This window comes from Ramlibacter sp. 2FC, assembly GCF_005503345.1.
Taxonomy (GTDB): Bacteria; Pseudomonadota; Gammaproteobacteria; order Burkholderiales; family Burkholderiaceae_C; genus SCMQ01.
Window position 1 is genome coordinate 1 of the sequence record NZ_SCMM01000041.1, and the last position, 43,465, is coordinate 43,465.

Here is a 43,465-nt window from a genome sequence, read left to right on the forward strand (position 1 = left end):
GTCATGGCAAGTCCTCGCAGGGGGCGGCGGGTGCGCGCCGGCCTCAGTAATAGATCCAGTCCTCGTTGTTGCGCGGCAGCGCGCGCCACGAGGCGGCGAGGGCGGCCAAGCCCTTGCGTACCAGGGCGAGGACCAGGATGAAGAGGATGATCCACATGGCTTTCTCCTTGAATAGCACGGTTGTGCTAAATTTGGGCGAGCAACTGGCCTGCGACCAAGGTCGTGGTTCAGGCCTGGTAGCTCTGGGCGAGGCGCTGCCAGCTGGCCAGCGCGCGCTCGCCGGCGCGCGGCTCGCGCAGAAAGCGCGCGTCGTGCAGCAGGCCGATGGCGATGCCGCTGAGCTCGCTCACCAGCTGGGCGGGGTCGGTGTCGGGCTTGAGGTGGCCGGCCTCCACGGCCTGGGCCACGGTGCGGCGCAGCGCGGCGCGCCAGCGCTGCACCTCCTGCAGCAGCAGTTCGCGCAGCTCGCCGTCGCGGTCGTCGAACTCGAAGGCGCCGGCCGTGTAGATGCAGCCGCTGTGGGCCTCGACGTCGCGCATGCGCTGGATCCAGCGCCGCACGATCTGGTCCAGCCGCGGCAGGCCCTTGGGCGCCTGCATGGCGGGCACGAAGACCTCGGCCAGGAAGCGGTGGCCGAACTCCTCGATCACCGCTTTCTGCAGCGCCTCGCGCGAGCCCACGCGCGAGAACACGCCGCTCTTGGAAAGGCCCACGCGGTCCGCCACGGCCTGCAGCGTGATCGCCTCCAGCCCCTCGGCGGCGGCCAGGTCCAGCGCGGCGCCGACGATGGCGGCGCGCGTCAGCTCGCTTTTCTGGGTCTTCGCGTCCATGCGGCAATATTAGCACGTATGTGCGAAATTGCAAATCGAGCTCAACCCAGCCGGAACAGGCTGAGCTCCACCCGGTCCGGATGGCGCACCCCGGTGCCTACGAACAGGCTTTCGGTCAGCCAGGCCAGGGAGGGATGGGAGACCTCGAAGCTGGGCACGCAGCGGAAGTAGACGGCCGCCGGGTCGACCGGCTCGCCGCGCACCAGGCGCGCGATGTCCCCGGCCGAGCCGCGGCGCAGGGCGCGGTTGCGCACGTAGACGCGCGCGCCGCCCTCGAGCTCGAGCAGGTAGCGCGCGTCGAGCTCGGCCAGGGTGTCGGACACCACGATCTGGAAGTCGGCCCCGCCGGGCAGCACGCGGCCGCGCAGGCGGCCCGTCACGCTGCCGCCCGTGATCGGGATGATGCGCCGCAGGCCGCGGCTGTTGGCGCCCCTGACCTGGCCGGCCTCGACCGGGGCGGCGACGAGCACCGTGAGGTCGGCCACATGTTCGAGCGCGGGGGCGGGCAGGGTCATGGGGCGGGTATGGATATGGGATGGGGGACATGCTAACGCTGCCGGGGCGGGACCCCGCCATGTGCAGCGGTCGGCCAGGAACGACCCCATGGTTTCGAGGCCTTCTTGCCGCGCCGCCCGGCGGCGCTGCTAAGATGGCGCATGGTATCGGGAGAGTCTGCCCGCGCATGAACCCAGGTTCGGCGCAGGGGCAGCGCCGAAGGAGCAACCGCCCCGGAATCTCTCAGGCCCAAGGACCGGTACCTGCATTTTTACTCTGAAGAGCTGCCGAGTCCGTCACTCGCAGCACCGAAGGAGCAAGCGCCAAGCCCGCCGGGCGGCCGCGTGAATCTCTCAGGTCCAGCAACAGAGGGGGCGTCCGCCACGCAGCTTGCGTGCGGGCCCAACCCGACGTTTGCTGAAAGACCTAGCTCATGAAATCGATCGCTGTCATCGGCGGTGGCATCACCGGCGTCACCACGGCCTATGCGCTCGCGCGCCGCGGCTTTGCCGTCACCCTGTTCGAGAAGCACCGCTACGCGGCCATGGAGACCTCGTTCGCCAACGGCGGCCAGCTCTCGGCCTCCAACGCCGAGGTCTGGACCCACTGGTCCACCATCCTCAAGGGCATGAAGTGGATGCTCAAGAGCGACGCCCCGCTGCTGGTCAACCCGCGTCCGAGCTGGCACAAGATCTCCTGGTTCCTGGAGTTCATGGCCGCCATCCCCGACTACCGCAAGAACACCGTGGAGACCGCGCGCCTGGCCATCGCCGCGCGCGAGCACCTGTTCGGCTGGGCCCAGGCCGAGGGCGTGGACTTCGACCTGCGCAAGGAGGGCATCCTGCACATCTACCGCGACAAGGCCGGCTTCGACCACGCGGCCCAGGTCACGCAGCTGCTGGCCGAGGGTGGCCTCGAGCGCCGCGCGGTGACGCCGGCCGAGATGCGCGCCATCGAGCCCACGCTGGCCGGGACCTACTACGGCGGCTTCTACACCGAGAGCGACGCCACCGGCGACATCCACAAGTTCACGCAGGGCATGGCCGCGGCCATAGCCCGCCTGGGCGTGCGCGGCCGCTATGGCGAGGACGTGGTCGCGCTGCGCAGCGACGGCCGCAGCGCCAGTGTCACGGTGCGCGCCGGGCAGGGCGAGGAGACGCTGCGCTTCGACGGCCTGGTGGTCTGCGCCGGCGTGGCCAGCCGCGCCTTCGCGGCGCAGCTGGGCGACCGAGTCAACATCTACCCGGTCAAGGGCTACTCGATCACGGTGAACCTCGACGACGCGCAGAGCCAGGCCGCCGCGCCCACGGTCAGCCTGCTCGACGACGCCACCAAGCTGGTGACCAGCCGCCTGGGCGTGGACCGTTTCCGCGTTGCGGGCACGGCCGAGTTCAACGGCTACAACAAGGACATACGCGCCGACCGCATCCGCCCCCTGGTCGACTGGGTGCAGCAATGCTTCCCTGGCGTGAGCACGCGCAGCGTCGTGCCCTGGGCCGGCCTGCGGCCCATGATGCCCAACATGATGCCGCGCGTGGGCCGCGGCCGCTCGGCCAACGTGTTCTACAACACCGGCCATGGCCACCTGGGCTGGACCCTGTCGGCCGTCACCGCCGACATGGTGGGCGGCGTGGTCGAGCAGGCCCTGGGCAGCACCCCGCGCATTGCCCTGGGAACAGCTTACGCATAAGCGCGGCGAGGGTGAGGCGCGCTGCGCTCAGCCGCCGTGCGCCCAGCCCCAGAGGTCCTTGGGGTCGGCCATGGCCGGCACCAGGGACAGCAGGCGGCCGAGCTCATGCTCGCGCGCCAGGCGCTCGAGCGTGCGCAGGGCCGAGAAGTCCTCCAGCGCGAAGCCGACCGAGTCGAACACCGTGACCTGGTCGGGGTGCGTGCGGCCCGGCGCCTGGCCGGCCAGCACGCGCCAGAGCTCGGTGACCTCGAAGTCGTGCGGCATGTGCTGGATCTCGCCCTCGAGACGGCTCTGCGGCGCGTATTCGACGAACACATGGGCGTGCTGCAGGATGCGCGGGTCCAGCTCGGTCTTGCCGGGGCAGTCGCCGCCCAGGGCGTTGAGGTGCATGCCGGGCGCGATCAGGCCCGCCGCCAGGATGGCGGCATGCGACTTGTCGGCCGTGGCCGTGGTGACGATGTCGCTGCCCTGCACCGCCTCGGCCGTGCTCGCGCAGGGCTCGATGCTGAGGCGCCCCGCGTCCACGTAGGGCTGCAGGTTGCGCAGCAGCTTGGCCGTGGCGCGCCGGTCGGTGTCGTACACGCGCAGCCGGCGCACGCCGACCAGGCTCATGAAGGCCAGGGCCTGGAACTCGGCCTGCGCGCCGTTGCCGATCAAGGCCATGGTGCGCGCGTCGGGCCGCGCCAGCACCTGCGCCGCCAGGGCCGAGGTGGCGGCGGTGCGCAGGGCCGTGGTCAGCGTGAGCTCGGATAGCAGCAGCGGCGCGCCCGTGGCCATGTCGGACAGCACGCCGAAGGCCATCACCGTGGGCAGGCCCAGCGCGGGGTTGCCGGGGTGGCCGTTGACGTACTTGAAGGCATGGCGCTCGCCGTCGGCCACCGGCATCAGCTCGATCACGCCCTGGCGGCAGTGGCTGGCGCAGCGCGGGATCTTGTCGAACTGCTCCCAGCGCAGGAAATCCTCGCGCAGCGCGGCGGCGATCTCGCGCAGCAGGGCTTCCGGGCCAAGGCGGCGCAGCAGCTGGCGCAGGTCGTCGGCGTCGAGATGGCGGGTCAGCATGGCGGCCTCCTTGGCAGGTGGCGCCGCCCCGCCGAGCTTGGCCGGGGGCGCCCCTTGCGGGAACAGAGACAAGCATAGTCAAGGGCGATGACAGGCAAAAGCCGAGAAACTGCTGCGTTCTGCCAGCTTCGGGTGCAAAATGCCAGCCATGGCTGACGAAACGATCCATCTGGACGACACCGACCGGCAACTGATCGCCTTGCTGCGCGACGACGCGCGCATGAGCCTGTCGGCCCTGGCCGAGCGGCTCAAGGTCTCGCGCGGCACGGTGCAGAACCGCCTGGCCCGGCTGGAGAAGGGCGGCATCGTCACCGGCTACACCGTGCGCCTGAAACCCGCCGCCCAGCCGCACCGCATACGTGCCTGGACCACCATCGCGGTCGAGGGCACCAGCGCGCCCAGCGTGATCCAGGCCCTGCGCGGCGAGCCGGCGGTGGACAGCCTGCATTCGACCAACGGCCGCTGGGACGTGGTGGCCGAGATCAGCGCCGACAGCCTGGAAGCCTTCGACCGCGTGCTGACCCGCATCCGCCAGATCAAGGGCATTGTCAACACCGAGACCAACCTGCTGCTGTCGACCTACAAGGTCTGAGCCCGCGACTACCGCTGTCGCGTAGGCGAAAGCCGGGGATGCGCGCACGGCGCGACGCTGCTACGCTGGCGCGCATGAGCCCGACCGCCGCCCCTCCCTACGTTCCGCAGATCCGCCTCTACCAGAACTGGCTGCGCGACAAGCGCGGCCTGAGCTTCGCGAGCTACGGCGAGCTCTGGCGCTGGTCCACCACCGAGCTCGACGCCTTCTGGCAAAGCATCTGGGACTACTTCGACCTGCGCTCGCCCACGCCGCACAGCGCCGTGCTCGTGAAGAACGTGATGCCCGGGGCGGTCTGGTTCCCCGGCGCGCAGCTCAACTACGCGCAGCAGGTGTTCCGCCATGTGGCGCCGGCCCAGGCCGCGGGCTTTCCGGCCATCGTGAGCCGCAACGAGCTGGGTACGGCGCACGAGCTGTCCTGGCCCGAGCTCAGGCGCCAGGTCGCTTCGCTGGCCCTGCACCTCAGGGCCCAGGGCCTGCAGCCGGGCGACCGGGTCGCCGCCTACCTGCCCAACATCCCCGAGGCCATGGTGGCCTTCCTCGCCACCGTGAGCCTGGGCGGCGTGTGGAGCATCTGCGCGCCCGACATGGGGGCCCAGGCCGTGCTCGACCGCTTCCGCCAGATCGAACCCAAGGTGCTGATCGCCTGCGACGGCGTGCGCTACGGCGGGCGCGACCACGACCGCATGGCCGTGGTGGACGAGCTGCGCCAGGCCCTGCCCACGCTTGAGCACCTGATCCTGCACGACAACCTGGGCACGGCCGACCTCACGGCCAACGAGTTCGCCATGGCGCCGCGCCTGTCGCGCCTCACGGCGCGCCACGACGCGCAGACCGAGGCCTTCGAGCCGCTCGCTCTGCCCTTCGACCACCCGCTGTGGATCGTCTACTCGAGCGGCACCACGGGCCTGCCCAAGCCCATCGTGCACGGCCATGGCGGCACTGTGCTGGTGGCCCTGGCGCTCAAGACCCTGCACAACGACGTGGGCTGCAGCTACGCGCCCAACAGCTGGGGCGAGCGCTTCCACTGGTACAGCTCCACCGGCTGGGTGATGTGGAACGCCCAGCTCTCGGGCCTGCTCAACGGCACGACCTGCGTGCTCTACGACGGCAACCCCGGCGGCAGCAAGGACAACCCGGACTGGGGCCTGCTGTGGCGCTTCGCGGCCGAGACCGGCGTGAGCTACTTCGGCGCCGGCGCGGCCTTCTATGCCAACTGCCTCAAGGCCGGTGTCGAGCTTTCGCGCTGCGGCGACCTCTCGCGCATACGCGCGCTCGGCAGCACCGGCTCGCCGCTGTCGCCCGAGGCTCAGGCCTGGGGGAGCGAGCAGTTCGCGCGCATCGCTGGGAGCGAGGCCCAGAAGGACATCTGGTGGTGCAATATTTCCGGGGGTACGGACTTCGCCGGCGCCTTCATCGGCGGCCACCGCGAGCTGCCGCAGCAGCCCGGCGTCATGCAGTGCCGCCTGCTGGGCTGCGCCGTCGAGGCCTGGAACGAGCGCGGCGAGCCGGTGCTGGGCGAGGTCGGCGAGCTGGTCTGCACCCAGCCCATTCCCTCGATGCCGCTTTACTTCTGGGGCGACCAGGACCACGCGCGCTACCTGGCGAGCTATTTCGAGTCCTACCCGCCCGGCCACGGCCGCAAGCCCGGCGGCGGCGACCTCGGCCCCGAGGCCGGCAGCGTCTGGCGCCATGGCGACTGGCTGCGCATAGGCAGCAAGGAGCAAGGCGGCGAGGGCTGCGTGATCTACGGCCGCAGCGACGCCACCATCAACCGCCACGGCCTGCGCATGGGCACCAGCGAGCTCTACAGCGCGGTCGAGGCCCTGCCCGAGGTGCTGGACAGCCTGGTGGTGGACCTCGAATACCTGGGCCGCGAGAGCTACATGCCGCTGTTCGTGGTGCTGCGCGAAGGCCTGGTACTCGACGATGGGCTCATGCGCCGCCTGGCCGACGCGATCAAGACCGCCCTGAGTCCGCGCTTCGTGCCCGACGAGATCCTGCAGGTGGCCGAGGTGCCGCGCACGCTCTCGGGCAAGAAGCAGGAGCTGCCGATCAAGAAGCTGCTGCTCGGCGCACCGCTGGAGAAGGTGGTCAACAAGGACGCGATGGCCAATCCGGGCTGCCTGGACTGGTACGTGGACTTCGCGGCCAGTCGGCTGGCAGGGCGGGGAGGCGCGCCGGCCCTCAGCGGTGGCTGAACTGCGGTCGGCGCTTGGCCAGGAAGGCCTGCATGCCTTCGTGCGCGTCGGCGCTCGCGAAGCGCGCGTAGAGCGCGCGCCGTTCGTAGGCGATGCCCTCGCTGAGCGAGGACTCCCAGGCGCGGTTGACCGACTCCTTGATGGCCATCAGCGCCGGCAGCGAATAGGCGGCGATCTCGGCCGCCAGGGCCAGGGTGGCGTCGAGCAGCGCCTCGTCCGGCACCACGCGCGAGACCAGGCCCCAGCGGTCGGCCTCGGCGGCGTCGAGCTGGCGCGCCGACAGGCACATGTCCATGGCCTTGGCCTTGCCGATGGCGCGCGGCAGGCGCTGGGTGCCGCCGGCGCCGGGCAGCATGGCCAGCTTGACCTCGGGCAGGCCGAAGCGCGCCGACTCGGCCGCGACCACGATGTCGCAGGCCAGGGCCAGCTCGCAGCCGCCGCCCAGGGCCAGGCCGGCCACGGCCGCCAGCACCGGCTTGCGCACGCGGCGTATGGTCTCCCAGTTGCGCGTGATGAACTCGCCCTGGTAGACGTCCATGTAGCTCCAGTCGGCCATGGCCGAGATGTCGGCGCCGGCCGCGAAGGCCTTGGGGCCTCCGGCGATCACGATGGCGCCTATGCCGGGGTCGGCGTCGAAGGCCAGCAGGGCGGCGCCGAGCGCATCCATCAGCGCGTCGCTGAGGGCATTGAGCTGGCGCGGCCGGTTCAGCGTGATCAGGCCGACGCGGCCGCGCGTGTCCACGAGGACGGGTGGTGTTTCCATGATGCTGCGGGCCGAGCGCCGGCTCAGTCTATGTTGATCCGGCTGTCGCGGATCAGGGTGGAAAGCTGCTTGGTTTCGCTGGCCAGCAGGCTGCGGAATTCGGCGTTGTCCAGGCCGACGGGTTCCGCGCCCAGCGACTCGTAGCGGGCCTTGGTCGTGGGCAGGGCCAGGGCCCTGGCAAGCTCCTTCGCCATGCGGGCCGTGACGTCCGCGGGGGTGCCGTTGGGCGCCCACAGGCCGAACCAGATGTCGAGCTCGGCGCCCTTGAAGCCCAGCTCCGCCAGGGTCGGCACATCCGGGAAGAAGGACGAGCGCCTGGCGCCGGCCACGGCCAGCATGCGCACCTTGCCGGCACGCACGTGCGGGAAGGCGATGCCCGGGTCGAACACGTAGTCCGCCTGCCCGGCCATCACGTCCTGCAGCGCCGGCGCCGCGCCGCGGTAGGGGATGTGGGTGGCGAATACGCCCGTGACCTTCTTGAACAGCTCGCCCGCCAGGTGCGGTGGTGTGCCCGGGCCGGCTGAAGCGTAGGACAGCTTGCCCGGGTTGGCCTGGGCGAAGGCGACGAATTCCCGCGCGTCCTTGACGGTGGATTGCGGCTTGACCACCAGGTACATCTGGCTGCGCCCGACGCCGGCCACGGGGCTCAGCTCCTTGGCCGGGCTGATGGTCTGCTTGAACAGGAAGGGGTTGGCCGTCTCGACCGAGGTCGGCGCGATCAGGAAGGTATGGCCGTCCGGGGTGGCGCGTATGACTTCGCTGGCCGCCACGTTGCCGCTGGCGCCGGGCTTGTTGTCCACCACCACGCTCTGGCCCAGCGCCTCGCCGAGGGACTGGGCCATCACGCGGGCCATCACGTCGGTGGTGCCGCCCGGCGCGAAGCCGACCACGATGCGGATCGGCTTGGTGGGCCAGCTGGCTGGCTGAGCGTGCAGGGCGCCGGCGGCGCCCAGCGCGCAGACTGCGGCGGCGGCCTGCATCAGCCGGCGGCGCGGCAAGAGGGTCTTGTTCGGTGTCATGGGGCTTGTCTCCTGTGGGTGGTTCTCGGGGTTGGCGTCAGGCGGCGAGCGCGTCGCGCAGCATCTCGCGCAGCTTGAACTTCTGGATCTTTCCGGACGGCGTGGCCGGCATGGCGTCGCGCACGACCAGGCGCTCGGGCAGGTACTGCATGGCCACCTGCTGCGCCTTCAGGAAATCGACGATGGCCGGCAGGTCTATGCTCTGGCCGGGCTTGGGCACGACGACGGCGCAGGCGCGCTCGCCCAGGCGCTCGTCCGGGTAGGCGACGATGGCGGCCATGGCGATCGCCGGGTGCTTGTAGAGCAGGGCCTCGATCTCGACCACCGGGATGTTCTCGCCGCCGCGGATGATCACGTCCTTGCTGCGCCCGGTGATGCGCACATAGCCTTGCGCGTCCAGGCGCGCCAGGTCGCCGGTGTCGAACCAGCCGTCGGCGTCGGTGCCGTTCCACTGCGGGCGCTTCAGATACCCGCCGAAGTTGGACACCGAGCGCACCAGCAGCCGGCCGGCCTCACCGGCGGGCAGCGCCTCGCCGTCGGCGTCGACCACCTTGAGCTCCACACCGGGCAGCGGGTGGCCGTCGGTGGTGAAGGCGCGCTCGTCGGGGTCGTCGAGCTCGATCAGCGTCACGGCGCCGTTCTCCGTCATGCCCCAGGCCGAGACGATTTTGGTGCCCAGCACCTGGCGCGCCTGCTCGACCAGCGGGCCGGGAATCGGTGCGCCGGCACAGAGGAAGGTCCGCAGCGTGGGCACCGTGAGGCCCGACTCGGCGACGGTCTTCGCGAGATCGTTCAGGAAAGGCGTGGAGGCCATGGTGAAGCTGGCGCCCTCGGCGCGGATCAGCTCGACGGCCTTGCGCGGCTCCCAGATGTCGAGCAGCACGGCGCTGGCGCGCAGCATGACGGGCATCATCAGCCCGTACATGAAGCCGGTCTGGTGCGCCATGGGCGAGGCCATCAGCACCCGGTCGGCTTCGCCGAGGCGCAGGCGCTCGGCATAGGGAATGATGTTGGCCATGGTGGTGTTGGCCGTGTGCATCACGCCCTTGGGCTCGCCGGTGGTGCCCGAGGTGTAGATCAGCTGGGTCACGTCGTCGGGGCCGGGGCGGTGCTGCGTCAGGATCTCGCGCGCATCGGCTTCGTTTTCCCAGGCCGGGCCGCTGAGCAGGGCCTCAAAGCTGTCGGCGCCCGCGCCGCCGACCACGACCACCTGCCTGAGCTGCGGCAGCTCGGGTTGCAGGGCGGTCGCCATGGCCTCGAAGTCGAAGCCGCGGAAGCTCTTGGGCACGATCAGCAGCTTGGCCTCGCCATGCTTGAGCATGAAGCTGAGCTCGCGCTCGCGGAAGATGTGCATCAGCGGGTTCATCACCGCGCCTATGCGCGAGCAGGCCAGGTAGGTGACGGTGAACTGCCACCAGTTGGGCAGCTGGCAGGCGACCACGTCGTTGCGGCCCACGCCGAGGCGCGCCAGGCCCACGGCCACGCGGTCGGCCATTGCGGCGAGCTCGCGGTAACTGAAGCGCGTGGTGGCGCCGCTCTCGGCCTGCAGCGCGGTCAGCGCGAGCTTGTCCGGACAGGCGGCCAGGCAGGCGTCCAGCTCGTCGTTGATGGTGCGGTCTGGCCAGAAGCCCTGGGCCCGGCTGGTGGCGCGGCGCGGGGCGATGAGGACGGGGTCGAAATCCATGGTCTTGTCTCCTTCTCTGGGGCTCCCTCTCCCGCTGGGAGAGGGCTGGGGTGAGGGCTGTTCAGGCCGGCACGTGCTGGCGGCCGGCGCGCACGCGCGCGATGACGGTCTTCATGATCTGGGCCGTGCCGTCGCCGATCTGGAAGCCGAGCACGTCGCGCAGGCGCTGCTCCATGGCCCCGCGGTCGTAGCCGCCGTGGCCGAAGCACAGCAGGCACTGGTGCACCACGTCGTAGGCCAGCTTGGGGCCCCACCACTTGGCCATGCCGGCCTCGGCGGTGTGGGGCAGGCCCTTGTCCTTGAGCCACAGGCCCTGCAGGCACAGCAGGCGCGCGCCCTCGACCTCGGTGTCGTACTGGGCCAGCGGGTGGGTCACGCCCTGGAAGTGGGACAGGGTCTTGCCGAAGGCCTCGCGCTCGGTGATGTAGGCCCAGGTCTCGTCGAGCGCCGCGCGGGCCACGGCCAGGCACTGCAGGCCGATCAGCGAGCGCGAGAAGTCGAAACCGTGCATCACCTGCACGAAGCCCTTGTTCTCGTCGCCCAGGCGATGGCTGACGGGCACGCGCACGTTCTCGAAGAAGATCGATCCGCGGCCGATGGCGCGCTGGCCATGGCAGTCGAAGCGGTTGGTGGTGATGCCGGGGCTGTCCATGGGCACCAGCAGCGCGGTGACGCCATGGGCGCCGGATTCAGGGCTGCCGGTGCGGCCGAACACCACGCTGATGTCGGCCTGGTCGGCGGCCGAGATCGAGGTCTTCTCGCCGTTGATGACGTAGTGGTCGCTACCCCCTTCACTGGTGCGCTCGATGCGCAGACGCAGGTTGGCCGCGTCGGAGCCGCCGCGCGGCTCGGTCAGGGCGATGGCGCAGATGGCCTCGCCCTGGGTGAGCTTCTTCAGCCAGGGGCCGACGACCGCGGGATGGCCGTAGCGCGACAGGATCTGGCCGTTCAGCGAGGCCAGCAGGTTCAGGTAGGAGAAGCTGAGGTCGGCGCGGGCGACCTCCTCGTGGATCACGCCGGCGGCCAGGCAGCCCAGGCCCAGGCCGCCGAACTCCTCCGGCAGCTCGGGGCAGATGAAACCGAGACCACCCATTTCGCGCAGCAGCTCGCGGTCGAACTCGCGGGTCTTGTCGCGCTCCAGGAAGCCGGGCGCCACGCGCTCGGTGGCAAAGCGGCGCGCCGTCTCGGCCAGCGCCTGCAGGTCTTCGTCGATGTAGGGATTCGGATTCACTTCAGGCTCTCCAGCGGCTTACTTGGCGTACCTGCGGAACTCGGGCTTGCGCTTTTCCTGCAGCGCCTTGACGCCCTCGCGCGATTCCTCGGTGTCGTAGTACAGCTTGAGCGCGTACATGCCCATGCCGGCGATGCCGCTCTGGTGCGCGGTGTCCATGTTGAAGCTGCGCTTGGCAATCGCGATCGCCGTCGGGCTGCGCTCGCCGATCTCCTCGGCCCATTTCTGCACCTCGGCGTCCAGCTGCTCGTGCGGCACGCAGACGTTGGCCAGGCCCATGGCCACGGCTTCGGGGCCCGAGTAGCGCTTGTTCAGGTACCAGATCTCGCGCGCCTTCTTCTCGCCCACCACGCGGGCCAGGAAGGCCGTGCCGTAGCCGGGGTCGACCGAGCCCATCTTGGGGCCGACCTGGCCGAAGATGGCCTTCTCGGAGCAGATGGTCAGGTCGCAGATGGTGGCCAGCACGTTGCCGCCGCCGATGGCGTAGCCCTGCACGCGCGCGATCACGGGCTTGGGCACGTCGCGGACCGCGGTGTGCAGCTCCTCCATCGGCAGGCCGATGGTGCCGCGGCCGTCGTAGTTGCCGTTGTGCGCCGACTGGTCGCCGCCGGTGCAGAAGGCGCGGTCGCCGGCGCCGGCCAGCACGATGCAGCCGACCTCGCGGTCGTAGCCGGCCTTGTTCAGGGCCTTGATGATCTCGTCGCAGGTCTGGCCGCGAAACGCGTTCATCTTGTCCGGCCGGTTGATGGTGATCCAGGCCACGCCGTTGCGGACCTCGTACAGGATGTCTTCGAAGTTCATGGTGATTTCCGGTTGAGGGTGAAAGAGGTCAGCCGACCATGCTCAGGCCGCCCGAGACGCTGAGCACCTGGCCGGTCACGTAGGCGGCGTCTTCGCTGGCGAAGAACAGCACGGCGCCGGGCAGGTCTTCCGGCTGGCCGATGCGGCCCAGCGGGATGGCGCGGGTGAAGGCCTCCATCAGCTTCTCGGGGTTGCCCGCGCCTTCCTTGTAGTCGGCGAACAAGGCCGTGTCGGTGGGGCCGGGGCAGACCACGTTCACGGTGATGCCGTGGCGCGCATGCTCGCGCGCCAGGGTCTTGGAGAAGGCCACCAGCCCGCCCTTGCAGGCCGCGTAGACCGCCTCGCCGGAGGAGCCTACGCGCGCCGCGTCGGAGGCGATGTTGACGATGCGGCCCTTCTTGCGCGCCGCCATGCCCGGCAGCACCGCGTGGTGCATGTGCAGCGCGCCCGTCAGGTTGATCGCGATCAGCTTTTCCCACTCGGCGGGGCTGGTCTTGGTGAAGGGCTTGAACACGTCCCAGCCGGCGTTGTTGACCAGCACGTCGACGGGCCCCAGCTGCTCGGTGGCGGCGGCCACGGCCGCGTCGACCGACGTGCGGTCGGTGATGTCGCAGCAGTAGGCGGCCGCCCGGCCGCCGGCGGCGTCGATCTCGGCCGCGACGCGCTGGGCGGCCGCGAGGTCGCGGTCGAACACCGCGACCTTGGCGCCTTCGCGCGCAAAGCGCCGGCAGGTGGCGCCGCCGATGCCGCCGCCGCCGCCGGTCACGATCACGGTCTGGTCTTGGAATTTCTGCATGTGGATCTCCGTTTACAAAGGTGGGTTGCTATGCTTGGTACCCGGGTGGGTGCCGCCAGGCGGTTACGACAATATGTTGTCATATTAGGCGCTGCGCCGATAATGCGCAAGTGCCAGTTTTGTTTGGAAAATCATGGTTAACCCTGAAGAGAAATCCCATGTCGTGCGCATGGAGCTGGCCAACCGGCTGTTTTTCAAGCTCTATCAATGTGCAAACATGTTGCATAAAACCGGGACGCGTGCCGTGGAGGCCGAGGGCCTGACGACCCAGCAATGGGCGGTGCTGGGGGCCCTGTCGCGGGCCGAAGCGCAGGGCGGCATGGGCGTGGGCGAGCTGGCCCGCTACCTGATGGTGAGCCGGCAGAACCTGGCCGGCCTGATAGGCCGCATGGAGCGCGACGGCCATGTCTGCAGCGCGCCCGACGGGCGCGACCGGCGCTCGCGCCTGATCGCCATGACGGCCTCGGGGCGCGAGGTCTGGGAGCTGCAGGCCCAGGCCAAGATCCACGCCTACTACGAGCAGGCGCTAGAGGGTTTCTCGGTCAGCGATATCACGCACACGCTGCACTACCTGCTCCAGCTGCTGGACAACATGCAGCGCGTGGATGAGGCGCAGGGGGCGGGCGAAGAGGAGGAGTGAGTCAGCCGGGCGGCCACGGCGGTGGCCAGGGCTGGCGTCTCAGCAGGCACTCGCTTGCACGGCCGGCGCCAAAAACTCGCGCCCCACCAGGGCCCTTGCGTAGAGGTAGTTGTTGCGCGACTGGGCGCTGAGGGCATCCAGATCGACATGGCCTTCGGCATCGCACGGAAATGCAAAGCCGCGGCCGGGTGCGAACAGCGACTGGAACCGCAGTTCATACTGGCTTCGTTGCAGGCTTTCCGTGTCCATGGCGGACTCCTTGGCATGACGACAGATCGACCACCGCCCTGGGGATCTGGCGCGACTTCTGCCATGCCACTCCCCCAGGCAAGCATTCAACGTCCGCCCCTCGAATGGGTTGACGGATTGCGCATGTAACAGTGGCGTGGCCGGTGGAGAGGGCGGAATTCGGCAAGCGCCCCTGGAACCTGGCCCTGCTCAAGCGCCTGAGGGAAAGGCCAAGGGGGGATTTTTCGGCAACGTGTCTTACATTTCCATCGGCTTTCCTGTTTCCGGGCATCGGGCTAACATGTATGTTCCTTTTCCTGAAGGAGACAGTCATGAAGCGAGTTGCCTACCTTAGCCGCGGATTGATCGTGACGCTTGCGGTGGCCTTGGCCGCTCAGGTGCCCTTGGTTCAAGCGGAGATCGTCGACACGCAGGCCATGTCGGTACAGAGCCAGGCCGAGCAGGACCGGGCCAAGGTTCAGAGCTTCGTCGAACGCGCCAACGTCAAGGAACGCTTGCAGGCCATGGGCGTCAGCGGCCTGGTCGCCAAGGACCGCGTGGCCTCGCTCAGCGAAGAGGAAGTCCATGCCCTGGCCCAGCGCATCGACTCGATGCCGGCCGGGGGCGCCCTCAGCAGCACGGACTGGATCCTCATCCTGCTGGTCGCCATTCTCGTGGCCATCGCGATTTAATCCGGGGTGAAGAGACCCTCGCGGGGGCGGCGCCGCTGGTGCGCGGCCGCGCTATGGCTGTGCCTGGCGGGCTGCGCCACGCTTCCCCGGCCCGACTATGGCGCGGGCCTCACCCCCACGCTGCCCGCGCGCGTGGAATGGGCCGACGTGGCCTTCTTCCCGCAGGACGAATACCAATGCGGCCCCGCGGCCCTGGCTACCGTGCTGGACCGTGCCGGCGTCAAGCGCCAGCCGCAGCAACTGGTGGACGAGGTCTATGTGCCGCAGCGCCAAGGCAGCCTGCAGCCCGAGATGCTGGGCGCCACGCGTCGCGCCGGCTTGCTGCCCTACCGATTGGAAGCGCAGCCCAACGCCCTGTTGCGCGAGGTCGCAGCGGGCCACCCGGTGGTGGTGCTGCAGAACCTGCGCTTCGATGTCTGGCCCCAGTGGCATTACGCGGTGGTGGTGGGCTACGACCTGGACGCGGGCGTCGTCGTGCTGCGTTCCGGCACCGAGAAGCGGCTGCTGATGCCCATCTCGGAGTTCGACCGCAGCTGGGCCAAGGCCGAGCGCTGGGCTTTCGTCGCCCTGCCGCCCGAGCGTCTGCCGGCGACGGCGCGAGAGGCCGACTATGTTGCCGCCGCGGCCAACCTGGAGCGCGTGTCCCCGGCGCCCGCCCGGCGCGCCTACCAGACCGCGCTGGCCGCTTGGCCGCGCAACCTGTTCGCGCGCATGGCGCTGGGCAACGCGGCCTACCGGCAGGGTCAGCTCGGCCAGGCCGAGGCCGCGTACCGGCAGGCCACGCTCGACCACCCGCAAGCCGCCGACGCCTGGAACAACCTGGCTCAGGTGCTCCATGAAACCAAGCGCCTGGCCCAGGCGCGCGAGGCGGCGCAACGCGCGGTAGCACTGGGCGGGCCGCGCCTGGCGATCTACGAAGCCACGCTGCGCAGCATCGAGGCCGCGGCCTTGCGCTGAAGTTTGCGCGGCATGCCGTGATGGGGGGCACCTGCACCAGGCCGCTGCCTGTCGCAGAAGCCCTGGCTTGGACGGTGGACCGGGCGGAGCCAGTTAAGCGTCGCGTCGCGGTTCAGCCCTTGATTGACAAGAGCGTGGGAGCACACAGCTGTGGTGAATGGGCGCGCTCGCTTTGCTTGGGGGCTTTGACGTCCCACCTCGACCCCAAAGCTGTAGTAGTCGAAGCCCCCGCCGAGGCCGTCAACGATGCCTTCACCGGAACCATAACCGGTGATCGCGGTTCGGACGCGCTTGGCGGTAATGCTCTCGGCGTAGTCTTCGGTCTCAATCAGGATGAAGCGCCTGCGGCCCCGGTCTTCAGCGTTGAGCTTGAGTACAGCGTGACCCGTGGTACCCGATCCCGCGAATGAGTCAACAACAATGGAATCCGGGTCAGAAGCGATGCGTAGTATGCGCTCGATCAGGCCCACAGGCTTCGGTGTGTCGAAGCCGTGATCAGTCCCCAGCATGTCGTTGAGGAGCGCTTTGGCCTGTCGGTTTTGGCCTGCATCAGTCAGGATCGATGGGTTCGGGATAGCTGGCTCGTTGGGGGCCCACTCAACCTGATACGGAACCCAGCCATGGTCGCGCATCTTCCAGACCACCTTGTCGGCATTCTTCAGTTTTTCATAGGCCTTCTTGCCGATGGCCCAGCGTCCATCCCAGCCCTCTTCAGGATGCCGTGGCCAGATCTCTGAGCCGTCTGGTGCCTCCATCGGATACCACATGGTTTCGCGATCCTCGCGGCGAGCTTCCTTTCCATTCTTTCGAAGCTGGCGCGTGCGGCAGCGCCGCCCGTCCTCAGCAACTTCGGGGTAGTCTTTCAGAATTTCGGGCTTTGGCAGTTGCTTCAGCCTGCATGCGCTCAGCTTTTTGGCGAAGACCAAAGTGTGATCGTGATAGTTCGAGAAAGCACGCTCCCCAAAATTCGAGCTTGGGCTGTCCATCTTCTGCCAAATCATGTTCACGACGAAGTTCCCTGGGCCGAAAATTTCGTTCAAGACCGCCCGAAGGTTATGCACCTCGTTGTCGTCTATCGAGATGAAGATGGCGCCATCGTCCGATAGCAGCCGATGCAGCAGTTTCAAACGCGGATACATCATGCACAACCACTTGTCGTGCCGCGACAGGTCTTCGCCCTCCTTGCCCACTACCTGGCCGAGCCAGCGCTTCATCTTCGGGTCATTGACTGCATCGTTGTAAACCCAGCCCTCGTTGCCCTTGTTGTAGGGTGGGTCGATGTAGATGCATTTCACCTGGCCCTCGAACTCGGGCGGCAGGCTTTTCAGGGCCTCCAGGTTGTCGCCGTGGATGATTCGGTTGTCGGTCGTATTCGCATGCAAGCCACCGGGCGCGGTGAATGTCGAGACCTTTTTGAGCACCCGAAACGGCACGTCGTGATGGTGGTTCACCACCTTGTCTGTTTCTACCCAGTGCAGTGTTGGTATGTTCGTGCTTCTAACGGCCAGGCTCTGGCGACAGGCCTCGCGCGGCGGCCATCAGGCCCCGGGCCACAGCCTGGCGAAGTCAAATGAAAGTTGGCGGTGATGCCGGATGGACAGCAGGTACACGGTAGCGTCAGCCTCCATGGCTGCATACAAGATCAGGTAGTCGCCGTGCAGGTATTCACGCAGCGCATCGGGCGCGCCGGCCGGTAGCGCGGCCAACTGGGCAAGCGCTTCGGCAGACTGGGGTGGGTTGGCCAGGTAGCGTCGGCCGATGCGCGGAAAGCGCCGCAGGTTGGGGACGACCGTGGCGCGCAGTTCGGCCAGCAAGTTGTCGAACGCAAAACCGGCGTCCGCTTCTACCAAGAAAGCCTCGATGGCGTCCAGGCGCTCCAGGAAGCTTGCGGTCAGTTCTACCCGGTACTGGTACTGCTTGTCAGCCACGTTTCTTGGATGCCTTGGCGGAAGCTACGCGGCGCTGCTGAAGCAGGCCAATGGCGCCATCGGCCTCGAAGGTGTGGCCGGCCGCAATGTCGGCCAAGCCGCGTTTGGCGTCGTCGATCAGCAGCAGGTGGATGCGCTCTCGCTCCAGACGGTGGTAGTAATCCAGTCGGTCAGCGTCGATCAGTGCCACGTAGCTCTCGCCGTTCTTGGTGATGATCTTCTCGGCACCGGCCTTGGCTTGGTCGGCCAACTCAGACAGGCAGGCGCGCGCCTGCGTGAAGGGCACTACGTCCCTGGCAGAAAAGCCCATGGCTGGCTCCTTGAAGGGTTGATTACAGAATTCTGTGCATTTTATGGCGACGAGAAGCCGCTGACCATGCGCTTACGGATTGAGCCTCAGATTTTTCGACGGTCGCTTGGCGCGTCTGCGCCGCGTGCGGGCCGCTGGTGGGCCGCAGGCCAGCGCTCGTCCCGCAGGCAATAGCAACGCAGGTCCATTAAGGCGCGCGTCGTCAAGAGCCGATAGGCGATGCCGGGGAACTGCACGTTACCCATGGATGCCGGCACCAGGGTTACGCCCAGGCCCGTGACGGCCAGCAGCGTGGCCATGCCGACGATCAGCGTCTCGTCGCGCAGCGCCGCGACATCGATCACCTCGCACGCCGCCAGCGCATGGCGCTCGTCCAGCGCCTGCAGCATGGGCTTGCGCGCCAGCAATTCCACCTCGACGTCGGGCTCGTCAGGCAGAGCCCGCGCTCGAACACCACGACCTGAGCGACTCTTCTTGGGCTGATCCCATGGGGCCGCTCATTCCAAGTCCGCCTCGGCCTCCGGCCACAGCTTGGGAAACAGGAAGCGCAGCGCATGCTGCGGCAAACCGAATCGCACCTTCCCTTGCGGCGAATCGGATTTCAGCAGGCCCCGCCGCACCAGGGCGCCCAGCGCATCGGTGGCGCTGCGCTCGCCCATGCCCAGCATGCTCTTGAAGTCGCCGCGCGTCATCTCCTCGCCGCTCAGGTAGAGGTAATGCAGAGCGCGCAGGGCCTCCTGCCGCACGCCGCTCTTGAGTACCGTGGCCTCGAACACCAGGCAGGCTTCGATGCGCGACTTCATGGTTTCCAGGTCGAGCATCTGCCGCATGAACTGGACTTGGTCAGAGCAGACGTCCAGCACGTAGTCGATCCAGGCCGCCAGCGCCTGTTCGCTGAGGTTGCCGCGCCCGTCCAGGTCGCCGCGGCGCGGCGTATCGGCATCGGCCAGCAACGCGTAGTAGCGCTGCGCGTCACGGGCAAAGCCGCGCAGCGGCGACCACAGACCCCCGGTGTAGCCCATCGCGTGCAGCCAGAGATGGGTGTGCAAGCGCATCACACGGCCGTTGCCGTCGATGAAGGGGTGTATCCAGCCCAGGCGCTGATGCGCGGCCGCCACGGCAAGCAGGGCCGCCTCGCCGCGCCGCACGCCGCCGTAGAAATCGCCCCAGCGGGTCAGGAAGCTGCCCAGGCTGGCATGAGCGGGCGCCACATGCTGGCCCACCTGCACGTCGCGCGTGCGCAGCTGTCCGGGCATGATGGGTTCCCCCTGGGCGGTCGCCAAGTCCGCTGCGGGCAGCTGGACAAACAGGCTGCGGTGGATGTCTGTCACGGCGGCCACGGCGTAGAGCGCGGCGGCTCCCGCTGTATCGGGATAGCGCTGTTCCAACTCGGCCTCGGCTTCGATGTGGGCGACGGCAAGGCGCTGCTTGGCGGCCAGGACTGCGTTGCTGGAGAAGTCCCGGCGCAGGGCCTGCTCGATCTCGTGCGGCCGCGTGTGCTGCCCCTCGATGCGATTGGTGTAGTAGGAATTCATGCTGCGCAGCATCTGGCCCAGCTCGCGCGGAACGCGGCGGCTGGCCAAGGCCGTCGCGGCCAGCGCGAGGTCGTGCGCCTTGGCCAGCAGGGGCTCCTGCCGAGATGGGCCGGGCAGCAGGGGTTCAAACTGATGAGGCGACTCGTACACCGATATTTGCCAAGTTATTAGTCGCTCTAATAATATGTTTTTAAATGGAAAAATCAAAATGTCGCAAAAATTCTTGCCAAGGTTTTTGCGATCTTTCGACGGGTGAACGGGGCGAGCTTCAAGCCCCCTCAGGCTTGATCTGCGCCCTCGCGATCACCGGCTTCCAGCGCGCCTGCTCGGCCTTGATGAAGGCGTCGAACTCGGCCGCGCTGCTGCCCACGGCCAGCGCCGTGTCGTTCGCCAGCCTTTCCTTGACGATGCTGCCGCGCGCCGCCTTGACGGCCTCGGCCTCGAGCTTGGCGATGTTGGCCTTGGGCCATTTGCTGGGCGCCAGCAGGCCGTACCACTGGGTCATCTCGAAGCCCTTGTAGCCCTGCTCGGCCACGGTGGGAACATCGGGCAGCTGGGGCAGGCGCTGCGCCGTGCCGGTGGCGATGCAGCGCAGCTTGCCGGCCTTGATGAAGGGCAGCAGGGCCGGCGCGCCGACCGAGGCGGCCTGCAGGCGGCCGGCCATCAGGTCGGTCAGCATGGGGCCGGTGCCGCGGTAGGGCACGTGCAGCATGAAGGTCTCGCTGACCATCTTCACGTATTCGAAGGCCAGGTGACCGGCGCTGCCGTTGCCGGCCGAGCCGTAGTTGAGCTGGCCGGGCTTGGCCTTGGCGTAGGCCACGAACTCCTTGAGGTTCTTCACCGGAAGGTCGGGGTGCACCACGTACAGGCTGGGCACCTTGGACAGCAGCGACACCGGCACGAAGTCGCGCGCCGCGTCGTAGGGCAGCTTGGGGAAGATGTAGGGATTCACCGCCAGCGTGCCGATATGGCCCAGGATCAGCGTGTGCTCGTCGGTCGAGTTGGCCACTTCCTGCATGGCGATGTTGCCGGCCGCGCCGGGCTTGTTGTCGACGAACACGTTCTGGCCTATGGTTTTCGCCATCTCGCCGGCCACGGCGCGCGCCACGATCTCGGAGCTGCCGCCGGGGGCGAAGGGCACGACCAGGCGCAGCGGCTTGGCGGGCCAGGCGCCCTGGGCGCTGACGAACAGCGGCGAGGCGGTCAGCGCCGCCGCACCGGAGGAGACCAGCAGCTGGCGGCGGGACAGGGAGTAGGAGGTCATGGCTGGGTTTCCTGAAGATGAAATAAGCTTATTCGATCGCAATGCCGCGCGCCTTGACCACGCGGGCCCAGAGCGCCATTTGCTGGTGGATGAAGGACCGGGCGGCGTCCGGGCCGCCCTTCTGAATCTCGCCGCCGAGCTGGGCGATGCGGGCCTTGACTTCGGGGGCATCCAGCGCCTTCTGCAGCGCGGCCGACAACTGGCCGATCACCGCCTCCGGCGTCCCGGCCGGGGCGAACAAGGCGTTCCATTCATAGACCTCGGCGCCCGGCACGCCGGCTTCGGCCAGGGTGGGCACCTCAGGCAGGATAGGCGAACGCTTGCCGGCGGTGACGGCCAGCGCGCGCAGCTTGCCCGCCTGGATATGCGGCAGCGTGGACGCGAGGTTGCCGAAAAACACCGGCACCTGGCCGCCGATCACGTCGTTCAGCGCCGGGCCGCCGCCCTTGTAGGGCACGTGGACCATGTCCACCTTGGCGGCGGACTCGAACAGCGCGCCAGCGAGGTGCTGAGCCGAGCCGTTGCCCGACGATGCGAACGAGACGGAGTCCTTCCTGGCCCGCGCGGCGGCGGTCAGCTCGGCCACGTTCTTCGCCGGAACCTGGGCGTTGACCAGCAGGACGTTGGGGAACAGGGCGATCACGCCGATCGGGCGGAAGGCCTTCTCGCTATCGTAGGGCAGGCGCGGGTAGAGCGAGGGGTTTACCGCGAAGGACGAGGCATCGAGCATCAGGGTGTGGCCATCCGGCGTGGCCTTGGCGACCGTCGCCGCGCCGATCTGCCCGCCGGCGCCGGGCCGGTTCTCGATCACGATGGGCTGGCCCAGCGCCTCGCCGAGCCGGGGCGCGATCAGGCGCGCCATGGTGTCCGCGCCGCCGCCGGGTGGGTAGGTGACGACCAGCGTTACCGGCTTGCTCGGCCAGGTTGGGGCGGGCTGGGCCCGGACGCCCGTGGCGGGGGCCAGCGCGGCGGCGGCCACGCTGGCGATCGCCAGCGCGCGGGTCAGCAGGGAGGGAAAGGTCATGGCATGTCTCCGGGGAGGGAACGAGTCGGTGTCAGCGCACGTGCGCCGTGTACTGGAAGGCAAAGGCGTCGCCCAGCGTGGTGCGCAGTTCCACGCAGCGGCCGCTCAGGTCGAAGGCGCGCCGCTGCACCTGCACGCAGGGGTGGCCGGGTTCCAGCCGCAGCAGCCGCGCCTGCTCGGCGCTCAGCAGGCCGAAGCTGAGCTGGTCTTCCGCGCGGTGGATGGTGGTGCCGCACACGCGTTGGAACATCGGGTAGAGCAGGCTGTCCCAGGCGGTGGTGTCGGAGCTCGCCAGCGGCTCGAACAGCGGCAGCGGCAGCGTGATCTGCTCCAGCAGGCAGGGCTGGCCGTCCACGCTGCGCAGGCGCCGAAGGCTCAGCACGCTGGCGCCGGTGGGCAGGCCCAGGGCCTCGGAGGTGGCCGGCCCGGCCAACTCCGTCCGCCGCTCCAGGATGCTCGACTCGGGCGTGGCGGTCAGCTCCCCGCCGTGGCGGAAGCGGAAGAAGCGCAGCATGGAGGCCCCGCCCAGCCCGGCGCGCACGAAAGTGCCGCGCCCGTGCTGGCGCTCCAGTAGGCCCTCCGCCACCAGCACGGCGAGCGCCTGGCGCAGCGTGCCCAGGGCCACGCCATGCTCGCGCGCGAGCGCCGCCTCGGCCGGCAAGGCGGTGCCGGGCACCCACTCGCCTTGCGTGATCCGTGCGCGCAGGCTGGCGGCTAGCCAGCCGTAACGGCTTTGGCCCGGCGCCGGCTGGTCGTCGCCCGGGCGCGGTGACAGGGTGTTCTGGATGGCCATCATTGATTTAGTGCTCTAGATGACTAGAATGTAGGGCATGTCACACGATCTGTCAAAAACCGCGGTCGACTGCCACTTCCACGTGTTTGAGGCGCACCAGGCCCGGCCGGGGGCACGCTACGCCCCCCCCTATGCCGCACCCATGGCGGCCTGGCAGACGATCGCCGGGCCGCTGGGCGTACGGCGCGGCGTGCTGGTGCAGACCAGCTTCATGGGCATCGACAACCGCGGGCTGCTGGCGCACTTGGCGGCGCAGCCGCAGGCGCTGCGCGGGGTGGCGGTGCTGCCGCCCACGGTGGGTCCGAGCCGGCTGTGCGAGCTGAACGAGGCTGGCGTGCGCGGCCTGCGCCTGAACCTGGTAGGCACGGCGCACGACCTGTCGGACTGGCCGGCGCCGGGCACCTCGTTCTGGGATGCGCTGCGGCTGCTCGGCTGGCACCTGGAGCTGCACACCGACCTGGGTCGTCTGCCGCCGGTGCTGGCGCAGCTGCCGCCGCAGGTGCCGCTGGTGATCGACCACATGGGCAAGCCCGAGCGGGTGTCGGCGCAGGATGCCACCGTGCGGGCCGTGCGCGCGCGCGGTGCCCCGGTGCATGTCAAGCTCAGTGGAGCCTATCGGCTGCAGGGGCGCGATCCCGGCGCGCTGGCGCGCCTGTGGCTGGGCGAACTGGGGCCGGACCGCCTGCTCTGGGGCAGCGACTGGCCGTGCACCAACCACGAGGCGCAGGCCGACTACCCGGCGCTGTTCGCCAGCCTGGCCGACTGGCTGCGCGACGACGCCGCGGTGCAGGCCGCCCGGGTCGCCAACCCGGCGCGGCTGTACTGGGGCGCCGAGGCCGTGCCAGCCGGGTGGCCCTGACGGCGCAGGTTCGAGACTTAACCGGGCAAGCTTCGGACGCGCCAATGCGCCGGCGCCACCCGGAAGTTCTCAGCGCGGCAGCTCGGCCAGCGTGGCCTTGACCAGCACCCGCTGAAAGCCCCGGAAGAGGCAACAGGCGAGCAGCAGGGAGCGGCGGGGATGTCGAGGTGCTCCGTGCGGCGCATGATCGGGCGCCAAGGTGGCGCTGCTGCTTCAACAAGGCACCGAAGGCCCGCGCGGGTGGCATGCACCACGCTGCGCTGGCCTGCCCGGGCGCCAGCTCGGCCGTCCTGTCAGAGCACCTCGAGCGCGACGCGGCGCCAGGCGCCCTCTTGCGACTCGGCGCCCGCGGTGGCGCCTTGCACCGTGAGCGGCCGCTTGTCGTTGGCCGGCAGCAGCAGCTGGAGCTGCGTGGCCGAGGGCGGGCGCGGGCCGCGGCGCTGCACCTCAAGGTGCAGACCCTGGGCCGTGCATTGCATGGCCAGCCACCAGAAGCCGTGCTCGCCGCGTTGCCAGGCCTGGCTGTGGCCGTCGTCTTCGAAGCACTCGGCCTCGAAGCTGCCTTCGGTCAGCGGAAAGACCTGGAAGCCCCGCGTGTCGGCCTGGCTCGCGAAGTGCGCCGGCGCCAGGTTGAGCGGGATCGCGCAGCCCGCACGTGCCAGCAGCGGCGGCTCGCTGCTGTGCAGCGGCGCGGCCAGGGTGATCCACTGGCCGCCTGCGTGGCGGCGGCCGCTCCAGAACTCCAGCCAGTCGCAGCCCGCGGGCAGCCAGACGCGCCGTTCGCTGGCGCCGGGTTCGACCACGGAAGCCACCAGCAGGTTGGGGCCGAGCAGCATATCGTCGTTCTCTTCCCAGCCGCGGGGGTCTTCGGGGAAGTCGTGGAACGTGGGCCGGATCATGGGCTCGTAGGCGCTGTGCGAGCGCCACAGCAGGTGGTAGAGGTAGGGCGTGAGGCGCACGCGCAGCGCGATCAGAGCGCGCACGAGCGGCGTGATCTCGGGGTACATCCAGGGCTCGTTGACCGTCTTGTCGTCGTTCCACGAGTGGATGGAAAAGCGCGGCAGGAACACGCCATGCTGCACCCAGCGCAGCAGCAGCTCGGGCTCGGGCGCGGGACCCGAGAAGCCGCCGATGTCGTGGCCGGTGTTCGACACCCCGGACAGCGCCAGGCCCAGGCCCATCTTGATGTTGAAGCGCAAGGTGTCCCACGAGGTGTAGTTGTCGCCCGACCAGGTCTGCACGTGGCGCTGCATGCCCGGTGCGCCCGAGCGCGACACCAGCCAGGGTCGCTCCTGCGGTGCGAAGTCGCGCTGCGCGGTATGCGAGGCCTGCATCATCAGCAGCGTCTGCAGCGGCCGCGCCTCGACGGCGGCACGCGGTTCGCCGAAGCCGTGGATGCGCGCCTCGGTGCTCCAGATCTCGTACTCGTTGTTGTCGTTCCAGGTCGCGGCGATGCCCTGCTCGAGCAGGCTGTCGGTGACGCGCTGCTTCCACCATTCGATGGTTTGCGGGTTGGTGAAGTCGAGATAGGCGCCGGTGTCGTCCCAGAACTGCACGGCCGTGGGCCGGCCATCGGCGTCCTGCACCAGCAGGCCGGCTTCGGCCGCCTCGTTGAAGCGCGGGTGGTCGCGCAGCAGGGCCGGCTTGATGTTGGCGCACAGGCGCACGCCCTGGGCCAGGTAGCTGGCGGCGAACGCGGCGGGGTCGGGGAACTTGTCGCGGTTCCAGTTGAAGACGTAGCGCTTGTTGCCGATGGAGGTGTAGCCCGACGAGAGGTGGAACGACTCGCAGGCGATGTCGTGCTCGCGGCAGCGCGCCAGGAACTCGCCCATGCGCTGCTGGGCGTCGGGCGCGTCGGTGTAGCTCATGGTCGAGCCCGAGTAGCCGATCGCGTACTTGGGCGAGAACACGGGCCGGCCGGTGAGCCAGGTGTAGCGCTGGGTCACGGCGGCAGGGCCGTCGCCGGCGATGAAGTACAGGTCGAGATCCCCATGCTCGGCCATGAAGTAGCGGTAGGGGCCGTGGTAGTTGTCCATCTCGCGACCCATGTCGAAGCTGCACTCCGACAAGGTGTCGTAGAACAGGCCGAACACCACGCCGCTGGCGGGCTTGCGCGTCAGGTAGAACGGGATGTGCTTGTACAGCGGGTCGGTGCTGCGCGCGTCGTAGCCCATGGGGTCGAGGTTGCACATGCGGTAGTGCTGGCCGGCCCGGTTGGCGTTGCCGGCGCGCTCGCCCAGGCCGAAGTACTGCTCGCCGCGCTCGCGCTCCAGGTAGTGGTAGACGCGCTGATCCCACCAGCCGAAGTTGTAGGCCTGGGTCGGCCGGTCCGCCGCGGCCACCTGCCATTCGCCGCGGCAACGCGTCTCCCAGCGGCAGCGCAGGCCATCGAGCGCGATGCTCAGGCGCACGTCGCGGGTCGTGATGCGCAGCGCTTGCCCGTCCTGCTGCAGCTCGAAAGCCGGCAGCGAGAAGCCCGAGAGGTCGAAGCGGTCCCGGCCCTCGGGCGCGAGGTCGTCGAGCCCCGGGGCGATCGCCCAGGTGCGCGGTAAGCGCAAGGCCCCGTCGGGGAGCACGAGCAGGCGAACCACGTCCTGCTCCAGGACGAACACGTGGGCCGTGGCGCCCGAGGCCGCGCGCAGCACGAGGTGGTTGCCGTCGGCTTCGGCGAGCGTGAAGAGGGGAGTTTGATCGAGTCGCATGGTTGAGTCGGCAGGCATCAGGCGGTCTTGCCCAGCAGCACCTGGGGCAGCCACAGCGACAGCGCCGGGACGTAGGTGACGAGCAGCAGCGCCGCGATCATGAACGCGAACATCGGCAGCAGCGGCCGCGTGAGCTGGCCCAGCGGCACGCCGGCCACGCGCGCGGCCACGAACAAGGTGCTGCCGACCGGCGGGGTGGCGATGCCGATGCACAGGTTGAAGGTGATGATGATCCCGAAATGCACCGGCGAGATGCCCAGCTTCATGGCCACCGGCAGGAAGATGGGCGTGAAGATCAGCAGCCCGGGCGTGATGTCGAGGAAGGTGCCCAGCAGCAGCAGCAGCACGTTGAACAGCAGCAGCAGCACGATGGGGTTGCTCGAGAACTCGGTGATGGCGTTGGCGATCAACATGACCGAGCCGGTGCTGGCCATGAGCCAGGACATGGTCATGGACACGCCCACCATCAGCATCACCACTGCCGTGCCCACCCCCGCGCTGAGCATGGCCTCGCCGAGCTTGCGCCAGCTGAGGCTGCGGTAGAGCAGGCTCAGCACCAGGGTGTAGAGCGCGGCCGCGCCGGCGGCCTCGGTGGCGGTGAACACCCCGCCGACGATGCCGCCCATGATGATCAGCACCATGGTGAGCGCCGGCAGGGCGCGCCAGAACACTGCCAGCGCCTCGCGCACGGTGTAGCGCTGTATGTCCTGCGGCAGATCGCCGCGCTTGGCCAAGATGTGCAGCCACAGCATGACCGACAGGGCCATCAGGATGCCGGGGATGTAGCCGGCGACGAACAGCACGTCGACGGGCGTGCCGCCCGAGATCAGCGAATAGACGATCAGCGCCCCCGAGGGCGGGATCAGCAGCCCGCAGGGCGAGGCGGCGACGTTGGCGGCGGCGCACAGGGGCATGTTGTAGCCGGCCTTGCGCTGCAGCGGGGACAGCGTCGCGCCGACGCTGGCGGCGCTGGCCACGGCCGAGCCGGAGATGGCGCCGAACAGCGCGTTGGCCACCACCGAGATCTGCGCCAGCGAGCCTGGCAGCCAGCCCACCAGCACCCGGGCCAAGTCGATCAGCCGCAGCGCGATGCCGCCGGTGTTCATCAGGTTGCCGGCCAGGATGAACAGCGGAATGGCCACCAGCGTGAAGCTGTCCAGGCTGGACGCCACCCGCTGGGCCGAGACGATGAGCGCGGTGTCGATGGTGGGCGTGACGGTGAACAGCGCCAGCACCGTGGCGATGCCGATGCCGAAGCTGACCGGAACGCCGAAGAACAGCAGCAGCGTGAACACCACGCCGAGGATGAGCATGGCGGTCATGCGGGCAACTCCTGTTTGACGTGCTCGAGCGCCTCCTCCACCTCGCTGACCGGCCTGAAAGCTTCAGGCTGCAGCAGGATGGCCAGCTCGTAGAACACGATGCACACGCCCGCGATCGGGATGCAGCTGTACACCCAGCCCATGGGCAGCTCCAGCGTCGCCGAGAGCTGCTCGACCTCGAAGGCGCGCAGCACCAGGCGCATCCCGCCGTAGACGAACACCGCGGCCGCGAACGCCAGCACCAGGGCGGCGATGGCGCGCATGTGGCGCAGCAGCGCCTGGCCCTGGAGCTTCTCGGCGAGCATGTCGTAGGCCATGTGTTCCAGCCGCCCGCAGGCGTAGGCCGTGCCCAGCAGGCTGAGCCAGATCACCGCGAAGCGCGAGGTTTCCTCGGTGAAGGTGGACGGGTTGCCCAGCACGTATCGGCTGACCACCTGCCAGACCACGCACATCCACAGCACCGTGAAACAAGCGATCAGGCCGGCCTGCAGCAGCCGGTCGATCACGCTTCTCAAAATTCGCAGCATGGCCGCTCCCCTTTGCCGCGTCAGCGAACCGCGGTGATCTGGTCGAGCAGCCCGGCCACGCGGGCGTTCTTGCGCTCCTCGTCGAGCATGGGCTTGACCTTGTCGACGAAGGCCTGCTTGTTGGGCGTGCTGATCTTCACGCCCAGCTTCTCGGCGGCAGCGGCCTCGGTCTTCTCGGCATCGGCCCACAGCTTGCGCTGGTAGGTGGCGGATTCACGCGCCGCCTGGCGCAGCGCGTCCTGCAGCGGCTTCTTCAGCGAGTCCCACTTGGCCGAGGAAATCACCAGCACGTCGGGCACCATCTGGTGCTCGGTAACCGAGTAGAACTTGCTGACTTCGCCGTGGCGGCCGGTGGTGAGCGCGGTGATGTTGTTTTCCGCGCCGTCGACCACGCCCGACTGCAGGGCCGAATACACCTCGCCCCAGGCCATCGGCGTGGGGGCGGCGCCCAGCGCCTGGATCATCTTGATGGTGGTCGGGCTCTGCTGGACCCGGATCTTGAGACCCTTGAGGTCGTCGGGCGTGTTGATCGGCTTCTTGGCGTAGAAGCTGCGCGCGCCCGAGTCGTAGAAGGTCAGCCCGATGAAGCCGCGGTTCTTGGAGGCGTTCAGGATCGTGTCGCCGACCTGGCCGTCCAGCACCTTGAAGAAATGGTCCTTGTTGCGGAACACGAAGGGCAGGTTGAACACCTTGTACTCGGGCGCGAAGGTCTCCAGCGGGGAGGCGCTGGCCTTGGTCATCTCGAGCACGCCGTTCTGCACCTGCTCGAGCGTCTCTCTTTCGCCGCCGAGCGTGCCGTTGGCGAAGATCTTGATGTCGATCTCGCCATTGCTCTTTTGCTTCGCCAGTTCGGCGAAGCGCACCATGGCGAGGTGCACGGGGTGGTTTTCGGCCAGGCCGTGGGCCAGGCGCATGGACTGCTGGGCCCAGGCGCTGGCCGTGCCCAGGCCTGCAATCAGCGCGGCGGCTGCGATTTTCTTCAGTTTCATGAGGTCTCCTTTGGTTGGGTGAGCTGTGGTGATTCGGGGTGCATAGAGCAGGCGGTGCGCATGCGCGGGGCGGGCGATCGGGGCATCGCGTGCATCATGCCGCCTTCATGAGCGTGCTTTCGCCCATCCACCGGGCGACGCGCTCGCGCTGGGCGGCGCTGTAATGCAGTCCCAGCTTGCTGCGGCGCCACAGCACGTCGTCGCTGCGGCTCGCCCATTCCTCGCGGCGCAGGTAGTCGAGTTCGGCCTCGTAGAGGCCCGGCGCGACTTCCTCGCCCATCGCCTGGGCCGAGGGCGCGAGCACGCCGGCGATCCGCGTGCCATAGGCCCGCGCCATGCGGCGCAGGCCGGGCTCGTCCAGCCAGGGATAGCGCCGCGCCACTTCGGCCACGAAGCGCTCGAAGTCGGTGTCGGGTCGCTGGCTGGCGCCTATCCATTCCGCCAGGTCGCCGCCCGGCAGGCTCGCGCCCTTGGTCCAGGGCCGGCGCGCATCGCCCAGCATGCGGCCGAGCTGGCTGGCGGCCTCTTCGGAAAGCTTGCGGAAGGTGGTGATCTTGCCGCCCCAGATCGACAGCAGCGGCGCCGCCTCGGTGTTGGACTCCAGCAGGTAGTCGCGCGTGACGGAGGACGGGTCGCCCGAGGCGTCGTCCAGCAGCGGTCGCACGCCCGAATAGCTCCAGACCACCTCCGAAGGCGCGACCGGCTGCTTGAAATAGCGGCTGGCCTGCTCGCACAGGTAGCGCGTCTCCTCGGCGTCGATGCGGGCGCTGCCGGGCTCGCCCTGCTGCTCCACGTCGGTGGTGCCGATCAGGGTGAAGCGGCCCTCGTAGGGGATGGCGAAGATGATGCGCTTGTCCGGGTTCTGGAACAGGTAGGCGTCCTCGTGCTCGAAGCGGCGCGGCACCACGATGTGGCTGCCCTTGATCAGGCGCAGGCTGCGCGTGGCCAGCACTTCGCCGCGGGCCGGGCGGGCCTGATGGCGCAGAAAGCTTTCGGTCCACGGGCCTGCCGCGTTGACCAGCGCGCGCGCCTTCACCCGGCGCGGCGCGCCGTTCTCCGGCTGCAGCGTCGCGGTCCAGCCGTCGGCGCTGCGCTGTGCTCCGGTGCAGCGGGTGCGCGTGAGGATGCGTGCGCCGCGCGCCCGGGCGTCGACGGCGGTCAGCGCCACCAGGCGCGCATCGTCGACCCAGCCATCGGAGTAGACGAAGGCCCGGCCCAGGCGCGGCTGCAGGCATGCGCCCCGGGGATCGCGCCGCAGGTCGATGGCGGTGCTGCCGGGCAGCAGCTCGCGCCGGGCGAGGTGGTCGTAGAGGAACAGGCCGATGCGTATCATCCAGGCCGGTCGCATGGCCGGATCGTGCGGCATCACGAAGCGCAGCGGCCGGATGATGTGAGGCGCGCTGCGCAGCAGCACTTCGCGCTCCTGCAGCGCTTTGCGCACCAGCGAGAACTCGTGGTATTCGAGGTAGCGCAGCCCGCCGTGGATCAGCTTGGTGGACGCCGACGACGTGTGCTGGGCCAGGTCGTCCTGTTCGCACAGCAGCACGCGCCAGCCGCGGCCCGCCAGATCCCGCGCGATCCCGGTGCCGTTGATGCCGCCGCCGACCACCAGCACGTCGCATTCGACATCGCTGGCCGAGGTTTCGGTGCTTGCGTTTGAAACGGAGGTGGGGGCTGCAGACATGCTGATGTCAGGACGTGTGTTTTCGGTTGTTTTCTATTGTTATTCGTTTTGATTCGTTTTTGCTAAGTGTTTTCCCTGATTCTGTGCGTGTTTGATCGAATTGGGCGTTAAGCTTGCGCCAGACGAACCATGGTTTCCCGCAATGATGAAGTCCAACCCGCGGCAACTGAAGCTGCTTGATGTCGTCCGGGCAAGCGGCTCGGTGACGGTGGAGGCGCTGGCCGAGCAGCTCGGCGTGACGCTGCAGACGGTGCGGCGCGATGTGCAGCGGCTGGCCGAGGAGGGCCTGCTCGCGCGCTTTCACGGCGGCGTGCGCGTGCCCAGTTCCACCACCGAGAACATCGCGCATCAGCAGCGCGAGAGCCTGAATGCCGCGGGCAAGGCGGCCATCGCGCGCGCCGTGGCACGCCAGGTGCCCAACGACTGCTCGCTGCTGATCAACATCGGCACGACGACCGAGGCCATCGCGCGCGAACTGCTGGGCCACCAGGGATTGCGCGTGATCACCAACAACCTCAACGTGGCGGCCATCCTCGGCACGAACCCCGGCGCCGAGGTCATCGTGGCCGGAGGCGTGGTGCGTGCGCGCGACGGCGGCATCATCGGCGAGGCGACCGTGGATTTCATCGCCCAGTTCAAGGTCGACATCGCGCTGATCGGCATCTCGGGCATAGAGTCCGACGGGTCGCTGCGCGACTTCGACCTGCGCGAGGTCAGGGTGGCGCAAACCATCATCGACCATGCGCGAGAGGTCTGGCTGGCCGCCGACCACAGCAAGTTCCACCGCCCGGCCATGGTGCAGCTGGCCACGCTGTCGCAGATCGACCGGCTGTTCACCGACCAGCCGCCGCCGGACCCTTTCCCCGCCTTGCTGGCCGATGCCGATGTGCAGTGCATCGTCGCGGGCGGCTGACCGGACGCGCGGATCGACGCGGCGGCCGCCCGGGTTCGCGAAGAGAAACGATTCAAAACGAACAATTTCGCCAACACAATGGGGCGGGCGCCAGGCCGCCCCATGCCATCGCCCGTACCACCATGACCTACCTTCTCGCACTCGACCAAGGCACTTCCAGCTCGCGCAGCATCGTGTTCGACGCGCAGGGCAGCATCGTGTCCCTCGCCCAGCAGGAGCTGCCGCAGATCTACCCGCAGCCCGGCTGGGTGGAGCACGATCCGCTGGAGATCTGGCGCAGCCAGCTCGCCACGGCGCGGCAGGCGCTGGCGCAGGCCGGGCTGCAGGCCTCGGACATCCGCGCCCTGGGGATCACCAACCAGCGCGAGACCACGGTGCTGTGGAACCGTCGAACCGGACAGCCCGTGCACCACGCCATCGTCTGGCAGGACCGCCGGGCCGAGCCGCTGTGCGCGCAGCTGCGCGCGCAGGGCCATGCCGAGCTGATCCGCTCGCGCACCGGCCTGCTGGTCGATGCCTATTTCTCGGCCACCAAGCTGCGCTGGCTGCTCGATCAGGTGCCGGGCGCGCGTGCGCAGGCCGAGCGCGGCGAGCTGGCCTTCGGCACGGTGGACAGCTGGCTGCTGTGGCAGCTCACCGACGGCGAGGTGCATGCCACCGACGTCAGCAACGCCGCGCGCACCATGCTGTTCAACGTCCATACCAATCAGTGGGACGAGGAACTGCTGGAGCTGCTGCGCATTCCGCCCCAGCTCCTGCCCAGGGTGCTGCCTTCCAGCGCGGTCTATGGCCAGACCAGTGCCGCGCTGCTGGGCGCGCCCGTCACCATCGGCGGCGTGGCGGGCGACCAGCAGAGCGCCCTGTTCGGCCAGGGTTGCTTTCGCGCCGGCATGGCCAAGAACACCTATGGCACCGGCTGCTTCATGCTGATGCACACGGGCGCGCGCTTCCAGGCCTCGACCAATGGCCTGCTGACCACCAGCGCGGCCCAGGCCACGGGCCAGCCCGAGTTCGCCATGGAGGGCAGCGTTTTCGTCGGCGGTGCGGTCGTGCAATGGTTGCGCGACGGCTTGCGCGCGATCCGCAGCAGTGCCGAGGTGCAGCCGCTGGCCGAGAGCGTGCCCGATGCCGGTGGCGTGCTGATGGTGCCGGCCTTCACCGGCCTGGGGGCGCCCTACTGGAAACCGAACGCGCGCGGCACGATCACGGGCCTGACGCGCGGCACCACGGTGGCCCACATCGCGCGTGCCGCCCTAGAGAGCATCGCCTACCAGAGCGCTGCGCTGCTGCAGGCCATGAGCCGCGACGCGGTGGCCGCGGGCGGCGCGCCGGTCAGCGAGCTGCGCGTGGACGGTGGCGCCTGCGTCAACGACCTGCTGATGCAGTTCCAGGCCGACCTGCTGGGCATCCCGGTGGTGCGGCCTGCCGTGACCGAGACGACGGCGCTGGGCGCCGCCTTCCTGGCGGGCCTGTCCTGCGGCGTCTGGCAGGACACCGATGTGCTGGCCGAGCTGTGGCAGGCCGAGCGCCGCTTCCTGCCCACACTCGATCGCGAGCGCGCCGCCGCTCTGATGCTGCAATGGGAGCATGCGGTGCGCCAGGCTGCGCTGGAATAACGCGCCGCGGCGGCAGCGCTCAGAGCGGGTGCTCGGTGTAGAAGCGCCCGCCGTGGAACAGCAGGGGCGAGGCGCCGGCGCGGTGGCCGCAGCGCTCGACCTCGCCGACGAAGATCACGTGGTCGCCTTCCTCGTAGCGGCTGCGGTTGAAGCATTCGAAGGTGGCCGCCGCGCCGTCCAGCAGCGGCGAGCCGCTGGCGCCATCGCGAAAGCCCACGCCGGCCCAGCGGTCGGCGCCGCGCGCGGCGAAGCGCTCGGCCAGCGCCTTCTGGTCGGCCGCAAGGATGTTGATCGCGTAGTGCGAGCCGGCGCTGAAGGCCGGCAGCGAGCCCGCCGCACGCGCCAGGCTCCACAGCACCAGAGGCGGGTCGAGCGAGACCGAGTTGAAGGAATTGGCGGTCAGCCCCACCAGCTCGCCTTCCGGGGTGCGCGCGGTCACGATGGTCACGCCGGTGGCGAACATGGCCAGGGCGCTGCGGAATTCACGGTTGGAGAACGCCGGCGGCGTCGCCTGTCTGGGCGGGGACGTCATGGGCGCGGCTGAGCAAACTTCATGAATAATGATAGCGTGGCTGCCCGCCGCGCCCGGGGTGCGGTTGCCGGCCGAGGAGGGTTCATGACGCCGCTACCGAATTTCACCATGCTGGGCGCGGGCCCCATCATCCTCATGCTGCACGGCGCGCTCGGCGGCAGCCGCGCCTTCGCGCCGCAGGTCGAGAGCTACGCTTCGCTGGGCTACCGCGCCGTGGCCTGGGACATGCCGGGCTACGGCCACAGCGTGCCGATCGAGCCCTACAGCTTCAAGGGCCTGGCCCAGAGCTGCATCGCCCTGGCCGAGAGCCTGCTGCAGTCCCGGGGCGATCCCAGCCTGATCCTGCTGGGCCACGACATCGGCGGCATGGTGGCGCAGGAGGTGGTGGCGCGCCGGCCCGAGCTCGTCAACCGGCTGATCCTCTGCGGCACCCTGGCGGCCGCGCCGGCCGGCGAGGCCGCGCCCGAGGCCAGCCAGGACATGGCGCAGCTGGCCCAGACCCTGATGCCCCAGCGCATCGGCCCCGGCGCCCTGCCCGAGGGCGTGCAGCTCGCGAGCTACTGCATGGCCGGCGTGCATGCCGCGACCTACCGCAAGGCGCTCGAGGCCATGGCGGGCTTCGACCGCCGCGCCAACCTGCCGCTGATCCACGTGCCCACGCTGCTGGTGGCCGGCGAGTACGACCGCCAGACCCCGGCGCCGGCGATGCGCGAGATGGCGGCCGCCATCCCCGGTGGCCGTTGCATGACGCTGCGCGGCATCGGCCATTTCCAGAACCTGGAAGCGCCCGAGGCCTTCGACGGCGCGGTGCTCGACTTCCTGGGCCGCACGGCCGGGTCGGCCGAGGCCACGCTGCACTGAGCTCAGAAGCGGTACTGCAGGCGGAAGTCGATCCCTCTGGCGGTCTGCTCGGTCCTGGGTTGCAGCGCCGCGCCGACCGGGATGCCGCTGCGCGTGAGGGTTCGTGCCGCGCCCGCACCCATGCGCTCCTTCTGGTAGTACCAGCCGACCTGCCAGGACCAGCCGGGCCGGGGCTCGGCAGGCGCCGCTCGGCCGCTCATACCGAATCCCCAGGGCCGCCTGCCAGTAGGAGAGCCGTTCCGGATAGCCGAGCACGGCGCCTGTGCCCGCGATGTCGCGCCGCAGTTGCCTGCGGTTCAGCCTGAGGCCCCAGGACCAGTGTTGGTCCAGCGCGTGCAGCCCCTGCAGCGCGAGCTCGGTGCCCGCGATCGCGCTGGTGGTCGCGACAGGCGCGCCGGTGTTGCTGACGCCATCGTAGGCGCGCGTGCCCTGGCTGTAGTCCCACCGGGCGGACCAGGTCAGGGGCCCGCAGGCAAGGTCCAGCGTCAGCGCGGTGCGGCCCAATGTCCCTTGCTCGCGGACCAGCGACTGGCCTTGCGCGCCGAACTCCTCCCAGTGGCTGCGCAGCACGCCGACCTCGACGCCCGGCACAGGGGCCTGGCAGCCCGTGGCCTGCGCACCGGCGGCGGCGCCAGCCAGCAGCGCCGCCAGGCCGAGGCCGGCCGGGCCATGGAAGGCAGGAGGCTTCATGGCGATCAGACCAGCTCGCTCCACAGCCGGGTCGTCGACGCCTCGTAGCTGCCGTCGCCGTTGGCGTCCATCTCGATCCACACGGCACTGTGGTCGAGCACCGTGATGCGGACCTGGCCGCCGCTGGCGCCGGTGGCCGTGGCCTGGCCGCTGGACGGATAGAGGTCCGAGCTGTTGCGCACGAAGGCCTGCTGCGTCGCGATGCTGACCGAGCGGCCCTCCAGCGCCGACGAGCTGAGGCTGCCGTCGAGGGTGACGCTGCTGGAATAGGCGGTTGCGCCCGCGGGGGTGAGCGTCTCAGCGACGGTGTAGCCGCTCAGCTGGCGGCTGTAGGTGGCGCCGCCCGTGGTGCTGCTCTCGGTGAAGCTGGGGGCCGTCGTCAGGCGGATGGACAGATCGTTCTCGGCAGCGGCCATGACGTGCATCGCGACGGCGCCGTTGGCGGTGCTGGTCAGCAGCGAGTTCTGGACCGTCAGATGGTTGAAGCCGACCGTCATCCGCGCCTCGTGCGGAAAGCCGTCCAGGCTGCCCGACAGGCTGTCGATCGAGAACGACAGGCTGCCGTTGTAGACGCTGCCGCCGAGGCTGCAGTTGGAGTAGGAAAGCGAGACCGAGTCGCCCGCTTCCGGCAGGCCGTTGCCGTTCGCGTCGTTGATGGCGATGCTGTAGCTGCCGCTGGAACATTCCCCGGTCTCTTCGTAGACGGCGCCCGTGGCCTGTGGCGTGGTCTGGCCGAACCAGCCCTTGATATGGATTGACTGGGACTGTGCGAATCCAATCAGGGCCTGGGGATGGGCGGCTTGCGCGCCGGTCGCCAGCGACGCGGCGTCGCTGAGCAGGGCCGAGGACGCGAGGGATTCCTGGGCCACGACCACGTAGTTGGCTCCGGTGACCGCCAGCGGTCCTCCGGTGCTGGGAGGCGCCGGGCTTTCGGCGCTGCCGCCACCGCCGCCCCCGCAGGCGACCAGGGCGGCGCAGGCGCCGCCCGCCAGGGATTTCAGGATTTTCCGAGCGCTCATGAGGTCCTCCAATCGGATCGACGCAGGCGGGATTGCCTGCGTCGCATCTTTGGACTGGGGGACTGAGAGAGCGATGACGGCTGGCTGACAGATGGCTTATCGATGCAGCGTCGCACGGCCTCTGGGCCGGTCCGAAAGAAAAACTAAACTATCGAACGGAACATCAGTCCCCCTTATAGGATGAGCACCTTCGACCCCGACGCCCTCGAATGCCTGGCCGCCATCGTGGAGGAGGCGGGTTTCGAGCGCGCGGCGCAGCGCCTGAACATCACGCAGTCGGCCGTGTCGCAGCGCCTGCGCGCGCTGGAGGCCCAGGTCGGCACGGTGCTGATCGTGCGCAGCCGGCCGCTCAAGCCCACGGCGGCCGGCCAGCTGCTGCTCAAGCACACCAAGCAGCTGCGCCTGCTGCGCGCCGACCTGGAGCGCGACCTGCGCGAGCTCGCGCCGAGCTCGACCGGTGGCGGGCGCGAGGAGGAGCGCATCTCGATCGCCATCAACGCCGACAGCATCGCCACCTGGGCGCTGGGCGCGCTGGGCGAGCTGGTGCGCCAGGGCCTGCCGCTGGAAATCATCACCGACGACCAGGACTTCACCCACGAATGGCTGCGCTCGGGCCAGGTGCTGGGCTGCGTGACCACGCTGCGGCAGGCGCTGCGCGGCTGCAAGGTGGTGCCGCTGGGCGCGATGGACTACATCGCCGTGGCCTCGGCCGAGTACGCGCGCGAGCATGCCCCCCAGGGCCTGACGCCGCACAACTTCAGCCGCATGCCCTTCATCGCCTTCAACCGCAAGGACGACATGCAGGCCGAGTTCGTCGCCAAGGCCTTTGGCTTGAAGCGCGTCGCTCTGAGCCAGCTGTTCGTGCCCAGCACCGAGGGGCAGGTTCGCGCGGTGCTGGCGGGCTGGGGCGCGAGCGTGCTGCCGGCCCTGCTGGTGCGCGGCCTGATCGAGCAGGGCCGGCTGGTCGACCTGGCGCCCGGCCGGGTGCTGCCTATCCAGCTCTACTGGCATTGCTGGAACCTGGCGTCGGAGGTGCTGGACACGCTCAGCAGCGCGCTCACGCATGCCGCCAGCCTGGCCCTGAGCGGGGCGGGTCCGGCCGGGCCCGGTGCTGCGCCGTGAGCCCGCCGACCGACCCCAACGCGCCCGGGGGGCGCCAGCTGTCCGCGCGCCTGATGCTGGCCCTGCTGGCGGCCCTGATCATGCTGCCCATGCTGCTGATCGAGTGGGCGTCCGCGCGCCGCGAGCAGGCGCAGTGGCAGCTGCGCGCGCAACAGGACACGCAGCTGCTGGCCGAGACCGTGGCGACCGGCCAGGAGCAGTTCGTGCTGGGCATCGCCCAGCTGCTGGTCGCGGCGGCGGCCTCGCCGGTGCTCTCCGGCGTCGACCTGCCGGCCTGCCAGCACTATGTGCAGGAGGTGCAGCAGCGCCAGACCTGGCTGGCCAACCTCGGCCTGCTGGACGCGGGCGGGCGACTGAGCTGCCGCGCCACCACCGGCGGCGAGAACGCCTATTTCGGCCACCTGCCGTTCTACCAGCAGGCGCGCGACGAGAACCTGCTGAGCGTGGGCGAGTACATGGTCGGTCCGGTTTCGGGCAAGCAGATCCTCAACTTCGGCTGGCCGGTGCGCAGCGACGAGGGCCGGTTCCAGGGCGTGGTGTTCGCCAGCCTCGACCTGGCCTGGCTGGACGAGCGCCTGCGCAACATGCCGCTGCCGGAAGGGGCCGAGGTGTTCCTGACCGACCTGCAGGGCCGGGTGCTGGCCGGCAGCGTGGCCGGCCATGGGCTGCTGGGCCTGCCGCTGCCCGATCTGGTGCTGCGCGCGGCGATGCGCGAGCGGCGCAGCGGCTTCCTGGGCGAGGCCGCGGCGCGAGACCTGTCCCGGCTGCGCGTGATCCGTCCTATACGCGTGTCGGGCCGCGTCGGCCTGTACGTGACCGTGTCCGCGCCGGCCGACGCGGCCATCGAGCCGGCCCTGCGCGATTCGCGCCTGCGCCTTGCGGCCACGCTATTGGTGACCCTGGCCGCCGCGGCGCTGGCCTGGCTGATCGGCGAGCGCTGGCTGGTGCGTCCGCTGCGGCGCCTGGTGCGCGGCGTGCAGCGCGTCGCCCAGGGCGACCCGGCCCAGGCCCTGGCGCCTTCGCGCACGCCGCTGCGCGAGCTGGTGCTGCTCAAGCAGGCCATGGCCCAGGTGGCGCAGCGCGTGGAAGAGCAGCGCCAGGCGCACCAGAAGACGCAGCAGGCGCTGCGCGAGAGCGAGGCCGGCTACCACGCGCTGTTCGACAGCTCGCCGCTGCCGATGTGGGTGCTGGACGAGGCGCAGCAGCGCTTTCTCGCCGTCAACGCGGCGGCGGCCCAGCACTATGGCTACGAGGCGCAGGCCTTCCTGGCGCTGCGGCCCGAGGAGCTGCAGCCGCCGGCGCTGCAGGCCGAGGCCGGCGAGGGGCCCGCGGTGCGCACCCACCGCAAGCACAGCGGCGAGCTGTGCCGGGTGCAGCTGGTCGGCTCGCCGACCAGCTTCCAGGGGCGCGAGGCGCGCCTGTGCATGGCGATCGACGTGACGCAGAGCCTGGCCGACCAGGCCAGGGTGCACGAGGTCAACGATCGCCTGGAGCAGCTGGTGGCCGAGCGCACGCGCGAGGTGGCGCTGTCCAACCGCGAGCTGGAGGCCTTTTCCTACTCGGTCTCGCACGACCTGCGCAATCCGCTGCACGCGGTCGCCATGTTCGCCGAGTTCCTGGCCGAGCACGAGGGGGCGGTGCTCGACGAACAGGGCCGCCTGTACCTGGACCGCATCCAGGACGGCACGCGGCGCATGCAGCGCCTGATCGACGACCTGCTGGAGCTCGCGCGCGTGGCGCGGGCGGAGCTGGCCATGACGCCGCTGGACCTCAGCGCGCTGGCGCTGGAGGTGGCGCAGGAATTGCTCGCCCAGCAGCCCGGGCGGGCGGTGACGCTGCGCATCGAGCCCGGCCTGTACTGCGTGGGCGACCCGCGCCTGCTGCGCCAACTGCTGGTCAACCTGCTGGGCAATGCCTGGAAGTTCACGGCACACGCCGAGGACGCGCGCATCGAGCTGGGCTTCACGAACCGGCCCGGCGAGCCGACCAGCTTTTTCATCGCCGACAACGGCGCGGGCTTCGACATGAAGCTGTCGAACAAGCTGTTCGAGCCCTTCCAGCGCCTGCACACCGAAAGCGAGTTCCCGGGCTCGGGCGTGGGCCTGGCCACCGTGCAGCGCATCGTCGCGCGCCATGGCGGCAGGGTCTGGGCCCATGCGGCCGTGGGCCAGGGCGCCAGCTTCCACGTGGTGCTGCCGGGCCTGGTGCAGCATCGCTGACAATCGCGGCCATGAACCCACCGCCCGCCGCCAAGCAGTCGTTCCGCGCCCAGATGCTGCAGGCCCGTGAGGAGGCCATCCTGGGCAGCGTCTGCCGCCTGCTGGCCGGCAAGGGCTTCGAGGCCATGACCGTGGACCAGGTGGCGGCCGAGGCCGGCATCGCCAAGGCCAGCCTGTACAAGCATTTCCCGAGCAAGGAGGCGCTGGCCTGCGCGGCCGTGGTGCGCCTCTTGAACCAGGCCCAGGCGGTGCTCGCCGGCCTGCCGGCCGACGAGGCGCCGCTGGCCAAGCTGCAGGCCGCGGCGCGCTGGGCCATGGGCCGCCAGCTGGCCGGCGAGCTACCGGCCCTGCCCGGCCCGCATTCCAGCCTGGGCGCGGCGCTCAGGGCCAGCCCTGAGTGCAGCGCGGGCCTGTCGGCGCTGCGCGGTCTGCTCGAGGACTGGATTCTCGGCGCGCAGGCGCAGGCTGTGCTGAATCCGGCGCTGCCGGCGCCGGCCGTGCTCTACACGCTGGCCGCGCGCGCCTGCGACCCGGCCCTGGCCTGGCTGCGCGACGGCGGCCGGCACAGCGACGAGCAGGTCGTGGCGCTGGCGCTCAGCGCCTGCTTCGAGGGGTTGCGCGCCCGCTGAACGGGCAGGTGCAGACCGGCGCCGGGCCGCCCCAAGCCGGTCTGGGCCCCCTCGGGGGGCAGCGAGGACACGTCAGTGCCGAGCGTGGGGGCCCGGTTCAGCGCACCAGCAGCACGGGCACGTCGCAGTGCGCGAGCACCTGGGTGGTCACCGAGCCCATGACCAGGTTGCCCAGGGCGCTGTGGCCGTGCGAACCCATGACCACCAGGTCGAACTTGCCGCTGTGCGCGAACTTGGCGATGGCTTCGCCCGCGTGGCCGACCTTCCAGCTGCTCTTGGCGTCGATGCCGTGGCGTGCCAGGAACTTGGACACCGGGGACAGCACCTTCTCGGCTTCCTCGGCGTGGTAGCCGTCGGCCACTTCCTTGCCCACGGCGGCGCGCGCGCGGGGGGGCAGGGCCGGCTGGACCGTGAACACCGTGTACTCGTTGCCGATGGCAAACAGCTCGCCGTGCGTGGTCAGGTAGGCCAGCATCTTCTTGGTGTAGGGGCTGCCATCGACGGCCAGAAGGATTTTCATGGAGGGCTCCTCTTCAATTGGAGCCCCGAGTCTAAGGGCTGGCCGAAGGGCGGGCTTGATGCCGGTCAAGCGCAGGGCGGGGGCCGAGCTCCAGGGTCAGGGTCGGGCGGAAGGCGGCCTGCTCGCCCTTGCGCGCATAGCCCAGCGGGTTGGCGACCACGCGGCAGCCCTGGTGCAGGTAGTCGGCCGGGCAGTGCAGGTGGCCGTGCAGCCACAGCCTGGCCCGGGGCAGCAATTCGTCCAGCGCGTTGCAAAAGCCTGCCGTGCCGGGACTCAGGCCGTAGCGCGGGTCGGCGCTGCGCAGGCTGGGCGCGAAATGGGTCACGACCACCGTGGGGCCGTCGAAGGGCTGGGCCAGGGCTGCGCGCAGCCACTGCTGGCAGGCCAGCGCCTGCTCGCGCCAGGCCGCGGCCAGGAAGGGCTGGCCGGCGCGCGTGCCGCCGGTCTTGCGCAGGTAGAAGTCGGCCGCGCGGAAGGCCTTCTCGCGCTGGCGCAGCTGCTGGGTCAGCGTGGCCTCGCTGTCGTGACGGGCCGGGCCCAGGGCGTCGAAGTCGCTCCACAGCGTGGTGCCGACGAAGCGCACGCCGTCCAGCTCCAGGGTCTCGCGCTCCAGCCAGGCGATGCCCAGCCGCTCGCAGCTCTCGCGCAGCCGCGCGTGGGCCTGGTCGAAATCCAGCCCGTCGTACTCGTGGTTGCCGGGCACGAACAGCACCGGCACGGGCCAGCCCGCGCGCGGCGAGAAGCGCGCCAGGCCGAAATCGCGGTCGCCCAGGGCGGCCAGGCGAGAGCCCGCCTGGTAGGAGCCTATGTCGCCGGCCAGCACCAGCAGGTCGGCATCGGGCGCGGGCCGCGGCTGGAAGCCGGGGTCGGTCTCGAGGTGCAGGTCCGACATCAGCTGGATCTTCATGACGCCGCCCCGCCAGCCGCGCCCTCGGGCGCGCCGAACACCTGCGCGGCCACGCGGTGCAGGGTCTCGCGCAGCCATTCATGGCCGCTGCTGTGCTGCAGGCGGCGGTGCCAGACCGCTTCCACGTGCACCGGCGGCACGTCCAGCGGCAGCTCGCGCAGCACCAGCTGGTCGGCGATGCCGGTGGTGTTGACGAAGTGGCGCGGCAGCACGGTGAGCAGGTTGGAGTTGGCCACCACGCGCCCGGCCGTGAAGAACTGGTTCACCGTGAGCACCACGCGGCGCTGCCGGCCGAGCGAGGCCAGGGCCTCGTCGATGAAGCCGTAGGGCCGGCCGGAGAAGCTGACCAGCAGGTGGCGCGCCTGGCAGTAGCGGTCCAGCGTCAGGGCGCTGTCGGCCAGTGGGTGGTCGCGCCGCATCACGCAGACATATTCGCCGGCGTACAGGCGCTGGTGCGAGTGCGCGATGGCCTCGCCGGCCTGCTCGCGCGCCGTGAGGTCGGCCAGCACGGCCGGGAAATAACCCACGGCCAGGTCCACGGTCTCCTCGTCCAGCAGGCGGCGCGGGTCGCGCGTGGTCAGCGGCACCACGCGCATGGACACGCCGGGCGCCTCGGACTCCAGCGTGTGGACCATGCCGGGAATCAGCTCGGCCGCGGTGGCGTCGGCCATGGCCAGCACGAAGGTGGTGCTGGCCTCGGCGGGCTCGAAAGCCGTGGGCGAGATCGAGGCTTGCAGCTGGCGCAGCGCCTGGCGCACGCTGGGCCACAGGGCCAGGGCGCGCGGCGTGGGCTCGATGCCGTGGCCGCTGCGGCGCACCAACTCGTCGCCCAGGGTCTCGCGCAGGCGGCGCAGCGCATTGCTGACCGCCGGCTGGGTCAGGGCCAGGTTGCGCGCCGCGCGCGTCAGGCTGCGCTCGGCCATGACCTCGTCGAACACGCGCAACAGGTTCAGGTCCAGCGTGCGGAAATTGGGGGCGGCGATCGGTGGCATCGGTATTAATTCACATGGTGAATGGTAACTATCATGAAGATAAAGTTGAATCGTACTAGGGTAACCCCTAGTATCTACCCCATGAGGCGGCAAAAGGGTCCGCCCCCAGTTTGAGAGAGAAGGGAAACATCATGAGCACTGCCAACTTTGTCCACACCGAATACCCGCTGAGCCACCCCGGCGTGGCCCGCGCCGAGCAGGCCGTCGAATCGGCGCGCGCCCTGCGCCAGCGCTTCGACAGCACGCGCGGCCTGGCCGCCATGCTGCTGGCCGCAGTCGTGGCCGCGCTGGTGGTCGTCGCCGACCAGATGATCGAGACCTGGGCCGAGGGCCACCTGCTGGCCGCCTGGGTGGCGCTGTGGGCCGTGGGCTTCGCCGCGCTGGGCCTGCTGGCCGGTCCGGCCCGCCGCCTGGCTGCGCGCCTGGTGCAGGCGCTCAACGCCTGGTCGGCCCGCGTGGCCCAGGCCCGTGCCGACGAGCGCCTGTGGGCCATCGCCCAGACCGACGCCCGCGTCATGGCCGACCTGCATGCCGCGATGACGCGCAGCGACCAGGAAGCGCCGGCCGTGGCCAGCAAGGCCCAGCCCGAGATGAGCGCCGCCGCGCGCCGCGCCGACAAGATCCTGCGCAGCCGCCTGTTCTACATCTGAGTCCAGCCCCGGCGACGGGGCGGTACCCCAGGCAGATCTGGCCTCCACTTCGGTGGAGGCCTTTTTTCTGTGCGCCCGGCACGGGCGCACTCTTGGAGGTGCAAGTCCTCCCGTGAGTTGATCACAGCGAACGAAGCGAAGCGCAACTGCATGAGGGTGACCGAGTGTGGGGAGGAAGCG

Annotated in this window: 43 protein-coding genes and 1 riboswitch; of the genes, 14 read left to right on the forward strand and 29 right to left on the reverse strand. The window is 69.6% G+C overall.

The annotated features are described in order from the left end of the window. Positions 1-227: 227 nt before the first annotated feature. Both FFS10_RS16565 and FFS10_RS16570 read right to left on the reverse strand, forming a co-directional pair. Entirely contained in the window at positions 228-830 is a 603-nt protein-coding gene (locus FFS10_RS16565; RefSeq protein ID WP_137895581.1) for a TetR/AcrR family transcriptional regulator, read from the reverse strand. A gap of 41 nt (positions 831-871) precedes the next feature. Beyond that, positions 872-1,345 (reverse strand): DUF3237 domain-containing protein, encoded by a 474-nt coding sequence (locus tag FFS10_RS16570; RefSeq protein ID WP_137895582.1) that lies wholly within the window; start codon positions 1,343-1,345, stop codon positions 872-874. 138 nt (positions 1,346-1,483) lie between these two features. Beyond that, positions 1,484-1,594: riboswitch (glycine riboswitch) on the forward strand. A gap of 164 nt (positions 1,595-1,758) precedes the next feature. Between FFS10_RS16570 and FFS10_RS16575 the strand changes: the two genes are divergently transcribed. Next, positions 1,759-3,015, forward strand: coding sequence for a D-amino acid dehydrogenase (locus FFS10_RS16575; protein ID WP_137895583.1), 1,257 nt, complete (start codon positions 1,759-1,761; stop codon positions 3,013-3,015). A 27-nt stretch (positions 3,016-3,042) separates the two neighbouring features. On the opposite strand, the gene ocd is transcribed toward FFS10_RS16575, so the two are convergent. Then, on the reverse strand, positions 3,043-4,074 hold the full coding sequence (gene ocd, locus FFS10_RS16580; protein WP_137895584.1) for an ornithine cyclodeaminase: 1,032 nt from the start codon (positions 4,072-4,074) through the stop codon (positions 3,043-3,045). A 148-nt stretch (positions 4,075-4,222) separates the two neighbouring features. On the opposite strand from ocd, the gene FFS10_RS16585 reads away from it, so the two are divergent. Further along, positions 4,223-4,666: an Lrp/AsnC family transcriptional regulator gene (locus tag FFS10_RS16585; RefSeq protein ID WP_137895585.1), complete on the forward strand. Its 444-nt coding sequence runs from the start codon at positions 4,223-4,225 to the stop codon at positions 4,664-4,666. Between the two features lie 74 nt (positions 4,667-4,740). Continuing rightward, positions 4,741-6,867, forward strand: a complete 2,127-nt coding sequence (locus tag FFS10_RS16590; protein WP_137895586.1) for an acetoacetate--CoA ligase — start codon at positions 4,741-4,743, stop codon at positions 6,865-6,867. Here the strand turns inward: FFS10_RS16590 and FFS10_RS16595 are convergent. The 6 genes from FFS10_RS16595 to badH form a co-directional block, all read right to left on the reverse strand. Then, positions 6,854-7,630, reverse strand: a complete 777-nt coding sequence (locus FFS10_RS16595; protein ID WP_137895587.1) for an enoyl-CoA hydratase — start codon at positions 7,628-7,630, stop codon at positions 6,854-6,856. The genes FFS10_RS16590 and FFS10_RS16595 overlap by 14 nt on opposite strands. A 23-nt stretch (positions 7,631-7,653) precedes the next feature. Beyond that, a complete protein-coding gene (locus FFS10_RS16600) occupies positions 7,654-8,649 on the reverse strand; it encodes a Bug family tripartite tricarboxylate transporter substrate binding protein (RefSeq protein ID WP_137895588.1) in 996 nt (331 codons plus the stop codon). Between the two features lie 37 nt (positions 8,650-8,686). Then, positions 8,687-10,333 carry a cyclohexanecarboxylate-CoA ligase gene (gene aliA / locus FFS10_RS16605; protein WP_137895589.1) on the reverse strand — a complete coding sequence of 549 codons (1,647 nt, stop codon included), beginning with the start codon at positions 10,331-10,333 and terminating at the stop codon, positions 8,687-8,689. 61 nt (positions 10,334-10,394) lie between these two features. Continuing rightward, positions 10,395-11,564 carry a cyclohexanecarboxyl-CoA dehydrogenase gene (aliB, locus tag FFS10_RS16610; protein WP_137895590.1) on the reverse strand — a complete coding sequence of 390 codons (1,170 nt, stop codon included), beginning with the start codon at positions 11,562-11,564 and terminating at the stop codon, positions 10,395-10,397. An 18-nt stretch (positions 11,565-11,582) separates the two neighbouring features. Beyond that, a complete protein-coding gene (gene badI, locus FFS10_RS16615; protein WP_137895591.1) occupies positions 11,583-12,365 on the reverse strand; it encodes a 2-ketocyclohexanecarboxyl-CoA hydrolase in 783 nt (260 codons plus the stop codon). A 28-nt stretch (positions 12,366-12,393) separates the two neighbouring features. Then, positions 12,394-13,161 (reverse strand): 2-hydroxycyclohexanecarboxyl-CoA dehydrogenase, encoded by a 768-nt coding sequence (badH, locus tag FFS10_RS16620; protein ID WP_137895592.1) that lies wholly within the window; start codon positions 13,159-13,161, stop codon positions 12,394-12,396. A 133-nt stretch (positions 13,162-13,294) separates the two neighbouring features. On the opposite strand from badH, the gene FFS10_RS16625 reads away from it, so the two are divergent. Beyond that, entirely contained in the window at positions 13,295-13,801 is a 507-nt protein-coding gene (locus tag FFS10_RS16625; protein WP_137895593.1) for a MarR family winged helix-turn-helix transcriptional regulator, read from the forward strand. A gap of 39 nt (positions 13,802-13,840) precedes the next feature. On the opposite strand, the gene FFS10_RS16630 is transcribed toward FFS10_RS16625, so the two are convergent. After that, complete coding sequence (locus FFS10_RS16630; RefSeq protein ID WP_137895594.1) at positions 13,841-14,050, reverse strand: hypothetical protein; 210 nt, start codon at positions 14,048-14,050, stop codon at positions 13,841-13,843. A gap of 311 nt (positions 14,051-14,361) precedes the next feature. On the opposite strand from FFS10_RS16630, the gene FFS10_RS16635 reads away from it, so the two are divergent. Further along, positions 14,362-14,721: a PA2779 family protein gene (locus tag FFS10_RS16635; RefSeq protein ID WP_137895595.1), complete on the forward strand. Its 360-nt coding sequence runs from the start codon at positions 14,362-14,364 to the stop codon at positions 14,719-14,721. Between the two features lie 6 nt (positions 14,722-14,727). Beyond that, the gene (locus FFS10_RS16640) at positions 14,728-15,678 is read left to right on the forward strand and encodes a PA2778 family cysteine peptidase (protein ID WP_137895596.1); all 951 of its coding nucleotides are present in this window, start codon (positions 14,728-14,730) and stop codon (positions 15,676-15,678) included. Here the strand turns inward: FFS10_RS16640 and FFS10_RS16645 are convergent. The 8 genes from FFS10_RS16645 to FFS10_RS16680 all read right to left on the reverse strand — a co-directional run bounded on the left by FFS10_RS16645 (position 15,633) and on the right by FFS10_RS16680 (position 22,532). Further along, entirely contained in the window at positions 15,633-17,129 is a 1,497-nt protein-coding gene (locus FFS10_RS16645; RefSeq protein ID WP_171016176.1) for a site-specific DNA-methyltransferase, read from the reverse strand. The two genes, FFS10_RS16640 and FFS10_RS16645, sit on opposite strands and share 46 nt — an antisense overlap. An 87-nt stretch (positions 17,130-17,216) precedes the next feature. Continuing rightward, positions 17,217-17,606 (reverse strand): type II toxin-antitoxin system RelE/ParE family toxin, encoded by a 390-nt coding sequence (locus tag FFS10_RS16650; RefSeq protein ID WP_137895598.1) that lies wholly within the window; start codon positions 17,604-17,606, stop codon positions 17,217-17,219. Next, a complete protein-coding gene (locus tag FFS10_RS16655) occupies positions 17,599-17,916 on the reverse strand; it encodes a type II toxin-antitoxin system Phd/YefM family antitoxin (RefSeq protein WP_137895599.1) in 318 nt (105 codons plus the stop codon). Before FFS10_RS16655 ends, FFS10_RS16650 begins: the two co-directional genes overlap by 8 nt. A gap of 86 nt (positions 17,917-18,002) precedes the next feature. Beyond that, complete coding sequence (locus FFS10_RS16660; protein ID WP_137916442.1) at positions 18,003-18,323, reverse strand: type 2 periplasmic-binding domain-containing protein; 321 nt, start codon at positions 18,321-18,323, stop codon at positions 18,003-18,005. A gap of 90 nt (positions 18,324-18,413) precedes the next feature. Next, positions 18,414-19,601, reverse strand: a complete 1,188-nt coding sequence (locus FFS10_RS16665; protein WP_249931327.1) for a Fic family protein — start codon at positions 19,599-19,601, stop codon at positions 18,414-18,416. A gap of 118 nt (positions 19,602-19,719) precedes the next feature. Continuing rightward, positions 19,720-20,715: a Bug family tripartite tricarboxylate transporter substrate binding protein gene (locus tag FFS10_RS16670; RefSeq protein WP_137895601.1), complete on the reverse strand. Its 996-nt coding sequence runs from the start codon at positions 20,713-20,715 to the stop codon at positions 19,720-19,722. Positions 20,716-20,743: 28 nt separating this feature from the next. Continuing rightward, complete coding sequence (locus FFS10_RS16675) at positions 20,744-21,739, reverse strand: tripartite tricarboxylate transporter substrate binding protein (RefSeq protein ID WP_137895602.1); 996 nt, start codon at positions 21,737-21,739, stop codon at positions 20,744-20,746. A 31-nt stretch (positions 21,740-21,770) separates the two neighbouring features. Next, on the reverse strand, positions 21,771-22,532 hold the full coding sequence (locus FFS10_RS16680) for a GntR family transcriptional regulator (RefSeq protein WP_137895621.1): 762 nt from the start codon (positions 22,530-22,532) through the stop codon (positions 21,771-21,773). 37 nt (positions 22,533-22,569) lie between these two features. Here FFS10_RS16680 and FFS10_RS16685 point away from each other — a divergent pair, with 37 nt between their 5' ends. Then, positions 22,570-23,391, forward strand: coding sequence for an amidohydrolase family protein (locus tag FFS10_RS16685; protein ID WP_137895603.1), 822 nt, complete (start codon positions 22,570-22,572; stop codon positions 23,389-23,391). Between the two features lie 293 nt (positions 23,392-23,684). Here the strand turns inward: FFS10_RS16685 and FFS10_RS16695 are convergent, their stop codons facing one another. From FFS10_RS16695 to glpD, 5 genes are all read right to left on the reverse strand, one after another. Continuing rightward, positions 23,685-26,093 carry a glycoside hydrolase family 31 protein gene (locus tag FFS10_RS16695; protein ID WP_137895604.1) on the reverse strand — a complete coding sequence of 803 codons (2,409 nt, stop codon included), beginning with the start codon at positions 26,091-26,093 and terminating at the stop codon, positions 23,685-23,687. Positions 26,094-26,110: 17 nt separating this feature from the next. Next, positions 26,111-27,415 (reverse strand): TRAP transporter large permease, encoded by a 1,305-nt coding sequence (locus FFS10_RS16700; RefSeq protein ID WP_137895605.1) that lies wholly within the window; start codon positions 27,413-27,415, stop codon positions 26,111-26,113. Further along, positions 27,412-27,942 (reverse strand): TRAP transporter small permease, encoded by a 531-nt coding sequence (locus tag FFS10_RS16705; RefSeq protein WP_137895606.1) that lies wholly within the window; start codon positions 27,940-27,942, stop codon positions 27,412-27,414. Before FFS10_RS16705 ends, FFS10_RS16700 begins: the two co-directional genes overlap by 4 nt. A gap of 20 nt (positions 27,943-27,962) precedes the next feature. After that, complete coding sequence (locus tag FFS10_RS16710; RefSeq protein WP_137895607.1) at positions 27,963-28,931, reverse strand: TRAP transporter substrate-binding protein; 969 nt, start codon at positions 28,929-28,931, stop codon at positions 27,963-27,965. Positions 28,932-29,025: 94 nt separating this feature from the next. Further along, positions 29,026-30,615 carry a glycerol-3-phosphate dehydrogenase gene (glpD, locus tag FFS10_RS16715; RefSeq protein WP_137895608.1) on the reverse strand — a complete coding sequence of 530 codons (1,590 nt, stop codon included), beginning with the start codon at positions 30,613-30,615 and terminating at the stop codon, positions 29,026-29,028. A 145-nt stretch (positions 30,616-30,760) separates the two neighbouring features. Between glpD and FFS10_RS16720 the strand changes: the two genes are divergently transcribed. Then, positions 30,761-31,528 (forward strand): DeoR/GlpR family DNA-binding transcription regulator, encoded by a 768-nt coding sequence (locus tag FFS10_RS16720; RefSeq protein ID WP_137895622.1) that lies wholly within the window; start codon positions 30,761-30,763, stop codon positions 31,526-31,528. Positions 31,529-31,650: 122 nt separating this feature from the next. Further along, positions 31,651-33,144, forward strand: a complete 1,494-nt coding sequence (gene glpK / locus FFS10_RS16725; RefSeq protein ID WP_137895609.1) for a glycerol kinase GlpK — start codon at positions 31,651-31,653, stop codon at positions 33,142-33,144. 19 nt (positions 33,145-33,163) lie between these two features. On the opposite strand, the gene FFS10_RS16730 is transcribed toward glpK, so the two are convergent. After that, positions 33,164-33,676, reverse strand: coding sequence for a flavin reductase family protein (locus FFS10_RS16730; RefSeq protein ID WP_137895610.1), 513 nt, complete (start codon positions 33,674-33,676; stop codon positions 33,164-33,166). Positions 33,677-33,760: 84 nt separating this feature from the next. Here FFS10_RS16730 and FFS10_RS16735 point away from each other — a divergent pair, with 84 nt between their 5' ends. After that, on the forward strand, positions 33,761-34,537 hold the full coding sequence (locus FFS10_RS16735) for an alpha/beta fold hydrolase (protein ID WP_137895611.1): 777 nt from the start codon (positions 33,761-33,763) through the stop codon (positions 34,535-34,537). A 2-nt stretch (positions 34,538-34,539) separates the two neighbouring features. On the opposite strand, the gene FFS10_RS16740 is transcribed toward FFS10_RS16735, so the two are convergent. Next, positions 34,540-34,737, reverse strand: coding sequence for a hypothetical protein (locus FFS10_RS16740; protein ID WP_137895612.1), 198 nt, complete (start codon positions 34,735-34,737; stop codon positions 34,540-34,542). 495 nt (positions 34,738-35,232) lie between these two features. Further along, positions 35,233-36,246: a hypothetical protein gene (locus FFS10_RS16745; protein WP_137895613.1), complete on the reverse strand. Its 1,014-nt coding sequence runs from the start codon at positions 36,244-36,246 to the stop codon at positions 35,233-35,235. 180 nt (positions 36,247-36,426) lie between these two features. Between FFS10_RS16745 and FFS10_RS16750 the strand changes: the two genes are divergently transcribed. From FFS10_RS16750 to FFS10_RS16760, 3 genes are read left to right on the forward strand one after another with little or no spacing between them, the layout of a single operon-like run. Then, on the forward strand, positions 36,427-37,368 hold the full coding sequence (locus tag FFS10_RS16750; RefSeq protein ID WP_137895614.1) for a LysR family transcriptional regulator ArgP: 942 nt from the start codon (positions 36,427-36,429) through the stop codon (positions 37,366-37,368). After that, positions 37,365-39,587: an ATP-binding protein gene (locus tag FFS10_RS16755; RefSeq protein WP_137895615.1), complete on the forward strand. Its 2,223-nt coding sequence runs from the start codon at positions 37,365-37,367 to the stop codon at positions 39,585-39,587. Before FFS10_RS16750 ends, FFS10_RS16755 begins: the two co-directional genes overlap by 4 nt. A gap of 11 nt (positions 39,588-39,598) precedes the next feature. Next, positions 39,599-40,216, forward strand: coding sequence for a TetR/AcrR family transcriptional regulator (locus FFS10_RS16760; RefSeq protein ID WP_137895616.1), 618 nt, complete (start codon positions 39,599-39,601; stop codon positions 40,214-40,216). Positions 40,217-40,313: 97 nt separating this feature from the next. Here FFS10_RS16760 and FFS10_RS16765 read toward each other — a convergent pair whose 3' ends face one another. From FFS10_RS16765 to FFS10_RS16775, 3 genes are read right to left on the reverse strand one after another with little or no spacing between them, the layout of a single operon-like run. After that, on the reverse strand, positions 40,314-40,736 hold the full coding sequence (locus FFS10_RS16765) for a universal stress protein (protein WP_137895617.1): 423 nt from the start codon (positions 40,734-40,736) through the stop codon (positions 40,314-40,316). Positions 40,737-40,767: 31 nt separating this feature from the next. Continuing rightward, positions 40,768-41,643 carry a metallophosphoesterase gene (locus FFS10_RS16770; protein ID WP_137895618.1) on the reverse strand — a complete coding sequence of 292 codons (876 nt, stop codon included), beginning with the start codon at positions 41,641-41,643 and terminating at the stop codon, positions 40,768-40,770. Further along, positions 41,640-42,635, reverse strand: coding sequence for a LysR family transcriptional regulator (locus FFS10_RS16775; RefSeq protein WP_137895619.1), 996 nt, complete (start codon positions 42,633-42,635; stop codon positions 41,640-41,642). Before FFS10_RS16775 ends, FFS10_RS16770 begins: the two co-directional genes overlap by 4 nt. Before the next feature lie 131 nt (positions 42,636-42,766). Between FFS10_RS16775 and FFS10_RS16780 the strand changes: the two genes are divergently transcribed. After that, positions 42,767-43,285 carry a hypothetical protein gene (locus FFS10_RS16780; protein ID WP_249931329.1) on the forward strand — a complete coding sequence of 173 codons (519 nt, stop codon included), beginning with the start codon at positions 42,767-42,769 and terminating at the stop codon, positions 43,283-43,285. Positions 43,286-43,465 lie beyond the last annotated feature (180 nt).

Excerpts from the sequence above, each read along its gene's own strand:
- FFS10_RS16675 (WP_137895602.1), bottom strand. The coding sequence starts at position 21,739 with ATGACCTTTCCCTCCCTGCTGACCCGCGCGCTGGCGATCGCCAGCGTG.
- FFS10_RS16600 (WP_137895588.1), bottom strand. The coding sequence starts at position 8,649 with ATGACACCGAACAAGACCCTCTTGCCGCGCCGCCGGCTGATGCAGGCC.
- FFS10_RS16635 (WP_137895595.1), top strand. The coding sequence starts at position 14,362 with ATGAAGCGAGTTGCCTACCTTAGCCGCGGATTGATCGTGACGCTTGCG.
- FFS10_RS16760 (WP_137895616.1), top strand. The coding sequence starts at position 39,599 with ATGAACCCACCGCCCGCCGCCAAGCAGTCGTTCCGCGCCCAGATGCTG.
- aliA (WP_137895589.1), bottom strand. The coding sequence starts at position 10,333 with ATGGATTTCGACCCCGTCCTCATCGCCCCGCGCCGCGCCACCAGCCGG.
- FFS10_RS16775 (WP_137895619.1), bottom strand. The coding sequence starts at position 42,635 with ATGCCACCGATCGCCGCCCCCAATTTCCGCACGCTGGACCTGAACCTG.
- FFS10_RS16655 (WP_137895599.1), bottom strand. The coding sequence starts at position 17,916 with ATGGGCTTTTCTGCCAGGGACGTAGTGCCCTTCACGCAGGCGCGCGCC.
- FFS10_RS16745 (WP_137895613.1), bottom strand. The coding sequence starts at position 36,246 with ATGAGCGCTCGGAAAATCCTGAAATCCCTGGCGGGCGGCGCCTGCGCC.
- badH (WP_137895592.1), bottom strand. The coding sequence starts at position 13,161 with ATGCAGAAATTCCAAGACCAGACCGTGATCGTGACCGGCGGCGGCGGC.
- FFS10_RS16705 (WP_137895606.1), bottom strand. The coding sequence starts at position 27,942 with ATGCTGCGAATTTTGAGAAGCGTGATCGACCGGCTGCTGCAGGCCGGC.
- ocd (WP_137895584.1), bottom strand. The coding sequence starts at position 4,074 with ATGCTGACCCGCCATCTCGACGCCGACGACCTGCGCCAGCTGCTGCGC.
- FFS10_RS16735 (WP_137895611.1), top strand. The coding sequence starts at position 33,761 with ATGACGCCGCTACCGAATTTCACCATGCTGGGCGCGGGCCCCATCATC.
- FFS10_RS16565 (WP_137895581.1), bottom strand. The coding sequence starts at position 830 with ATGGACGCGAAGACCCAGAAAAGCGAGCTGACGCGCGCCGCCATCGTC.
- FFS10_RS16680 (WP_137895621.1), bottom strand. The coding sequence starts at position 22,532 with ATGGCCATCCAGAACACCCTGTCACCGCGCCCGGGCGACGACCAGCCG.
- FFS10_RS16740 (WP_137895612.1), bottom strand. The coding sequence starts at position 34,737 with ATGAGCGGCCGAGCGGCGCCTGCCGAGCCCCGGCCCGGCTGGTCCTGG.
- FFS10_RS16695 (WP_137895604.1), bottom strand. The coding sequence starts at position 26,093 with ATGCGACTCGATCAAACTCCCCTCTTCACGCTCGCCGAAGCCGACGGC.
- FFS10_RS16710 (WP_137895607.1), bottom strand. The coding sequence starts at position 28,931 with ATGAAACTGAAGAAAATCGCAGCCGCCGCGCTGATTGCAGGCCTGGGC.
- FFS10_RS16700 (WP_137895605.1), bottom strand. The coding sequence starts at position 27,415 with ATGACCGCCATGCTCATCCTCGGCGTGGTGTTCACGCTGCTGCTGTTC.
- FFS10_RS16765 (WP_137895617.1), bottom strand. The coding sequence starts at position 40,736 with ATGAAAATCCTTCTGGCCGTCGATGGCAGCCCCTACACCAAGAAGATG.
- glpD (WP_137895608.1), bottom strand. The coding sequence starts at position 30,615 with ATGTCTGCAGCCCCCACCTCCGTTTCAAACGCAAGCACCGAAACCTCG.
- FFS10_RS16575 (WP_137895583.1), top strand. The coding sequence starts at position 1,759 with ATGAAATCGATCGCTGTCATCGGCGGTGGCATCACCGGCGTCACCACG.
- FFS10_RS16720 (WP_137895622.1), top strand. The coding sequence starts at position 30,761 with ATGAAGTCCAACCCGCGGCAACTGAAGCTGCTTGATGTCGTCCGGGCA.
- FFS10_RS16630 (WP_137895594.1), bottom strand. The coding sequence starts at position 14,050 with ATGGACACGGAAAGCCTGCAACGAAGCCAGTATGAACTGCGGTTCCAG.
- FFS10_RS16670 (WP_137895601.1), bottom strand. The coding sequence starts at position 20,715 with ATGACCTCCTACTCCCTGTCCCGCCGCCAGCTGCTGGTCTCCTCCGGT.
- FFS10_RS16780 (WP_249931329.1), top strand. The coding sequence starts at position 42,767 with ATGAGCACTGCCAACTTTGTCCACACCGAATACCCGCTGAGCCACCCC.
- FFS10_RS16730 (WP_137895610.1), bottom strand. The coding sequence starts at position 33,676 with ATGACGTCCCCGCCCAGACAGGCGACGCCGCCGGCGTTCTCCAACCGT.
- FFS10_RS16590 (WP_137895586.1), top strand. The coding sequence starts at position 4,741 with ATGAGCCCGACCGCCGCCCCTCCCTACGTTCCGCAGATCCGCCTCTAC.
- badI (WP_137895591.1), bottom strand. The coding sequence starts at position 12,365 with ATGAACTTCGAAGACATCCTGTACGAGGTCCGCAACGGCGTGGCCTGG.
- glpK (WP_137895609.1), top strand. The coding sequence starts at position 31,651 with ATGACCTACCTTCTCGCACTCGACCAAGGCACTTCCAGCTCGCGCAGC.
- FFS10_RS16595 (WP_137895587.1), bottom strand. The coding sequence starts at position 7,630 with ATGGAAACACCACCCGTCCTCGTGGACACGCGCGGCCGCGTCGGCCTG.
- FFS10_RS16685 (WP_137895603.1), top strand. The coding sequence starts at position 22,570 with ATGTCACACGATCTGTCAAAAACCGCGGTCGACTGCCACTTCCACGTG.
- FFS10_RS16770 (WP_137895618.1), bottom strand. The coding sequence starts at position 41,643 with ATGAAGATCCAGCTGATGTCGGACCTGCACCTCGAGACCGACCCCGGC.
- FFS10_RS16625 (WP_137895593.1), top strand. The coding sequence starts at position 13,295 with ATGGTTAACCCTGAAGAGAAATCCCATGTCGTGCGCATGGAGCTGGCC.
- FFS10_RS16570 (WP_137895582.1), bottom strand. The coding sequence starts at position 1,345 with ATGACCCTGCCCGCCCCCGCGCTCGAACATGTGGCCGACCTCACGGTG.
- FFS10_RS16750 (WP_137895614.1), top strand. The coding sequence starts at position 36,427 with ATGAGCACCTTCGACCCCGACGCCCTCGAATGCCTGGCCGCCATCGTG.
- FFS10_RS16585 (WP_137895585.1), top strand. The coding sequence starts at position 4,223 with ATGGCTGACGAAACGATCCATCTGGACGACACCGACCGGCAACTGATC.